Raw genomic sequence first — 57,671 nt, 5'->3', positions numbered from 1 at the left:
ACGATTAACCTTTTTAAATAAGTTTCCGGAGCAATCCGTAAGTTTAATTCAGTATCTAACGAATTATGATATGTCCTAAAGGGTTTCGCAATGGCACCGGATGAAGTATGTTGTAACACTGGCGTTTCTACTTCCAGGAATTCTTGATCTTCAAAAAACCTGCGAATCGCCCGTACCATTTTGCTCCTTGAAAGTAATCGATTTTGTGTCTCTTTTGTCATCATTAAATCTAAGTAACGCTGTCTATATCGAAGTTCAATATTGCTTATGCCGTGCCATTTTTCCGGAAGACTTCTCAATGCTTTCCCAAGAAAAATATAGCTTTCGATTCGTAATGTTTTTTCTTTCGTCTTTGTCGTGTACATACGACCTGCCGCGCCAATAAAATCTCCTATATCTAATAAATCATTAAATTGTTCAAATGATATCTCTCCAACCTCATCCTTTTTTAAAAGAAGTTGTAGGCTTCCTTGAATGTTTGAAACGGTAATGAAAACTAATTTGTTGAAGTTTCTAATACTCATTATTCTACCTGCCACTCGCACACCAGCAGTACCGTCTTCAAGCTGGGAGGCTTCATAGAGCTCATAATTAGTGGAAAACCTTTCTGGGTGTACTGAAATTCCCTGGGACCTTAATGTCTCTAACTTCTCAATTCTACCCTCTGTTTGTTCATTACTCATACATTTCACTCCATTCATTTTTGTTTTTTAAAATCTTTGGATTGTTTCTTTTAAACAACAAAAAACTCCCACCCCCAAGATTATTCATCTTGAGGACGGGAGTTATATCTCCGTGGTACCACCTCAGTTTATTGATATGTCACCATATCAACCTCTTCGGGTACGGCAATTTTATAATTGATTATACCCTATCTCTATAACGGGAGATCCCGTTGCAACATCATTAAGAAGAACCTTAAATCCGCGCAAAGCTCCAAGTCTTTTTTCATTAAGATTTTTATTACTCCTTTTCACCTGCCGGAGCTCTCTGAAAATAATTAATCAAAACTACTCTTCTCTTCATAGCCAGTTGTCTCGTATTGAAAATTAAGAATATTTTACAATAAATAAACTGGCAGGTCAAATTCAATTAAGAATTTATTCTGACTTATTCAATTAACCTGCCCATTAATTGAAGAAGGGCAGTAGCCGCGATCAATTAGCTGATCTTCAGTTATTTGCCCCCGTTTGTTGAACAAGATATTGCGTTTACCCTTCAACGATGGCAAGGTATTTTTTGATTTCGCCTTCAATTTCAACAATTAAAATATCTTCTCTTTCTCTAGTAGAAAAAATCTTTGTACCAACAGGGAGTTTATTCGACATCTCATCTTTAAAATCTGTGTTAGTATCATTTTTTGTTTGTATTTCACCGATTTGAACATCTTTTGTTAAAGATAACTCTTCTACCCAATCAATATTAGTTTTATAGATAACTCCATCATATTGAAAAATATCAGCATCAGAATCCAATTTTAAAACTTCTTCTGCATCAACATTATCCCTTGATACAGTTGTAGTTCCCCCTTGAAAATTATTGCATCCTGTAATCAACAATAAAGGTAATACAACCAAACCATTGAATAACTTTATAAATTTCAATCCACTCACCCCTTTTATATAGACCTAAATGACCTAACAAAGGTTACATATTATTCAACAAACCTGCCAGATAATTGAAGAGGGCCAATAGCCTGATCAATTTACTGATCTTCAGTTATTGCCCCCTATAATGGAAGATAGTTCTTATAGTCCTCCGTTCATCATAAACCCCAAAACAAGCATAATAAATCCTCCAACAAGAATTCCTAATATTGATATTGAGATTGTCTTTGGTTTCCCTTTTTTGCTTAACAAGGCAGTCGCCAAAGCTAGTACTATCCCAGTAATTAACACGGTGGTTCCTATATAGCCACTAACTTTTCCCCTCATAAGGAAAAGGAGTATAAAAGTAACCCCTATAATTCCGATAGGTGCCCAACCTAGATGCTTTCTCATTTTATCCTCCTCCCAAGACCATTATTAATCTGTTTTCTAACTTTATATTTATTAGACGAAAACCCGACTATTTAAGTTTCGGATATTCAATTAACCTGCTCCTTTACTGGAACAAAGGGCGGCTGCTTGTTCAGCAAACGCCCCTGCTAGTTGAATACTTATTTATTTCGCTTCAACAATAAAGCTTGTATACGGTTCATCATCAACAAATATATCAATCTTCCAAAGACCTTCTTTATCAAGTGAGAATTTTGCTCCGCTTTGCTTATTATCAACCTCCCATTCATAAAGTTCCACAATATCGTCTGAATTTTGATGAGTCGCAGTCATCTTATATCTTTTACCATTAAAATCTTCTGTACTCTCCAAGAAATAGACGTTGTACTGTCTTCCTTTATTTACTGGAAATTCTGGTTCATCGCTTTCACCGTTCACTTTGTAAATCCCGAACTTTCCTTCTGTTCCGTGTAAGGTCATATTATCATAAGTAAATGTAGGGCTTAACCTCCAGTTTGTACTATCATTGTCTGCACATCCTGTAAATAATATTCCAGTCAAAATCAGTAACCAGATTATATTCCTCAATGACATCTCCCCCCATCACTTTAATATTTTAAAAAGTGTATTAGCTTTTGAGTTTACTCAACAATCCTGCCCAATTGAAGAAGGGCAATAGACGGATCGAGACTTGCTGACCTTCAGTTATTGCCCCTGTTAGCTTAAGTACAATCCTTCACAAAATAATAACTTTTATTTGCTGAAGAACCCAAAAAGAAGTGTTCACCCTACTAAAATAAACACTCCTTATATAAACTATATTTAATCGAAAGTTTGACACTGTTTTTTGCTTTCTTCTTGCGTAATGTGTTTCTTTATTTTTACATTTGTCACTTGTAACCCTGTTAGGTTAGAATCCCTTACAAAAAAAGTGAGTTTATCATAATCGCTACCGTGGTGTCCTGAATAGTTTAAAGCACCGGCATAAATAAGATGTCTCCTGGGATCCCCATCAATGGGTTCAATTCTGATTTTTGGACACATAAAAAAATCATCATAGGATGGACCCAAATAATATAAATAACGTGTAAACAATGCTTCCTCAAGCAGCTCTTCTTTAGTTGGACCGTTCAATTCTTTTCTCCACCCTACTAAGATCCAATCATAAAAAGATTGTGACTTTAACCGCGTTTTTTGGCTATTTTGCGAAACTATAAGTTCTCCATCTTTAGCCGTACAGGTTTTGCGTTTATTGACAGTTACACACGTATAAGCGGGTTCAATGGTAATCACTTCACCATTTGTCATTTTTAATGTCAATTTGTTGGATGGGTTATCTAAAGATACTTCGCTTGTTCCATTTACACGGCTAGAGTTATTAAGCCAGTGTACCACTTTTCTGAGTACCCGTTCTTGAAAACCATCCTTAATACTGAATACACGCTGCTGCCCAGAATTATTTTCAACCTTAATGTTTTGAATCTCATAATGCTTTAATGAGTGCGTCGTTAATTGTTCCGCAAAAGGAACCAGTTGATTGATATAATTCTTAGCTCCAGCTATTTGGCTGGTAATTATAAATCCAATGAAGAATAAAAAAAAATTATATTTCCTCATAATAGTGATTTACCTACAACTAAAAATTCTAAAAAGATACCTCTTACATTACAAGTTGTATCATCGTAAAAATTGTTTGTTCCCAAAACAACCAAAAGAGTAACCTCCTTGCTTTTAATAACCTCTAATTTTTAGTTTTGGGAATATCATTTACAATTATTCTTCTTCAATTAACCTGCCCTATAATTGAATAAGGCACTTGCCGGTGATCAATTAGCTGAACTTAAATTATTGCCCCTATACCGGAACAAGGCAGTAAGATTTTATATAGAAAGATTAACCCAGATAACTGCCCCCATAGGATGCTTATAAGGTATCGGCTCTTTATAAATCCGAGGTTTTTCAAGGACCCAAGCATACGTTTTTTTATAAGGTAATGCTTGTGAACTCTCACTTTGAACACGATGAAATTCGTTGCTTACTTGGTAATCTTTTAAGGTCAACTCTTTACTATCACTTACATTTACTTCACCGTAAACCATACCTGAACCACTCTTTATAAGAGCGATTGGTCCTCGTATTTTTGTATTGGAACCCCTGATTTCCCATGTCTTTTTCCCTTCCAATATGAGTTCAATCCAGGGAGATTTTATGATTAGTCCTTTCATTTATTTTTTCCTGGGAATTGAAGTTGAAATATACTCATTATTAAGTCTCATTTTTCCTATGTACAAGATTTGGCCCAGATGTTCCGAAAAATGAGAGGCACATTGTAAAAGGACATCCAATACGGTTACTTCATTATTCCGTACCTTTTGTGGTCTTAAATATTCGTTAAAATCAAGATCTTTAATCGTTTTATCTAAAATTTCAAAATGACTCTCTATCATATCAATTACTTCTTCTTTACTTACTATTTTGTTGATATTAAACTCCTCATCCCTATCTCTATTATCTTGAAGACCACAGATACCCACCTCAATTCTTTGATGTATATTCCCTGCAATATGTATGACCAAATTAGAAATACTATTACTTTCTTCATTGGGTCTCCAATTAATATCATCATTAGAAAGTTGATTTATGACAGACAACATTCTACTTTTTATTTGTACAAATTTTGTTACTAAGTTATTTATGATGATTTGATTAATGTCCACCTTGTTACCCCCATTTTACGCAACGCCAAAATTCTACCCATTCTTAAATTTCTTTGTAAACTTAACTATGACTGTAAAAACAATGAAGCTATTTATCAATAGAGCCAATCACTTGGCTTTTAATAAATCAAAATCCTAGCGATACTATCAATATCACTAGGATCAAGGACAAAGGAATTATAAGTTTTCAATTCTTTTCATATCTTCTGCAGACAATTCGAAATCAAAAAGATCTAGATTAGATGCTTGATTTTCAGGGTTGTGAGATTTAGGAATAACAATCACACCACGTTGGATTTGGTATTTTAGTAAAACTTGTGCGCCTGATTTTTTATAGGATTCACCAATTTCATCCAAAGCCTCTTGTTGATGGGCTTCGGCTTTCATAGGTCCCCATGCAACGGGTGTAATGCCCTCTTCTTTTAAAACTTCAAGGAGATCTTTGTTAGGTTCTTTTAGGTTAATTTGAATTTGATTAACGGCTGGCTTCACTTTAGCGAATTCATTCAATTCTTCCAGATGCTCTTTTTTAAAGTTTGAAACGCCGATTGCTCTTAGTTTGCCCGCTTCGTAGTATTCTTCAAAGACTTCCCACGTGTTTTGAAGTTGTCCTTTGTCTTCGATAGGAAAGTGAATAAGAAGCAGATCCAGATAGTCTGTTTGAAAGTTTTTTAAACTGTTTTCGATGGCTGCTCGGGTAGCTTCCTTCGAAGAAATATATTCTTCATTGGCTGGAACCTTTGTCGTAATAAATAACTCTTCCCGAGGCACTGTGCTCTCTGCTAACACTCTTCCGACAAGTTCTTCGTTTCGATACATGATGGCTGCATCGATTGAACGGTACCCCAACTCAAGTGCTGATAGGAGTTCTGGAATTTCATTTGTTAACGCTGCGTTATAGTCATTGTTTTCTTTCCCATACGTATTTGTACCTGTCCCTACAATTGGCATCTTCAGCCCATTATTAAGCGTAATGTATTCCATATGTTTAAGCACTCCCTCTGTATACTTAATTTTCCTGATTACAAAGTCCATCATATCAAATTATAGAATTTTCAAAAAGTAATATGAAAGGAGGGAGATAACCCATTGATAAACCTATCAAAAGTTATACTTTACTATTATCCTTATCTGCTAAAAGCTTATCTAATTTTTCTTCGACCCGTTTTAGCCTGCTATTTCTTCTCCTCAGAATAACGACAAATAGAATGATGCCCACTGGAATGGCCAAAAGAAATACTAAAGACACCAACTGAAAAATAATATCACCGGTATTTACGGTTGTTGTTGATTGCGCTGATGTGAATAGGAACAAAGAAACATCTCCTTTTAAAATATTATGTAAATTTATATTAGCCCTTAAAAAGTTGCTCATTCATGACGCTAATGGAATAGATATTTTCTTCTACTAAGTTATGAATGATTTGTTTTAATACATGCGGTTCTCGCAAATCCTCTTTTTCTAATGCTAAAAGGTCATTCGTTTTTATCCACCTGCTGTCAGTAATTTCATCTTCTTCAAGATGTAATGTACCTCCAGTAATCTCACCAATAAAATGAAATAGAATGACTTGATCGTTCGTATTACTGGTGAAATTGTATACTCCGGTCGTGCCAATCAGCTTTACATCTAAACCCGTTTCCTCTTTCACTTCCCTTTTAGCTGAATAAAGAATATCCTCACCATACTCTATATGCCCACTCGGAAAGTTCCACTTATGGACGGCATTGGGTTTGTTTTCTTTTATCATCAAGACTTTACCATGACGTAAGATTGATACACTTGCTACTAAGACAATTCCATCTTGAGACATTTATTTCACCTCAATTCTATTCTTTCTTTAATCTGCCTGATAATTCAAGATAGCTGGATCAGTTATTGTCCCCACCTATTGTTGAAGTCTATTAAACCGAATAATAATAGAACTTTTTATCGACCTCTAATACTGGGAAATTCTCAGGCAATTCTTCAATAGCTATACTTGTAAATCCATTTTTCTCGTAAAATCGGTGGGCGGCTAGAAATTGCGGTGTGGTTCCAAGATACACGGCTTTTATTGAATGCTCTTTTGCCCAGTTAATTGCATTATTTAATAACAGACTGGCCGTTTTATATTGTTTTCCTCGAAATTCTTTATGTACAAACATCTTCCTTAATGCCACTTGATTATTTCCTATATCTAATAGACTGATTGTACCAACGATATGATCGTTATAAACTGCTACCCAAAAGTTGCCCTTACCCATCTGATAAACATCTTCTATGTTAAACAAATCGGGTTGATCCTTCTTGGTTATCGGAATGTTATATTCTTGTTGCTGGATATGTAGAATTAAATCTACGACTTGAGTTTGATATATAATAGAATATGGTTTCACAACAGGATGATTACTCATAAATGTACACCGCCTACTTTTTTAAAATCCATTTTAGGGACTCTTGTTATTTAACTAGTCTGCTTCCTGATCCTCAGCTACTGTACTCCTGCTGCTTCAATACTTGGTAACTAATATTAAAAACAAGATAATTCCAATTATTTCAAATATTATAGATTTGAGCAATACTCCTCTTCCATTAAATAAATGAAAATAAAACAGTAGAGCGGGATCTGCCCCGCTCTACTGTTTTATTTTTACTGTACCTTGATCCGACCTGTCTCAGGTGGTGCTACGCTTCCGCCTGATTCAATGATATAGGTAATGAATGAGTCCAATGTCGGCGGGCCTTCCACAGAATCATTGCCTTTTTTAAAGGCAGTGAATCCGTCTCCACCGGTTGCAAGATAATTTGTGAGGGCTACGGTATATGTCTGGTCCGGCTGAATGGCGTTTCCATCTCTATCAGTCATCGCTACTACTTTATGGCCAGGTGGTGCGTCTTTGTCGTACGTGTAGTCGAGCCCCGATGTCTGCATGATGGTTTGAAAATTGCCTGTCCACTGCTGTTCCAGTGCCTCTTTAATCTCGGCGCCGGTCAATGATAGTTTGACCAGGTTGGTGCCGAAGGGGAGCATGGTGTACAGGTCTCCCCAAGTAAGTTCCCCCTCATCCAGGTTCGCCCGGATTCCACCCGGATTCATGAATGCGATGTCGGTGTGCATGTTCTCCCGATGTGAATCTGCGATAAGATTTCCAATCGGCCGCTCCCCGCTGGCGGTTTTTTCTTTCGTGATGGGGGCTTCGGCCTGACCCATTTTCTGGTCCAGCATCATCTGCTTGTCTGCGGAGTAAGAATCGACCATCTGTTTGATTTTTTTGTCAGGCAGTATTCCATCGTGATAGGTGGATAGGATGGCTGCCTGCTTATTGACGATGTCCTTCGTCTCCCGGTCGATCAGGAGATCTACATCTGAAAAGGCAGTTCCATATGAGTATGATTGAACAATCAATTTCCCATCAACTGATGTATTGGCAAAGCCGTGACTATGGCCGCCGAAGATGATATCTACTTCATCATCGATGCGGGGGGCAAATTCAGCGGCGTCTTGAGCAGGATTTGTTCCGTCCTCATTTGAAGAAGCGGAAACATGCCCGAGAACGACGATGGACCGAACTCCTTTTGCCTTCAATTCTTTTACGCTTTGATTAATGGCAGTGACTTCATCCGTGAATTCAACTTCCTCAATCCCGCTTGGCAGGACGATATCTTTCGTTTCTGTCGTGACTACCCCGATAAACCCGATGGGCACCCCATCGACTTCTTTGATTAAATATGGTGGTAAAATGGTTTTCCCTGTCTTTTTATCGATAACATTGGCAGCTGTGTATGGAAAAGCCGCCCCTTCAAAGGTACCCGTTTTCTCATGTTTGCCGCCATCAAGGAGTCTGAACATCTCCTCCGTTCCTTCATCGAACTCATGATTCCCTAACGTCCCGATATCAAATCCGACCTCGTTCATCCATTCGACGGCAGGTTCATCCTGCATAAGAGATGACACAGGTGAGCTTGCACCAACCATGTCACCAGAATGGACCAACAGGGTATTTTCGTTTTCCTGCCGGTGCTTTTTTAAATAGGCCGCCAAGTATTCAGCACCGCCTACCTGCTTTCCATTCCTGGTTCGAACCGTTTCCAGCTGGCCATGAAAATCATTGACTCCCAGAAGCTGCACGGAAATATACTCTCCAGGGTCGGTGGAAGATGACGCAAATGATGATCCGATGAAAAACACCCCCGTTGCGATTGCTGCCAACATCCATTTACTCAAAGACATGGAAAACCTCCCTGTGCTTTTGTCATCTTCAAGGTAGCACAGTAGTTTTGACCCGTTTTTAATAGAAAGTTATGGTTTTGTAAAGACGTGATCATACAAACTTCAAACTGATTATGGCAAAGGGATAAGCCGTTTCTCAAAAAAAAATAAGCGGAGATTTTCCGCTTACATTCAAAATGAACGTTGTATTTGGGGAAATTAAGCGGAATTTTTTCTTCTATTTCAGGTCTTTTCTATTAGCAAAGACGACATAAGCGGAATTTTTCCGTGTATTTGTCAGACCTGGTAAGTAAGCGCCAAGGCACCTGTCCCCGCGGCTGCCGGAATCCTCTCAATTGCCTATTTCCCCATACACCCTCCCAACTCTTTCCCAAGCTCCAGCAATCCTTCCTCCACCCACTCTTCATTTCCCCTGATAATCCCATCAATCATATACTGAATCTGATCGAATGTAACAAAGTAAGAGATTTTTTCAATCCTCTCTTCTACGTTTGAATATCCCAGCGAACGTAATAAATCTCTTGTAAATTCCTTTCCACAATCCTCAAGGATATATAGTAATTCATAGTCGGGGTCACATAGGCACATATCTCCGAAGTCGATGATCCCTGTCAGTTCACCTGTTTCGGTATCAATAAGGAAATGATTGGGGGAAAGATCCCCATGAATCAATGTGGGTGTATATGTATGATAATCAGGATGTTGTAAAAACGAGTTAAACCGGCCAGAGATGTAGTCTCTTGTTTTGACGTCAGTAAAGGGGAACACTTTCTCTTTTGCTTCTTTAAACAGCTGTAAGTACTTGGTTTCAAGGTTTACGGCAGGTAAAGCCCGGTATGCCACCGATTCAACCGAAATCGCTTGCAGACTTTTCATAAATTTAGAAAGTGATCCGATCAGATTCCTGACTTGAATCCGACTGAGTCTCGAAATGGAATCTTCTTCAAGGAGCACACCAGGCAGCTTCCTATACCCTACAAAATAAAGCCCATTTTCCTGCCTGCCTACAAACTCAAAAAATGGGATGGACAATGATAGCTTAGGCTGAATGGCAGGCAAGATGCTGATTTCCTTCTCAAGATCCATTGATCCCCCTTCGTTCTTTGCAAAACGGAATGCCCACCGATCATTGACTTCAAGGACGATACTCATCCTCCCTTCGCCAAGTACTTGAACCGATTCCATATGGATGTCAGGGAAACGACGGATTATCTCTTTCATATACTTCTTGGTAGCTTCCACTTGTAAGGCCCCCCTTCCCTATTGCTTCTTGAATCGATAGCCTACGCCCCAAATGGTTTCAATGAATACAGGATCTGAGGGGTCCTCTTCAATTTTCTCCCTGATTTTTCTAATATGGACGGTGACCGTCGTGATGTCCCCGAAAGAATCATATCCCCAGAGTCTTTCGAATAGATGTTCCTTTGTGAAGACCCTGTCAGGATGGGTGGCCAGGAACACCAATAAATCGAATTCTTTTGCGGTTAATGGTTTTTCTTCATTGTCCACGTATACTCTCCGGGAATCGAGGTCCACCCTGAGGTTCTTGATTTCGATTTCATCTTTCGGGGCTTCCCGACTGATTAATCGGTCGTATCTTGACATATGCGCCTTTACCCGGGCAATAAGTTCACTCGGTGTGAAGGGCTTCACGATATAATCATCTGCTCCGCGGTCGAATCCCCTGATTTTATCAATGTCTTCTTTTCGGGCGGTCACCATAAGAATCGGAATATCTAAGAATTCCCGGAGCTTTTTGCATAATGCAAACCCGTCGATTCCCGGCAGCATTAAGTCCAACAGGATGAGGTTGTATGAATGTGTCCTTGCAAGTCTCAGCCCTTCCTCCCCTGTCGAAGCGATATCACTGCCAAATCCGTTCACCTCTAAATAATCCCTTTCCAGTTCAGCAATATCCATCTCATCTTCAATAATCAATATTTTCTTCACGCTCATTCACCTTTTTCAATGTAAAATAAATGCTCGTTCCCACTCCCGGCTCACTCTCTGCCCAGATTTTCCCGCCGTGATTTCCGATGATTTTTTTGGCAATCGACAGTCCGAGCCCGGTGCCTCCCGTGGCTGAATTCCTCGATTCATCTGTCCGGTAGAAGCTGTCAAAGATATTGGATAGATCCTTTTTGGGGATTCCGCTCCCATTGTCTTTGATTTCCACCTGGACTTCATTGTTGTTCTCACTGAGGATGACCTGTATTACTTTCACTGATTTGTCCATATACTTCAGACTGTTTTGTGTGATATTCATGACGACCCTGTTTAATTTTTCCCTGTCCGCCCTCACGGCATAAGACTTTAGAGGATCATGGATCAGTACCGCTTTCCCATGGTCATGTTCAAGGGTTAACGAGAGTTCTTCAATAAAGTCTTGAAAATAATCGTCCAGTTTGATCTTCTCAAATGTAAATGGAATTTGTTCAAGGTCCAGTTTGGAATAGAGAAACAGTTCATCGATGAGGGCATCCATATCGTGAGCGTTTTTTTCAATCTTGGAAATATAACGATTCACCTTCTCAGGCGTGTCCGCCACTCCATCCTGAATGCCGCTCACATATCCTTTGATCGAGGTCAGTGGCGTCTTGATATCATGCGAAATACTGGCAATGAGCTCCTGGCGATTCAGTTCGTACTGCTGCTGAACCACCGACGCTTCCTTCAGTTTCAACCGCATCTCTTCAAAAGTATTGGACAATTGCCCCAATTCATCCTCTTGCTCTGAAGCACAGCTGTAATCGAGATTCCCTTCACTGATCTTTTTTGCCGCCATGGATAAACTCTTGATTGGTCCAAGGATACTCCTTGAAATAAAATACGTCAGGATCCCGTTGGTGACGAAGAGTATCACGATCATCGCCCCAAAACGAAAGGTTTGAAAGACCTGCATATCCTCCCCTTCAGGTTTCTTTCCAAGCACATAAAAAAACACATATCCGACACCAAGTTCGACAATGATTAAACTGATTATCGGGATAAAAATCATCCCGATATTCGATAAGATCAGTCTTTTCTTTATGGACATCGCACTGTCACCTCCTCTTTCGACTTACAATGATCGAACAACCCGGACGTTTCTCAAAACGGACTGTCCGGCACGTGTTTATATTATTTACGATTCTCCCCTTGATGTTCCGAGGTCATAAAACGATCAAACTTTATAAATCCTATAAAAATGAACAATGAACCAAAGACATTACACATCACCCTGAACCAATGGACCATTTTGAATTCCTTCACCGTTTGTTTTAGAAATTCTACAGAATGGATGTCAGCACCTTCCATAAACATGATTTCATTCCGCGGCCACTCAAACAGGATGGAGGCTGCCCCTTCTAATATGATGGCCATCAGGCTGAAGAGTACCCATTTTCTTGCCGGTTTCACTTTCCACACAAAGATTCCTGCCAGGACACCCGTCAGGATACTGACAAACCCCAATGGCGGAAAGTAGGTGTGTGGACTTGCGACTTGCATCCAGTCCATCGATGATTCCAACGTCTCCGGTACGTTGTGAAAAATATTTGGATAAACCATAAATGTATTAAGCAAGATTCCCCCCAATATGATCCACTGGATCCAAAGATGGGATAAAACGGAGTAATAACCTACTTTTTTGAACATATAAAAAACTCCTTCTCAAATTCGTTTTTGTCACCTCATCGGCTGACATGTACTCATTGTAAGGAGCAATTCTAAATGATTTCTTATGTAGTTCTTAATTAATTCTTAAATGCTGTAAACAAAAAGACGCACTCCCATAAGGATCACGTCAAAACAATAAATATTAGTTTTTCGAAAAATGATGTGATTGAGTTATGTTGAAGGAGAATCTGAAAAGTATGCTGTCTTTGTGATGCCTTTGCTTAAACTCATTTGGGGCAGCAAGTTCATTTAATCGTCTGGTAAACGAGCCCTATGGCGCCAGAGTCAAATGACTTGTTTTCAATTAGCTTAAGATTGATCTTATTTTTGATACCTTGGAATAACGGCAGCCCGCTCCCGATCAGAACGGGAGAAACTGTAATTTTATACTCATCTATTAAATCTAGCTGCATAAGGTAATGTGCGAACCTTGGACTTCCGAGTATGACCATATCCTGACCAGGCTGCTGTTTGAGGTTGTTGATCTCTTTCATGACATCTTACTTAACCAGTCTGGAATTGTTCCATTCGACTTTTTCCAGTGTCCTCGAAAAAACGATTTTTTCTGTCTTTTCGATCCATTCGGCATGATCTCTTTCATGTTGTGAAGCTGATGGGTTTGAAGAGACAGATGGCCAGTAACTGTGCATCATCTGGTATGTCCCACGACCCCAGATGACAGTGTCGGCAGTACTCAGAATTTCTTTCGCGTGCTTCTCAAGATCAGCATCGTAGGAAACCCATCCAATGTCCATATCCCCCTTCGGCCCTTCTACAAAACCGTCAAGCGATGCGTGCATAAATAGAACAAGTTTTCTCATTTTCGATTCTCCTTTATTTATTAGGAATAATTACACTATACGATAACTGAAAATTCAAAACAATTCCCGACTGGTTTTTTTTATATGGATGCTAATCTAAACTGCCATTCATAAATTAAATATTTAAAATAAAAGTAAAGGAGGAAATTTGAATAATGCGAACGAGTGTTTTATAATGTGTTTTCATAAATGAGTAATTATTGAAACGGGATTATGGAGGCGTGGTATATGTATGTAACGATTGCAGACTTTATTAGAGAATGGAATTGGGAGGCAACGTTAACTCAAGAGGTTTTGGAAGGTTTAACGGATGATTCATTGAATCAAAAAGTTTACCCGGAAGGTCGTTCATTGGGTAGGATTGTTTGGCATTTCACGACAAATATTCCAGAGTATTTAACTCATTTCGGGCTGAATGTAGACGGAGTAGAAAATGAGGAAAATGTCCCTGCCTCAGCTAAAGAAATGGCTGAAACGTTTAAAAATATAAGTTCTAGTGCAGTCAAAGCCATTGAACAACAATGGACAGACGAATCCTTGAAAGAAGTACAAATTGCATTTGGCAGGGAAGAAACAAATGCTCAAGTTTTAATGGGACTAATTAAACACATTATTCATCATCGTGGCCAAATTACTATTCTTATGCGTCAAGCCGGAATCAAACCGTTTGGCGTTTATGGACCGCCAAAAGAAGATTGGATCCACTTAGGTGTGGAAAATCCTCCACTCTAACACTATCTAGCGAGTTCGATAGTATTAGGAATGAGGAAACCCTGTATTTTTTGGGTTTCCTCATTATTTTGACTATATTTCAACATTAGAGTTTAACAGAACCACTTTATTACGATTGGATTAACATCAACAATGGACTCACTACCAATTTTTTCGAAAAGGGAATCTAACTCTAGATAAACTTTATTTTATAAGAGAAAGACGACAATCTCCTAAGTCATCGCCTCACAGTGACTCATTCTGCTCTTTATCCAGCTCCACCTTCTTATTCATCCCCCACCGGAAACGGTTTTAATTCCTTAGAAGAAGCAAGCGATTTAACCCTAGCATTTTTTCTTCTCCATTTAGATTAAAAGCGAATTGGTCTATGCAGTGGCTTGATCGATCACTTTTATCTTATTTAAAATCATACGATTTTCACGAGGAAATGGATTGTCCGGATTCTTTGACGTTTCGGAAAATCACTTAAATTCTTTCAGTACGACCTTGGCTGCCTTTGCTATAAGTTCATTATCATAGGCAGCATCCTCAGTATCACGGCTGGATAGAATCGCGATAATAATGGGGGCTCGATTCGGCGGCCATACGATAGCGATATCATTTCGCGTTCCGTAGCCTCCAGCCCCCGTTTTATCGCCTACCTCCCAACCTTTAGGTACACCCGCACGGATCAGTTCGTCTCCAGTAGTATTCCCCCGCATCCAATCTGTCAGGATGGTACGCTTATCATGCGGGAGCACGTCGTCGACCGTCAAAGCCTTCAAGTTGGTGGCAAGTGCTCTTGCTGTACTTGTATCACGGATGTCTCCTGGGATGGCACTGTTCAAATCAGTCTCAAAGCGATCAGCCTCGGTGACATGATCGCCGATTTGCCTCAGTGCATTTTCGAAGCCGTCAGGTCCTCCGAGTTCCTCCAATAAAAGGTTCCCTGCCGTATTATCGCTGTACCTGATAGCCGCATCGCAAATTTCCCTAAGGGTCATACCGGTATCCACGTGTTGCTCTGTAATGGGAGAATACGTGACGAGGTCATCTCTGGTGTAGGTGATGACTTCGTCAAGTTCGTCCATCGAGTTTTGCTGTAGCACCAACCCTGCAGCCAAAGCCTTAAAGGTGGATGAATAGGCGAACCGTTCATCAGGTCGATAAGCCACCGTCTGATTTGTACCGGTGTCAATCGCATAGACGCCGAGGCGGGCATCAAACTTTTTCTCGAGTTGCATGAACTTATGGCCAGTCCCATGACCTGTTGCTTTTTCTTTTGCCTCGGTCTGCTTTAATCCGTTTCCAAAGAGGCTTAAACTTAATAGTCCAACACACATCAAGATTTTTAACATTCTGACACTTTTCAACATCATCAGTCCTCTCCTATTTCATTGACAATAGTCTAATTAGACTTTATACTAGCTTAGTCTAATTAGACTATTGTGTAAAGGAATGAAAAGTAAATGATCAAATCTTTTTTAATGTTAGGACAATCGAATATGGCAGGTCGTGGATTCCTGCATGATGTAGAGCCTATCTATAATGAGAAAATAAAAATGCTTCGCAACGGTCAGTGGCAAATGATGACAGAGCCCATTAATTATGACCGTCCTGTTGCTGGTGTAAGTCTGGCAGCCTCTTTTGCAGACCTGTGTTCAAAAGCTAATCCGGATGATGAAATCGGGTTGATTCCTTGTGCGGAAGGCGGCAGTTCCTTGAACGATTGGCACCCGCAAGGCACTCTTTTCAAACATGCTTTGTCTGAAGCGCGATTTGCTCTTGAAACGAGTGAAATTTGTGGCATCCTCTGGCATCAAGGTGAAAGTGACAGCCATCAGTCTCTCCATGAAACATTTTACGACAAGTTATCTCTTATCGTTGAAACGTTACGAAGTGAATTAAACCTTCAAAACGTTCCATTAATCATTGGTGAGCTTGGGCATTTCTTAGGGAAAGAAGGTTTCGGAAAGTACTCATCAGAGTATCAGGAAATCAACCAAGAATTACGTCGATTTGCTCATGAGCAGCCAAATTGTTATGTAGTATCGGCAGAAGGTCTAACTGCCAATCCAGATGGTATTCATTTGAACGCTGTTTCCCAACGAAAATTCGGTTTTCGCTACTTCGAGGCATTTTCTAATAAGTGTCATATCTCAGGGCCCCTTGCGGATGAAAATCAATCACTAAAGATAAATCATACTTATTCAAAAAATGAACAGATCTATATTCACAGTATGAATTTAGCTCAGGGCAAAATCACATACGCTGAATTTGAAGCACAGATGGCGAAGGTGATGCACCCTTGATTCCCTTACTCATCCTTGGATTACTTATTCAAAACCCTGGCGCCCATGGCTACGAACTATTAAGTTTAATGGAAAAACGCCATTACAAATATATCGTTAACTATACGAAAGGTTCATTTTATTACAATTTGCAACAGCTTGAAGAGAAAGGGTTCATTGAAGGAACACATGAAGTACGTTCAAACAACGGTCGGGACATTCACACCTTTAAAATTACGTCTTTAGGAATAGAAGAATTTGAAAAATTAATGGCCAAATACGGAACGAAATCCGAGTATGTGAACTTACCAGTATATGGGGCATTACTCTTTGCAGATGTATTCGATAAACATAAATTAGTAGAATTAATCCAATCCCAAATTGATCAAACAGAAGACAGAATTGCTCTTCTCGATGAGTACTTAGCTACCATTGAGGAATCACCAGGTAAAATTGATTATTTTGGTCGCATGAACGAAAATTCCCGTTCTCATCACTTAGTGAATTTAAAGTGGTTTAAGGAATTGAAGGCAGATATAGAAAGTGCGAATGATTAATAAGTTTCCATCGAAAAAAACGTCCTCTTGTTTTGCCCAAGGGACGTTTTTTTATGTTTTTTGTATAGTTTCGCGATTTTCTTAGATTAAGTCCATATAATTGTGTAAAAAGAAAGAGTCATTTTATTCCTTCTTGTCAACACTGTTTTCAACGACGATAAACAATGAGAAGAGGAATAAAGATGACTCAATTACAGTTTAACCTAGATTTGGATTCTTTAAAAGAAGCAGTAATAAATTCTAACATCGAAACGGTGGTTCGCTCAGCCATCGTCCTTGTATTAAATGAATACATGGAAAGGGAGAGAGACCAGTACCTACAAGCAGCTTCCTACGAACGATCTACTGATCGTTTAGATTATCGTAACGGATACTATGAGCGTGATTTCACGATGAGTGTTGGGAAGATCAAATTGAAGGTACCACGCACCCGTAATGGAGATTTTTCTCCTTCCATATTTGAAAAGTACTCACGTTGTGATCAAGCTTTTGTTCTTTCGATGCTTGAAATGGTGATCAATGGTGTTTCTACCCGTAAGGTTACTCATATTGTGGAACAGCTTTGTGGTGAAACAGTTTCAAAATCATTCGTTTCTTCCCTGACTCAAAAATTAGATCCTATCATTAATGATTGGGCTAAGAGACCTCTGAACGGAACTTATTTTCCATTTATATTTGTAGATGCCATGTATATAAAAGTTCGCGAACACCATCGTGTCGTTTCAAAAGCCGTCTACATTGCGACAGCTCTTACTGAGAAAAATAATCGTGAGATTTTAGGATTAATGGTCGATCATGTCGAGAGCTACGAAAGTTGGAGTAGGTTCTTTCAACAGCTGAAATCGCGCGGTTTACAGTCACCTAAGCTTGTGATTTCAGATGCCCATAAGGGCCTACAAAAAGCCGTTCTCCGTGAATTTATTGGAACCAGTTGGCAGAGGTGTAATGTACATTTCAAACGAAATATTATTAACCAACTCCCTAAGAAAGATTCCAAAGAAATTAGAACGATGATTAAGCGGGTATTTGAAGCCGTCAAAATCGAAGATATGAGGAACTTTAAAGAAGAACTGATGAGTCAGTTTAGCGAGAATAAAAAATATGAAAAAGCGTTGGCCATCTTAGATGAAGGCTTTGAAGATACCATACAGTACATGGAGCACCCAGAGGAAATTCGACCACACATTCGTAGTACAAACAGTTTGGAACGCTTAAACCAAGAGGTTCGAAGAAGAGAAAAGGTCATACGGATTTTCCCTAATACGCAGTCAGCTTTTCGGTTGGTTGGGGCAGTATTATTTCATTACCAAGAGACCAATTATTCAAAAAGAAAATTCTTTTAAAAGCCCTAAGCATTTTTGAATGAAACTTCCCATTCGAATGGTGTCATAGCCAGGGCAGGCTGTCAAAGTGAGGAGCCTTTGACAGCCTGCCCTGGCTATGAATAAATTAATTATGGAAGTTTCGCAAAAAAATGTTGAATGGAATACCTATATTCAATTTACAGTTAAGAAAGACAAGTATGGAATTTACACAATATAAAGGACTTGACTTTTTCTTATCTACACTCACTGCCTGGATAAAGAGCGTCAAGCAGAATCATGCGAGATTTACAATAATCGTGCGGGATTTCGGATAATCATGCGGCTATCGTCATAATCGTGCGAGTTTAATAGAAATCATGCGAGAAACTCGATATTCATGCCGGGGTGTCGAATTTCCATTATTCATGCGGAATAAAAGCACCACGGCGACAGGTACAAGCCGTTTCGCAAAAGTAAAATAAGCGGAGTTTTTCCGCTTAAGCAGTCAAGTCCTTTATATTGTGTAAATTCCATACTTGTCTTTCTTAACTGTAAATTGAATATAGGTATTCCATTCAACATTTTTTTGCGAAACTTCCATAATTAATTTATTCATAGCCAGGGCAGGCTGTCAAAGGCTCCTCACTTTGACAGCCTGCCCTGGCTATGACACCATTCGAATGGGAAGTTTCATTCAAAAATGCTTAGGGCTTTTAAAAGAATTTTCTTTTTGAATAATTGGTCTCTTGGTAATGAAATAATACTGCCCCAACCAACCGAAAAGCTGACTGCGTATTAGGGAAAATCCGTATGACCTTTTCTCTTCTTCGAACCTCTTGGTTTAAGCGTTCCAAACTGTTTGTACTACGAATGTGTGGTCGAATTTCCTCTGGGTGCTCCATGTACTGTATGGTATCTTCAAAGCCTTCATCTAAGATGGCCAACGCTTTTTCATATTTTTTATTCTCGCTAAACTGACTCATCAGTTCTTCTTTAAAGTTCCTCATATCTTCGATTTTGACGGCTTCAAATACCCGCTTAATCATCGTTCTAATTTCTTTGGAATCTTTCTTAGGGAGTTGGTTAATAATATTTCGTTTGAAATGTACATTACACCTCTGCCAACTGGTTCCAATAAATTCACGGAGAACGGCTTTTTGTAGGCCCTTATGGGCATCTGAAATCACAAGCTTAGGTGACTGTAAACCGCGCGATTTCAGCTGTTGAAAGAACCTACTCCAACTTTCGTAGCTCTCGACATGATCGACCATTAATCCTAAAATCTCACGATTATTTTTCTCAGTAAGAGCTGTCGCAATGTAGACGGCTTTTGAAACGACACGATGGTGTTCGCGAACTTTTATATACATGGCATCTACAAATATAAATGGAAAATAAGTTCCGTTCAGAGGTCTCTTAGCCCAATCATTAATGATAGGATCTAATTTTTGAGTCAGGGAAGAAACGAATGATTTTGAAACTGTTTCACCACAAAGCTGTTCCACAATATGAGTAACCTTACGGGTAGAAACACCATTGATCACCATTTCAAGCATCGAAAGAACAAAAGCTTGATCACAACGTGAGTACTTTTCAAATATGGAAGGAGAAAAATCTCCATTACGGGTGCGTGGTACCTTCAATTTGATCTTCCCAACACTCATCGTGAAATCACGCTCATAGTATCCGTTACGATAATCTAAACGATCAGTAGATCGTTCGTAGGAAGCTGCTTGTAGGTACTGGTCTCTCTCCCTTTCCATGTATTCATTTAATACAAGGACGATGGCTGAGCGAACCACCGTTTCGATGTTAGAATTTATTACTGCTTCTTTTAAAGAATCCAAATCTAGGTTAAACTGTAATTGAGTCATCTTTATTCCTCTTCTCATTGTTTATCGTCGTTGAAAACAGTGTTGACAAGAAGGAATAAAATGACTCTTTCTTTTTACACAATTATATGGACTTAATCGCTTAAGCAAAAAATAATCGTCCGTTATTGTATTTTTTGAGCCAATAGGCGGAATTTCTCCTTCTATTTGAGCCTATTTAACCAATCAATGACGAATTAAGCGGAATTTTTCCGTCTATCTGGCACCTCTGGTTAGTACGCGACATGGGAAAAGCCACGGGACAGACTCCGCGGCTCACTCCTCTTCAACTCCTCAAACTCCCCCTCATCCAAGCCTTCTCCCGAAAAGGTCCGATCGGAATCTGAATCAAAGTCGTTAAGTTCTCAGAACCCAACCTATAAATTCTATCCGTCACCGCCGTATCAAACCCAAGCAGCGGATGTCCGCCAAACCCGGCGGCGGCCGAAGACAAGAGCAGTCGCTGGACAAGCATTCCCGCTTCCATTTGCATGATCCTATACCCTCTGTATCCAAGGGAATCCTTGAAATAATCTTTATTCCCGATGATATGAAGGCACATCGGAACCTGGAGCAAATTGACGTTATCCAGCGACAGCCCCGATTGCAGCTGAAGACGATAATCCCCGGTAACGATTTTCCTTAGTGAATGGCGGCCGCTGTCATAAGCGTATGCACCATTTGGGATGCCTTCTACATTATACAAACAGCCATAAATCGAAACACGGGGTGCTTCCCCATCAAAAACGTTGTCTAGGTCACTTCGAAACGTGTATGAATGTGCGGCCCTTTTCAATAATGCCGCAAGCAGCTCCTGACTGACCTTCCCCATGACAAAATCCATTTCCGGTGAATGGCGCTTTTGGCAGGCTTCCACAAAATCATACGAATCGGACTCGATCTCCGGAAGATGAATTTCTTTTTCTCCCGTTCTCCTAGCCGGTTGTTTCGCTACCTTTTGAAAATCACCGGTACATTCGAGTTTAGAAGCTTCATTCACCTCCAGTAACCTAGGAAACTCCCGAACCTTTTCAGACTTTTCATAGTGTCCAAGAGAAATAGCTGGCAGCTCCCTGCATAATTCTTCAGCGGTGACTGCCCTCTCCATCCCCCTCCCACCCCAATTCGTTGCAACAACGGAAAGCGGGATAACGGAATAGACGCTTTCCTCTTCCTCGTTCAGTCCAAGCAAATGGTTGATCGGGGAATCGAGAAATTGAGCATAGACCCCTGTCTCGAATCCGAACCGTTTGGATGTTTCCAAGAGCTGCCCCATCAGGACGCCGGCATCGAGCCCCTGCAGGCGGTAGGAGAAGTTATTGTATTTAAAGAAGTTATTCCAGTATCTCACCGACACAAAGGCCGTGGCAAAACACGTGGAGATGTCGGAGCGATTGCCGAGTGCCCGTTCTACGTATGAATCGACATTCCCGTCCCGGAGCAGGACAAGCCGGTGGTGGGCTGCATCATAATGATAGATTCCTTGGGGCAAATCATCGAGTTTCAAATAGAGATAGAGTTCGTTCGGATACAGCGCCCCACCTGATGGAGCAAACCGGCGATAGGAGTGGATGGGATACGATTCCTCCACGAAATCATCGGGCTGCTCCGACTGGCTTACCCCGGAGATGCCGTACACATACCAGAGAAAGTGACCGATTCTTTCTACATTGGGTTTCAACGGCGCCTGCTCCCCGGTGAGTGACAATGGAACCTCCAAAGACAATGGGACAACCGGCAAGCCCCGGTACAGCTTATAGGGAAGGGGCGCATCCTCCCAGTCCACTTCCCAATTTGGCTGATTGGCCCGGTTGATATCACATTGCAGATTGTGCAGAAATTCTTCCAGACTCATCCTCCTTACCTCCTCACACCTTAAGGAAACGGATGCGGTTTTTGATTGAGCTCATGTACTGTCAATGGCCGGTCGGTATACCCAAGTTCTGCCGGGACGTTCAGGACCCTATCCAATCCTGTCAGACGTGTAAGGTGGTGACCGAACGTCATGGGAAGCATGCCGGGTATCAGGACCTTCACGCAGTGTAGTCCGTTCTTTTCAAGTTCCGGTGCCGTTTGGTCCACGACGATGACATTAAGGTTCCGGCTTCGAAATTTTCCAAGGATATCCTTCAGATCATCCGTCAGATCCGCGTGACGGGAATTCCATTTGAATTCCTCCTGGAAACTTCTCAGAGGCCGATCCTGTAAAAAGCTGAAACGTTCCTCGGCCTGGGGCAATCCATACAGCATACCGTGATCATCCATCTGTCTCACGAGGGAATCATCGTACAGCATCTTTTCATAGTTCGCCTTGTTCTTCTCCAACTTTTCATCCAGATTCAGCATCATCCCGGCAAGCTCCTGAATCGCGCTCTTGGCCGCTCTAACCGGATCCAGATGTGCACCTGCCGCAAGGATTATATTCAATCCCGTTTCTTTCTGGTTTTTAGCCATGGCAAAAACGCTTGGGATTCCGTGCTCCATGGTAGAGTTGTATAAAAAGAGATCATACCCTGCGACCGCCCGCATCCGTTCAATCATTAACTGGAGCTCATCATCTTCTGCAGTAAACGGATCGAGACGAGGCAGACCCAGCTCTGCATACCAGGTCATCAAAAAGGAATCCCGTTCGACGACCTCCATGATTCCGTAGAAAATCGCTTCCTCCCTGCTTCCCCCAAGGGCACAGCCGTTGGATGTTTCATAGACAAAACCGGACGAACCGCAGCCCAGACTGTAGTAGGCAAGGAGCTCTGGGACGAGAATCGGCCGCTCTTCGATGAGGGAGTATCCCCACACCCAGTCGATCCTCCTGTCAGGATCGAACTTTTCAAATGGGAATCCCGGCATGGCGTACTGTTCGTCGGTGTGCACGCCGACCTCCAGAGGATTCAATGCATGTTCCTCCACGTTCCGGTAGCTGTCATGGACAACCGTCCGTTTACCCCGCGCCTCCAATCCACAGTGACGCTCCAACCCTTCAAGGATGGCGGTCAGCTCACTGTCTGAGTAAGCTTGAGTCCGTCCAGCCGTCCCTTCATCACCACCAGAGATCATCGGCATATTGACGCTCGCATCAGCAAATGGCGTCACCAGGTCATACATCTTGCTGTTAAAAAGCCCGGTTCGGTTATCCAGATAATCGTTTACAAGAACTGATTTCAATTCATCCAAAGGAGTACATCGGAAACTGTCGGCTCGGATCTTCGGACTCGGCTTGAGGGAAACACAAGCTAATTCCGGTGAATCTTCCGGGACCTGACTGCAGTTCGGGCATAACGAATCAGGTACGAATGAATGCCAGGAGCTCTTCAATGTTTTCAAATCGGTCAAACATACCTTCCCTTGGGAACGTGGCTTTGCACCTTCCAGGACCCGATAAGCTTCTGCAGCGATGATGTGAGCCATATGCGATAATCCGGTATTCGAAGCCCACGGATCTTTCGTCATTCCCCCTACTTCAGCAAGTTTCCCCTGCACCTCCCGCATCTCATGCCGTTCCTTTCCACCAAGGAGACGTCTCAGATCGGCACATTGTGAGCATCCCGGTGTGTCGGGCGAAACCAGTGGGCCGATGATCCCCTCTCCAAACGAAACGAAGCCTCTCAGCCATGGAACCCCAGCGCCCCTCATGACTTCTTCTGCCATTTGATGGACAGCTGGATTCCATGTGTCATCCAATACCAGTACTAAATCTGTATTTGCCGGGAATCTCGTTTCAACGGTCTTTTGCCTGAAAACGGGATACTGTGCTGACATTTGCGCACATACACGGTCCGAAAGCATTCCCTCCCCTACAATCACTACGAAAGAACTCATTTCACTTCCTCCTCTCGCAGCAGCACACCAAATACGCCTTCCAGCTCCTGCCTGAATGCAGGTTCCATATCCAGTTCATACACCGTTACCTGTTTCTGATTCACTTTCAAAGTGTGGAGAGCTTCTTTCAGATGACCAGGCTCCACCCTATCTTCACCCGCCGGAATGATGATTCTCTTTACATTCTCTTTCTCCAAAATAACGGCAACAGGATGTGCATCGATTGCATCCGTACCGTTCTGGGCTTGGAAGAGTGCTTGCTGCAGGGAGTTCCTCAGCGCCTTGGTGATCGTGAAACCGGTATTTCCGTACCAGCCATTTCTTCCACGAACATAGACAACCGGAAATCCATGCAAGTCTTCCCCTAACCCGATGTCAGGTTCCTTTTGCATCGTCGTCAGTGCCTTTAGATAAAAACGGCATGTTTCATCCTCAACTACTTCTAATTCAAGACGGGAAATGGTTTTCTTTTGAACAGATTCTCTTTTCCTCAATGCATCCGTCAAACATTCCTGCAGGCCTCGATCCACGCATTCTGAGAACGTTGCCCCTGTACAGAACGCCATGAATTCTCCGGTATCATGTGGGACCACCATACTCCCCAATCTTGAAGCATACCTCTCTATTCCCCTTAACCCTGCTTCTCGACGGGCCTCTGCATGGGTAAAAGCACTGCAGACCACCTCATCCAAGAGTTCTGCCGGACCTTCAGACCGTCCATCGACTGGCTGCACACGGCATTGAGCCATCGGAAGCTGCTTTGTATCCCCTTCCTCCCATACATGAAAAATCCCCGTCTCTTTAGACGTCAGCAGACTGAAGAAATACAGCAGTTTTTCAGGATCCGACCTTTCTGCCCCCTGTTCCAGCCTGGTATCAAGGTTCTGAACCGGTTCAGCTCCAATGTTGGTTTCCAGGGGATGAGGCAAAAAGGAATGCCAGCTTCCTTCAAGTGTTTCGGTATCCAGCAGAAAGAGCCGGTTTCGCTGATCCGGTTTTGTCACTCCTGTCATTTCTTTGAATAGTTCAAATGTAATTATGTTCGCCATCATTGCACCAGGCACTGCCGACTCAGCATGGTACTCCTCTTTTTTTTGCAAGGCAGTCCCGTGGAGCCGCCTCCAGGCAGATTCCCACCCCGCCTCGGAGTCAGGATGGATGATGGGTCCTGCGATACAGGTCTGCTTGTGACAAATCGCCGGAATCAACAGTTTTTGATCTGCCCGGCAAATGGCATGAAGAAGGTCGAGTTCCTCGAGGCTTTCGTTTTGAGTCACATATAAGATCGAATCGTAAGGCCTTATCGTCTCACGCCACCCGGATCCACTGAATTCCACTTCATAAAGCTCTACCTCGGGATCGGTTTTCCGGGCATGATACACTAATTCCTTGAGCCTGCGTCTGTTCGTAGGTACCTCTTCAGTCACGAGCACCTGCAGCTTCGTCAACCCGGATTCAATGAGTGAGGAAACCAATGAAGTCAGAATGGTGCCAGATCCCGCTGCCAGGACATTGGCATGACGATAGGTTTCAAACCGTGAAGCAGCTGAGTCTGTCAAACTATCGACGAACTCAATCTGTGATGCGAACTTTTCCACCGCATGTTGAGGCAGGTCGTGTGGCAGGTCCCTGCTTACGTCCCGAACAAATCCATTCTTAAATAACACCTCTGCTATTTCCATGACCCTGTTTCGATAAGGATCAGGCAGTCCGTTCGTCAATTCCTCAAGGGAGTACTCCCCATTGAACATCGGTAACAGCTTCTCCACCCATTGATCAATGCCGCTTCCCTCCATACGGAAAGAGCATGTGTTATTCCGGAAATACACACCGCTGTCCCGCTCCGGGAGGTAAAACGTATCCCTCTTCACTTTTAAACGCATCGAAGGGTTCAATTTTTCCATAGCAATCCTCCTAACCCCCGCTTATCTCATTTATATTTTGGCTGTCATTATTAGCGTATGAATTTCAATTTGTCCCTTATGTATAAAATAAAGATCCCTGCACACTCGCAGGGATCCGTTTGAAACCAATATTCTCTTTAACGACCGCAGCGTCCACATCTGCCGCAACCGCCACATCGTCCACATCCTCCACAGCGGAAGCATCCTCCGCAACCACCGCAACGGAAGCATCCACCACACCCGAAGCAGCTAAAGAAGCATGCGAATCCAAAGCCGAAACAGCCTCCCAATCCAAGGAAAAGTCGTTCGTCGTTCGGATCATACATATTCTGATCCCAGGAAACGGGCTGTGTTGCCTGGAAATCACCTACATTCAAATTCTGAAGTTCATTATGAAAATTATTCATATCCTCATTACCTCCCAAAAAAGTACCATATGGCTCTCGAAACGAATTGACATGGAGCTTTCTATTGGTAATACACGATAAATGTGAATCATCCTCAATAATTTATGTTCGGTTGCTGGGTGTTGTGACTGGTGAAGAAGCCTAGATTGGGAATGAGTAATTTAAAAAGCTATGTTCAATAACTCTGTTGAGTTCTCCGGTAAATATAATGTAAAAATGGATAGCCGCACACTAGAACGTCAATTTTCAGACTAAAGCAGACACCGCAATGAAAACACAACGGTTAATCAAATAATTGTTGAAAGCTGTCTGTACTCAATGGATGTGCCCTATGATAAACTCGTATTATCAGAATCTTTCAAGTGTGATTTAAACTTATAAACCTTTATTTCTATAAGCAAGCATTGGGGAGCGATGTTCTTTGGGGAATGGAACCATATATAAAAGTGATGGGAAAAGACGTATTAGTCAACATTACGATCATTATCTAAAGTCGTTTGATTTTGATGTCGAGCAGATATATGTTGATACAAGTTATGGTAAAACACATATTCTTGTAGCAGGACCACCAGAAGGAAAACCTATTTTTATATTTCAGGGTGGTAATTGTATAAATCCAATGACATTATCTTGGTTTTTACCACTCGCAGATAAATACAGAGTGTATGCACCAGATACGATTGGTCACCCAGGATACAGTGATGAAAGTAGAATTTCTGCGAAGGACAATAGTTTTGCCCAGTGGATCAAGGAACTAATGGATTACTTTAATATAGCCAGTAGTGCATTTGTTGGTCCGTCCTACGGTGCAGGTATTATTTTGAGATTAGCCACATTTATGCCAGACAAAATTGACTGTTCTGTATTGGTATCACCAGCCGGAATAGGATTAGGGTCTAAGATTAGAATGATGAAAGATATCTTACTTCCCCTAGTTTTATTTAATAGTACTTCATCACAAAAGTATCTCAATAAAATCACTGATACTATGTCAGATCATAGTATGAGAGAAATGGATAAAAAAATTATTGGAGATGTATTTAAATATATTAGACTTGAACAAGAAATGCCCAAATTAACGACGAAGGAAGAATTATCACATTATAACTCGCCCACTTTAATCATAGGGGGGAGAAAAGATATCTTTTTTCCTGAAAGTAGAATAAATAAAGCAGCTAGAGAAATCATTCCAAATTTAATTACATTTAAGACTTACGATATGGGACATTTCCCATCTGAAGAACATCTGATAAAAATTAACAATGATATTGTAGAGTTTTTAAAGGATCATTACTAAACCTGTATCTTTATTAACTATGGAGTTTTAATGCAACGAGGGAACTTCTCTTTCATGTTTTAAAAATCAACACTATTCATTAACATCACTGCACAAAAAAAATAGCCGGCATCCGCCGGCTATTACTCAACTCTTATTAGTGATTCCTGCACACTTCCCGTAAATCCTTCATCACTTCTTCTTTCTCTTCCCATGAATAAATCGATGCGCCAGCCGCCAGCGGATGACCTCCACCGTTGTACTTTTTGGCAATCGTGTTGATGACAGGACCCTTCGAGCGAAGACGAACCCTGATTTGATCATGTTCTTCAATAAAGAAGACCCATGCTTTCATGCCTTTCACATTCCCTAATGTACTGACAAGCAGGGATGCTTCAGATGGTACAACCGCGTGCTCTTCAAGGATATCCTTCGTCATAACCATCATACCGCAGCCATCCTGATCCATTTCAAAATTCTGCAGCACATACCCATTAAGCTTCGTGACATTGGAATCAACTTCATACATTTTATTGAATAATTCATTACGGTCAAAATCATATCGGATCAATTCACCGGCAATATCAAACGTCTTCTGGGTGGTGCTTGGATACAGGAATCTTCCCGTATCGCCGACAATCCCTGCGAACAGGAGGCGTGCCCCTGAATCAGGCAGGGTCAATCCTTTGTCTTTTCCAAACTGGTAAAATTCATAGATCATTTCACTGACGGAGCTTGCCGTGGTATCGATCCACAGGTGATCTCCGTATGCATCTTCGTTTGGATGGTGATCGATTTTCACAAGCAGATCGCCGAGTTTGTAGCGACGGTCACAGATCCGCTCTTCGTTTGCTGTATCACAGACGATGATCAGGGCCCCTTCGAAAACGGAATCTTCAATGTCGTCGAGTCGCTTTAAGTAATGGAGGGTTTCCTCTTCTTTTCCGACGGCATAAATGTTTTTCTCAGGAAAAGAGGCTTTCAGCATTTCTACGAGTCCTCCCTGGGATCCGTATGCATCCGGATCAGGGCGGACATGTCTATGTACAATGATCGTTTCATATTGTTTGATGAGGTTCAGGATTTGTTCTTTCATGGGAATCTCCTTTGTAGTCGAATTTATATTTGGCATTCTGCTCCGTTATCTGTAAAATAGTAGCGAGAGATGTCAACGATGGAGGACAAAACTATGTATTTTCTCGCATTACTGATCGTCGTCGCGTTCACCTTCTATATTTTCTATAAAATAAGACAAGTGCGGACACGGCGACCGATGGAAAAGAAATGGTTATCGGCGAAAGCAAGCATTGCCCTTGGGCTGTTCGTTGCCCTGTTCGGGATCAATCAGCTGTTTTTATTCCCTGGTACGCTGACGTATTTCATCGGCACGCTGTTCATCCTTTTGGGACTTGGTAGCTGCTGGGCTGGATATAAAATGTACAAGCATGTGCTTCCTTTTGCACAGAGGGAAGCGAAGGAACTGGATAACCAATAAGGTATGAAAGACTAGATGTTTGATCTAGTCTTTTTTATGTTTGAAAATACTTTTTCATGAGCGAGTAGTGGTTGATTTCCGCTGCAGATGCTCGCTTTCCGCGGGGTGTGGGTTGAGCCTCCTCAGCTCCGCTTCCGGGGTCTCAACTTCCACACATTTCCCGCAGGAGTCGAGCATCTTCCGCTCCAATCAACATGAGTTTTTCACTTTATCCTACTCTCAATCACTCTTGATTATATAAAGACCTAATGTCGATCAATCAGCTGACAAATCATTAGGGATTTCCCCATGAGCACGCCTTCGTTATATACTTCTACATCCACTTTACCAAATTTTCTCCCGACGTCGAGTACCTTTGGATGGATTTCGAGTATGCTTTCCATTTGGACAGGCTTGATAAAGTAAATAGTCATGTTTTCGATGACGAGGTCGCCTTTTTTGTATGGCTTCAGTGCACGGTTGGCCGCTTCTGTCATTAAGGTGGTGAAAACACCATAGGAAAGCGTCCCGATCCCCGTGGTCATCTGCGGTGTAACGGCAAATTGGTAGATTTCTTTGTTGTCTTTCTTCTCCCCTACTACTTCGACTGCATTTGAGATGAGGTCATCGATCGTTTCCCCGACCTGTGGCTGACGCTGGATCATTTGCAGAGCTTTCAGGACATCCTGACGGCTGATGATCCCCTGCAGTTTATTCTGTTCATTAACGACAGGAAGTAATTCGATCCCTTCCCAAATCATGATGTGTGCGGCGGATGCGACGCTCGTGTTCGGGCTGACGGTGATCGGCTGCTTCGTCATGATTTTATCGATCCCTGCATACTTTTCCTGTCCCATAACGTCTTTTGATGTCACCATACCATGGACCTTCAAGTTTCGGTCCACGACCGGAAAACGGCTGTGGAATGTGTACTGATTCTTTTCGTACCATTCTTCCAGCGTGTCATCCAGATGCAGATAAATCGTATCATCCACTTTGGTTAAAATGTCTTCCACTAACACGATCTCTTTTTTGATGAGCTGATCGTAAATCGCACGGTTGATCATGGTGGCAACGGTAAACGTGTCATAGGAAGTGGAGATGATCGGGAGTTCGAGTTCATCCGCGAGCTTCTTGACGTCTTCGTCTGCATCGAATCCACCGGTGATCAGGACGGCTGCTCCTGCACGCAATGCGTGTTCCTGAGCCTGGTTCCGGTTCCCGATGATGAGGAGGTTCCCCGCTTCCGTGTATCTCATCATGGCTTCAAGTTTCATGGCTCCAATGACAAACTTGTTGAGCATCTTATGCAGGCCGGATCGTCCACCGAGTACTTGTCCATCGATGATGTTGACCACTTCTGCGTAGGTAAGCTTCTCGATATTTTCTTTCTTTTTCTGTTCAATCCGAATCGTCCCGACGCGTTCGATGGTGCTGACGTAGCCTTTCGTTTCGGCATCTTTGATCGCCCGGTATGCCGTTCCTTCGCTGACGGTCAGTGCTTTTGCGATCTGGCGGACGGAGATCTTTTCTCCGACAGGCAGGGTATCTATGTACTCCAGTATTTGTTCGTGTTTTGTAGCCAAGCTTTTCACCCTTCTTTATAACGTCCTACTTTATATATTTATTATAATGTGAAAAGCGCGGTGTTTCAATTTAATCGGGGCTTTGAGTGATACAAGCCCCGTTTTTCTTTAGCCAAATGATCGTGATTTCACCTTACGAACAGGTTTCGATTTCAACTTCTTACCCTTGCCTGTTCCTTTCGGTGTGTAAAGCAGGGCTGCGAGGTTACCGGCCAGGACACAGGTGGCAAGTATGAGCCAGCCGATGGCGAAGTACCCTTGTAGGCCTTCTGCAAAAATAGACATACGTGGGGCTCCGTAGTAGATGAGTGCCCCGGTGATGAGTAAACAGAGTATATAACGTTGTTTCAAACATTTCCCTCCTTTCTAGGCTTGTATCATGTATATGCGAGTGGTTGGTGGATGTTGTGTAAAGGTGAGAAAAAAGGGGATGTGTTTGTCTATCTATGTAATTAAGTTTTGTGAAGGATGATATTAATTGGTAGGTGCATGAGCTTCCTTTTTAGCACTTTAAATTAAATGGTTGTTTTAGTTGATGTAACAAGGATTTTTAACATTATGTGGTAATATAAATGTAAAGATTACGAATCTTCAGTTCTTCAATTACCAGGCAGTTTAGAGGAATAGTTCTTAGGGGGAATTATGTGAGTAGAAAAAGTATATTCTTATCTGCAGGGATTGCACTACTAATTGCTATGAGTTGGTTTGGCTATCATAAAGCCACTGATGATACTTATGAAGGTATGTCGATTATTCCGGAGCAACACAAGGATATTCCTTTATTTAAGGGATTGAAACCAACCAGAAGCCAATATGTAATAAAGGGAAATCATTGGGAGGATATATATGACTTTTATATAAGTAAACTTCCATCCCTCGGTTGGAAAGTTGAACATGTCGAGTCTGCGTTGGACAATAACGACATTGAAAATGACTGGTCTGGTTTTTATTCTCGATGGAGAAAAGAAGGGTTTGACGGGGAGTTATGGGTTTCATCAAATTATAATCAATTTGATGACAAAACAGAGGTCATCTTTGATAAGACTCCTATTCACAAATCAACTTCTTGGATCGAAGAAATACCAAACAACATTTGTATCTATGAAACCTTAAACCAAGAGGATTGTTTAGTTATAGCTGACAAAACAAAGATAAAGGGAATAAAAACACTCATAAATAAGGCGATTGATTGGGATGACGAGAAATTATCTAAACGTGAGAAAACAAGTGTCATTGATTTTGGAAACATGAAAATTAAGGTTTATTATGAGAATGATAAAGAAATATATATTCAATCCAAAAAAGGAACTAAAATTATGAAACCTGAACCTGAATTCTTTGAACTGACAAATCTTTCACAATAATTCTTTATACATTAATAGAGGATTAAATGAATAAGAACAATAACAAAAGCTTGGGATATCCCAAGCTTTTTGTTGTGGCATTTGTATTGTTAACTTACTTCTTATTCCCTATTAATATTCAATAACATCCCCAGCCTTCATAACCTGCCCCTCAGAATCTTCAAGCATCTCAACAAATTTATGCGGATCCTGCTTAATAGGCGGGAATGTATCATAGTGAATCGGCACAACTTTCTTCGCTTTCAAGAAGCTAGCTGCCGTCGCCGCATCCTCTGGTCCCATCGTGAAGTTATCCCCGATCGGTAGGAAGGCAAGGTCAATCGGATGACGCTCCCCGATCAGTTTCATATCAGAGAATAATCCTGTATCCCCTGCATGGAAGATCGTCTTCCCTTCAATCATTAAGAGAACGCCTGCTGGCATACCCATATAGATGATTTCATTGCCGTCTGTGATGAGACCTGATCCGTGGAAGGCCTGTGTCAGTTTCACTTTACCAAAGTCGAACTCATAAGCTCCTCCGACGTGCATCGGATGGGTTCTCACCAGTTGCCAGCTTAGGTAGGTGGCCAGTTCGTGGTTAGCGATGACAAGTGAATCGTTTTTCTTCGCAAGTTCCACCGTGTCCCCTACGTGATCGTTGTGACCGTGTGTAAGGATGATCACATCGGGCTTTTCGTCATCCACTTTCAGATCCGTCAGTTCATTCCCATTGATGAATGGATCGATCAGGATCGTTTTACCGTTTGTTTCGATTTTCACTACTGAATGTCCATGATATGAAATCTTCATAATCTCTCTCCTCCAAATAAACTTATCTATTTTTCTTACTCTCTTATGCTACTTTATGTTATACCCGAATTTCATAAAAATAAAAGTGAGTTTGATCATTGGTGAGGAATTCAGCATATAAAAAAAGCCGACTGAACATTCTCATGCAGTCGGCTTCCTGGTGTTATTGTTGCTCTAATTGAGTTCTAGTATCTGAGTAGTCTACAGCATGCGCCTCAGCAACAGCCTGGTAAGTAACATATCCGTTCAATGTGTTAATACCTTTAAGTAGAGCTTCGTTATCTAAGCACGCTTTTTTGTAGCCTTTGTTTGCGATTTGAACCGCGTAAGGTACGGTCACGTTTGTTAATGCGATGGTTGACGTACGTGGTACGGCACCAGGCATGTTGGCAACGGCATAGTGTACAACACCGTGCTTCACGTATGTTGGATCGTCATGCGTTGTGATGCGGTCCGTTGTTTCGAAGATTCCGCCTTGGTCGATGGCGATATCGACAACAACTGAACCAGGTGTCATCGCTTTGATCATGTCTTCTGTTACTAATTTAGGTGCTTTCGCTCCTGGAATCAGTACAGCTCCGATGACTAGGTCTGCTTCTTTGACAGCTTGTTCGATATTTAACGGGTTGGACATAAGCGTTGTTACGTCGCTACCGAAGATATCATCCAGCTGACGAAGGCGATCCGGGTTAAGGTCAAGGATCGTTACGTTGGCACCAAGACCGACAGCCATTTTCGCTGCGTTCGTACCGGCCACTCCTCCACCAATGATCGTTACTTTACTGCGGCGAACCCCTGGGACACCTGAAAGTAATACACCTTTACCACCGTGGATCTTCTCTAAGAACTGGGCACCGATCTGAGTCGCCATACGTCCAGCCACTTCACTCATCGGAGTCAGTAATGGAAGGGCACGATTCAGTTCAACCGTTTCGTACGCGATTCCGACTACTTTATTATCAATTAACGCTTTCGTTAATTCCGGCTCTGGAGCAAGATGTAAATATGTAAATAAGATAAGCCCCTCGCGGAAATAAGAGTACTCACTTGGAAGTGGCTCTTTTACCTTCATGACCATATCCATGGACCATGCTTCCGCTGCAGAATCAACGATGTGTCCACCTGCTGCTTTGTAATCTTCATCTGTAAATCCTGAACCCATTCCCGCTCCAGCTTCAATGTAAACGTCATGTCCGAATTGAACAAGGTTTACAACACCAGCCGGCGTCATGGCCACACGATTTTCGTTGTTTTTAATTTCCGTTGGTACACCAATACGCATACTAAGCCAACCTCCTAAATGCACTATTGCTCCTTGGAGCATTCACTTCCTAAATATAACACTATTCATATATAATAGCGAAGGGCAATTACTCACCCTGTAAGCACTTACATTCTAACAAATAAATAAGGAAATATCTCTACTTTTCTTTAAAAAAATAAATGATTATTTCTTCGCTTTTTTTCAAAAATTCTTTAAAATAGAAACCATGCATCCTAGTATACCCAAAGGAGACCAAATTATGAAACAACCCATGATCGAACGGCTCGGACTCGAAAAGGTCCCACCGGAATTAAAATCAACCACATGGATCGAATACTTCATCATACAGCTCGCCTTCTCCGTGAACGCAGGAAACTTCCTCATCCCGGCACTCGCCGTCCTGGAAGGCGGATTATCCTTTCAGGCAGCGTTCATCGCCACCGTACTCGGAGCAAGCGTCGCCTTCCTATTCGTATCATTTCTGTCATTACCGGGCTCCCGCTACGGCCTGCCCGCTCAATACGTCCTGAGATCCATCATCGGAACCCGGCTGTCGATGCTCATCGCATCCCCCATCCGGTCCCTGACGTCCCTCTACTGGTTCAGCGTCCAAACCATCGGAGGAACCTTCGTCGTCATCTCCATGGTGGAAAAAGTAACACCGTACACGATTCCGTTCATACCGGTCGCCATCGGACTCGCCATCATCATGACCCTTCTAGCCCTCATCGGCTTCGAAGCCGTCAAAAAAGCGACCAAACTATTCATCCCGATCCTCGTGATCGGCCAGGGAATCATCCTCTACCTATTCCTAACAAAAGGAGCCGATTCCCTCGCCACACTCACACATGGCCAGGAACCCTTCTCCATCGGAACGTTCCTATTCTACTCTAGCCTCGTCTTCGTCCAATACATCTCAGGTGTCAGCGCATCCTCCGACATCACCCGCTACAGCAAAAGCGACCGCCACGGATTCTGGGGACTGTACGGAGGAAACGTCGTCGGATTCATGATGACCGCGCTCCTTGGAGGATTGAGTGCCAGCTTGTTCAAAGATCTGAATCCATTCGTCGCAGCGGGGCAACTGACCGACTCCAGTCTGCTTCTATTGGTGATCACGGCTTGTGCGATGGTATCGATGATTTCGATTAATCTTAGTAATGCGTATACAGGGGGATACAGTTTGCTTAATGCACTGCCGACCTTATCACGGATTCAAAGTGCACTGTTGTTCAGTGTTGCAGGGATTATCTTAAGCTCGTTTCCGCAGCTGGTTTATAATGCGCAGGAGTATATTTCTTATCTGGGGATCTTGATCATTCCGATATCGGCGATTGTGGTGGCTGATTATTTGGTAATTAGGAGAGGGAGGATTTCTGAGAGTGCGCTTGTTAGGCTTGCGAGTGGGGAGTCGAATTTTAATCGTGAGGCGTTGTACGTTTTAGGGATTGGGATGGTGGTTTATTTGGGGATTCCGGATGGTTGGTCACCGGGGTTTAGTTGTTTTTTCGTTACTTCTATTATTTATGTGTTTAGTAAGATGTGAGATAGAATAGAAGGACAGGATTCTATTCAGAAACTTGGTTAAGTAAAAAAAGTCAGCCTGTACATAAGGTTCACTCTGTAAGAAAACTTAATACAGGTATCTTCAAAAAGGTGATATAGGTGCAGTTAGAATTTAACTACAAAAAAATAAAACATCTTTTGAGTTTTAAATTTAGTGTTTAACTTTTGAAATAAATTCTTCTTATTCAAGCTTTTTCATAGTCTATGGCAGGATTCATAAACTCAATAATGGTAATTACTATTTAAAGATAAGGAGTTTTAAATCATGAAAAAATCAAACGATAGCGTAATTTACAATCATTTCCCAGCACTTTTTGATAGGATGATTGATCAAGAAGTGGACCATCATGAAAAAAGTAAAGTAAATAACATCATTCAAAATCATGGAAACAGAATCGGTTCACAATCCTTAATATCTATATGTCTCTTATCTGAACACGATAGAAGTGATTGTAATTTTATCATAGATGCTCATTCAATTCAGAATAACGGTATATTAAATAAACTATCTGAAAAAGGGAAAGTTATTTACCTTAATAGAGAAAGGTTTGATTATACAAATGTAAATAAATATTTGGTTGGTAGAAACGAAGCAACGGTGTTTAGGGGATTCTGTAAGAACCATGATGAAATATTCAATCCTATTGAACATAAGCAATACGAGTTTGATAACCTTCAGCAAAATTATCTGTTTGCTTATCGAGCATTCGCAAAAGAGTATACGAATCATCAGCAGGATGCTGAGTTTTTCAAAAGATATATTGAGGAGTTAATAAACAATTCTACCTTAGAAAGTATTTTAGAGAAGCATGGAGGAGATAAAATCCCAGGTAAAGATTCAAGGGAGATGAGGAAAAAAGTTGTATTGAAGAGACATGAGATTAGAAAAAAACAAATTGAGACTTTAAATAAGGATCTTGAAGACTTAAAACAGGTAATGACTATTAATCTTTTAAAAGAAAAGTATGGAAAGTTAGAGAGCTTTACATTATCTATCCCGGTCCAAAATACTATAGCTTCCTCAAGCCTGCTATATATTTATGCGGATTTAAACGGCAGACCCTTTAACCAAAAACTTAAATATCCTTCTTTTTTGAGTATTTTCCCTCAAAATGATTCGACAATAGTTTTATTCAGTTATTTAAAAAAACACAGAAGTTATTTTTCTGAACTGATATCACAAATTCATAATGCTTCCGATTATCAAAAAGAATTAATATTTTCTAATATTTTAATGAAATATGGTGATAATATCGTATTTTCCCCAAATAAATTCCAGAGATTCGATAATAAAGCACTAGAAATATTGAGTACTGCTCTGGATAGCCGAACCCAAATGCCTGGAGAGAAATTAGTTTATTACCCATTAAATTTATTTAGACCTAATTCATATAAACCAATAATATAAAACTTAATCTCTAAACTATAAATTTCTTCTCGATAAAATGTGCTTTCTTATAGGACAGGAAAGCACTTTAGAATACGGGGTCAGACCGCTACATGCTTGATTATGGAGAAGGGATTCAGTATGCTTTTGGAGTAAAATATGGCTATTAATGTTAACATAGTTAACTTGAAAATTGGTCCTTTCCCCATAGCGTAAATACGCTAATGCACCGGAGTTCAGGCACCATTTCCCTTTATAAATTGTTTAAACTCATTGAGAGACATTATTTTCACTATATTTTCATTAGGTTTGCCTTTATAAAACGATATGTACTCTGGGATAACAATAATCCCCCCTCTAGCTCCTTCTGTAATAACTGCTTCACTAAGCCTTGTAACAGTTCTTTCGATAAAAGCAGCAGATGGTGGTTTCTTCCAACTCTTAACTTCAATTAATACTTTGTCATTTGTATTAATATTGAAAGAGAAATCATAATTTTCCTTTCTATTTGACGAAGGAAAAACTATGTAATTTTGTTTAGATATTACTTTCGCAACTTCTCTTTCAAAATTTATTACATTTTCAATTACTTGTGATTTATTACTTAATGGAATATCTTGTTGAGATTCTTTAAAATTCTTTAATATAACAATAAAAGATATTGCTAATAAACTTATTATTGATGTCATTATAAAAATATTCAAATCAATTTTTACCGAATCATTCCTTAAAAAAGGGATTGTAGTAAATAACCCACCAGATATAGAAGCTACTAAAGCAATAATAAGTGAAATATAAGAATGAATTTTAGTTCTACTTCTACTGTAATTAGATATATTAATAAATATACTTTCTTCGTTTTTAATATTTTTCTCCATATCTTCAATTATTGGAAGAAGTTTAGATAATATATTATTTCTTTGTTCTTGTGTAATTAAATCCGTTTCAAGGATTCTTGTATATATTGAATTTAAAATTTGTTCCTCAAAGAACAAATCTTCAGCCTTCAGTTTAAAATCTCTTGCTTTCCCCTCAAGTAGTCTCTTAATATCCATGATTGATAATTGGAAATTTTCATTCACAATTCTTCTAATTAATATTTTTTCAACTTCCTTATTTGCTGTGCGAATTCGTTCTTTCTTTGCTCCAACAGTTTGTCGATATCCTAGTAAAAATAATATTATAGAAACAAAAATACCAACACCAGTTTGCAAATAACCTTCCATTATATCCCCCCTATGTAGGATATTTTATCTATATTATTAAAAATTTTTTCGCAAAAAGATGGGTGTCCCATATATTTTGATAAAAGACGACTCAACTAAGATAATATCCCTTTTTCTTCAATCTATCTTAAAGAAAATTTAATTACTGTTATGAGATTCTTTATTAATATTTTTTACTATATTTGAGAATGCTATATCTTTCCAATCACTTCTCCACTCTGTATAAAATTTAATGTCGTCAGATTGTGGGGTAGGACAAGCTTCATTAATATTTACAATACAAGGGGTAGCTACAGCATCCCCAACTAAAAGGGCTTCTCTTTTTTCAAGAGAAGACAAAGCATCTCCATAACTAATAACAGCTTCAGGTAATAGTCTTTTTACATAAGATTGATCTTCTGGGTTATTTAGTCTCATAACAATAAAATTATTACATTGAGAAAATACAGTAGAGGACAACTCTGATGGCCTTTGACTAACAATCATAGAGGACAACCCATATTTTCTTCCTTCTTTTGCAACTCTTTCAACTGCTATACGAGTATTCCTATATCTTGCTTCATTTATTTTCGGTATATATTTATGTGCCTCTTCATACACCAACATAAAGGGGTTATCATTTTTTTCAAAAAATTTAGTATAATGGTAACAAAATTCAAAAATAAGTCTAGAAATTATTGAAACAACTATGGAAATTACTTCAAAAGGTAAAGAACTTAGATCGATAATTGTTACATTATTTTTCTCTTTGTAACCTAAGATTTTTTCAATAATTTCCTGTAAGTCTTGTGTAGAATATTTCTTTCCTTTTTCTTTTTCTTCGGTTATTAAAAAATGCAGGCGTTCATCATTCATTTTGTTTTCTAATCTTGATATAAATCGAGGGAATTCACCATGGTAACCGTTATTTTTTGAAGATACCTTGCTTCCTAAAATATCATTCTTACTATTGCCTGAGGATGCTTCAAAACTCAATTTTTCCCATAAAAAATCTGTACAACTTACTTCTACCTCGGTATTCTTAATGGCAAAAAGTTCTTTACCATCCTTGATATAATGAGTTTCTTCATTTTTATTACAAATATAGTTAAACACCTCTTCTAAACTAAAGTAAACAGGGCTATCATATGTAACTTTAATATTTGGATTGTACCTTATTTTGTTTTTTATTACAGCTTCCTTAAATACAGATATTTGGTTATGTGAGTTACTTTCATTACTTTCAATGAATAAATTTTCTAACTCTTCCGAATTCATAAGCCAATATGGTAAGTGAAAATTTTTCTTTTCTATTGATAAGTACCCTTGATCAGGGAACGCTCTACTATACTCTCCATGAATATCGAAAATGATAATGTGTGTATTATTTACCTTATCTATATCACTATTAATAGCTTCTTGTATTACTTTTGCTACTGTACATGACTTACCAGAACCTGTTGAGCCTACAACAGCAATATGTTTTGAGAAAAATTTATCACCGTTTACTGCTATCTCTATATTGTTATTAATTAAATGATTTGAAAAGACAAATTTATTATCAGTATTTGAAAATATACATTTTAAATCTTCTTCATTTGCAATGTTTACCCCGTTTGGAGGAATACTAATGTTCTTAATTCCTTTTATAAATTCAGGTTTGCCTGAAGTATACTCTAATTGACCAATTGGCTGTGTATTAATAATGAAATTGCCATTATATTGATTTTGAATCGTAATTTCATCCTCACTATCCTCAACCATTTTGAAACTTTTTACAAGAGTTACAATACTACGGTCGTTCCCATCTTCGACTTTTAAAAATGAACCAATCTTTATTTCACTGTCAGTATTCTTTTCTTTCCATTTTTGGAAATCGACTATTTCTATTTGTACTGAATGTGATTCAAAGCTCCTAACTCTTAACTGATCACTTTTATCCACTTCAGTTCCCCCCCAATAGCTCGATAATTTCATCATTCTTTAAACCTCTCAAAGAAAAATAATCATAGTGTTCTTCAAAGTCTCCAAAACCACCATCAATCGAAATTACTACTGGTGCAATTAAATTAATTTTCCTTTTATGTTCTGAGAAAGTATTTAACCTAATCATTTTAAAATTGTAATTTGGTATATTAACCTTTCCTCTTAAGGGCAGTGCCACTGTAAAAGGGGCACAATTGAACATTTGGCTATTAAACCTATAGTCCTCATATCCGTCATTCATAATTATTAGTTCGTTTGTATTTGACAAATGACTATAAATATTTTTTTTGAGTGCCATAATCTCTTCTTTGTTTCCATTTACAACAAAAGTTACAGGTTTTGTATCGTTTCTATTCCCACTATAATAAAACTTTTTGGCTAAGTTAATAATGAAGCTAGATAAATCTCCCCTTAAAGGGTTACCTATATATACTACAAACTCCCTAGTATTTTTCTTTATGTTTCTTGTCATTAATTCGTTTTTAATATACTTTTTTGTTGCATGAAATGATTTAAATCTTGTAATAAATTCAAAATCTAAATCCTTTCTATACTTTGATAAAGTATTTTTGAACCATAACTTTGTTATGGTTCTCTCAACTGGGTCACTCTTAATCGCTAAATCATTTATAATTTTGAACGCATTAGGTAGATAAAAATATTCAGCACTGGATTCACTAATTGAATAAGTTTCAATCAATAACTCAATAATTTCCCTTTCCATAATTTCATATTTTAATGACACTTCCCAATGAAAAAACTCTAAAAATTCCATGAGTAATTTACTATCCTTAATAAACGGCTTGTTATCTTCACTGATATACTTACTTCCACTATCAAGTGATAAAATTTCATACAAAAGCGTAATATTTATATTGGGTAGTTTATCAGTAATATAAATGAACAATCTATATTTATATTTTTTTTGTCTATTATTTAAGAAGTGGTTAAACATAATGGCTAAAGGTTTAGCTACTCTACTATTTTGAAAATTTTTTAATTCATGGTACTTGTATTGCACTAAGATTGACTCTTCTTCCTTATTTATATCTAAATCTTCAATACCTTCAATGACAAATTCCGATGCATCACTAATTTCATGAATTATCTCATGTATTGAACTAAGAAATTGGTAATTGTATCCCTTTATTGAGGAGTTTGCTTGTCTATTCGTCAATAAAACTCGCCTCTTCTACTATTTGAAATTATTTACTCATATTATAGCAACTATTCAAACCTATCTCCACAATTATCCATATTCAGTCTCATTCAACCAGTAATTAATTTAATGAAATAGTTTAACCCTTAACTAAAAATTAACCTCTTTTTGTTCGAGATATTTACCAGGTAAAGATACGTAATTTAGATATTATTTTGTGCTTTGCTTTTCTATACTATTGGTCTGCTGGATGAGTAGTAATTATGATTTTGGGGTTAAACGGGGACGGTTACAGTTTGACTTTTTCTAATCTGGGAAAACGCACTTTCAAACTAAAGATAAGTGATGCTTAACAGTTTTCATTTTTCTGTCCACTTATGCAATTAAATTGACCACCTACACCAAAGAAAACTCCGCTTGAGTTGTGTATCTTTTAAGAGCCACAAAGAATGGGGTCAGTCCTCTAGTTCACAATTCATGGGAAGATGGGGGTCAGACCCCCATCTTATTAACGCTTCACCGTACCGAGAGTCAGACCCCAATAATAAAAAATCCACTAAAAGGGACAAGGCGACCGCCTTGTCCCTTTTTAACACTATTCGCAGTGAACCCTACACTCTTTCTCACCTTATATTTGCAAGTTCCCCCGCACTTCTTATCTAAGCACGCAATAATGCCCCATTCGGCTCTTTTAACTCCTGCTCTACTATTTGATTCATCTTAGAGAAGTGGTCCAGAAATTGTTGTGCCAGCTCTTGTTCCTCTGTGTCACTTTTCAATGTAACGATGTCTCGCAGAATCTGAGCCATCCACGAATTATCGAAATATCGGTACTTGCCTGTATTCCATGTCGTTTGTTGAGGGGATTTTTCATTGACATAGTACTTCCAGAAAGGCATCTGTTTCGATTCCTCGTCTGTCAGTTGGAGTCTGTAATGGGAATGGGCAGGAATATTTCCATCTTCACAAAGTTTACCGATGAAATGATCCTTCACCATATAGACACCTAAGATGCGTCTGTCTTTTTCAGGCATGCCGGGATCGACCGCTGTCAGCAGGACCGCACTGTTTTGGTGTAAGCGACTGGGCTTGTTTGGCTTACCCTTATTCGTACCACTTTTTATTTCACCAGAGGAAACCGTCCAATCTGAAAAGGAGCTACTCTGTTCTTCTGTATCGCACCTGTAAACCATCTGCGATTCGGGATGAAGTTTATGATTTTTCATACTTTTTTCATGACCCACTCGAAGCTCCTGGTTTCTTCTTTGCCGTGCCTTTTCCTCTTCTTTCTGCATTTCTTCCTCTTTGAGTTCCATTTCCTGCTCGTGTAAAATTTTTTCAAGTGAATGGGCAGCACTTTTATCATGTAGTTTCAAGTGCTGTCCAAATGCATCCGGGTAAACAAATTTTTTATTTTCCGAGGCGAAATGGATTTCAACTACCGTATCATTATGATTCACGATGCTTCCCATACCAAACCGCTCATGTGTAACTTTCTTATTGATTAGATTCAATATATTAGTCCTCCTTGTATAAACACTCGGGTACTATTGCCTAAAAAGCTCACAAAAACTGTTTGAATTCCCTTCGGAATAAATAAGATAGATAACAAAACGTTCAATGTAAAAAATCACCAGATAATAACCTTACCATTTTTTTAATATAAATACAACTTTCGTGTTGACAAACCATTTTATTGAAAGGTAAAATGTAATTTTGTTCAAATCTTGATGATTGGTACAAGAGTGCTTTTTTGATTTTTTCTCAGGTTAAATGGGGACGGATCCAACTTGATTTTTTGCATTAATCTGGAAAAGCGTACTTTCAAACTAATGCTAAATATATACCTGAACTCTCCTCTTCACCTAGTAGAAAATACTCTCTTCCAAGTGTTCGAACCAGAGCTCCTCCGTATCAACTACTCAAACATCATGATTACATCCATCCTGATAACCAAATGTCCAATCAGCGCATTTACCCTATCTACATCCTTAGCGTCTCTATGTTGGTGGTGTTGATGTTGTTGTTCTCTAAAATCTATTCTTTCTCTAAGATCTTAAGTCTGTTTGCAGGTTCTCTCCGCACCCGATTCACATGCTTTTCGCCACACGAAGACAATCCGGAATCAGCTTTATTATCAAGCTGGTCAATCCCAGAATCATTACACCCCTTTTGACAGACAACCTCATTCAATAGAAATAATCCACACAAGCTAAATCATTCATCGGCTTAAACTTAAACACATCTTCATACTCATACTTCTTCGACTCCAGCCTCTTACAAAAAGGCCTCATTCTCACTTTAAAAAACAGGTCCTCTCGAATCTTCCCAATTGACCGAATATACGGCCTTTCACCGAGCACCACACACCCTAACTGAACTCCGCCCTCATACATGGCATTCAACAGAATCCACAGATTCAAGTGATAAAATGTATCCAAATCGAACATCCATTGATTTAAATTTCTCCATCTACTCATTTGATTCACTCCTGATTCAATCTGTATTCAACTCTTATATAGGGAGATAGGCTGGGAAAGGATACCTTTAGGTGAATGTTCTTAATTAAATATGTTGTTATCAAAGATGATTATTTCTTTTGGCTTAATCATCTTAAAAACATGGCGACCCCCAACTCATTTGGAGCAAACACAAAAAAGAAAAGCTAAATTCTTTTCTCTACTACTTTTATCAACAAAGAAAAAAACCTCATTCGCATAAATGCACGAATGAGGTTTACCACTACAATTTATTCTGAAGACTCTTCTATATTCTCCTCCGTCACCAACTTCAACGGAACCGGAATCTTCTTGTCTACCTTCTTCCCTGACAATACATCAGCCCCAGCCTGAACGGCCAACGAACCAATCTTCTCAGGCTGCTGAGCAACAGTCGCAGACAGGTTGCCATTCCGAATGCTAGTCATCGCATCTTCATTTCCATCAAATCCAACGACTAATACGTCACGTCCGGAACTTTGGATCGCCTGCAGTGCTCCCAATGCCATTTCATCATTATGAGCGAACACGGCTTTGATGTCTGGATTCCCTTGAATCAAGTTCTCCATCGTATTCAGTCCCTCGGTACGATCGAAGTTTGCCGTCTGTTTGGCCACGACATCTAGCTTTTCATCCGCGATGTTGTGAAATCCGGCTCCACGCTCACGTGTGGCAGACGCTCCAGGGACACCTTCCAGTTCTGCAACCTCGGCCCCTTCACCGAGCTGTTCGACGAGATATTCCCCGGCCATTTCGCCACCCTTTTCGTTATCAGAGCTGACGAGTGTGGCTACGTCTCCTTTTTCCGCTGAGCGGTCAAGGGTGACGACAGGGATGCCCAGGCTGTTGGCAGATTGGACGGCAGTGGAGATGGCCGCTGAATCCGTCGGGTTGATGAGTAGGACGTTGACGCCCTGCTGGATGAGATCTTCTACGTCATTGATCTGTTTGGCGGCGTCGTTCTGGGCATCGACGACGACGACTTCCATGCCTTGTTTCTTCGCTTCCTCTTCTACTCCGTTTTTCATGGAGACGAAGAATGGGTTATTGAGTGTTGAAACGGATAGTCCGATTTTGATGTCTTCAGGGTTCGAGCTTTTAGTTGGTTTCGCCCATTCGGGCGGCTGCAGGGAGCAGGCGCCCAGGAATAGGAGTGACAAACTGATTAGTAGTAACCATGCTTTTTTCATAGTATCCCTCCTACGCTGCTTTCTTTCGGTCGATAAGAACCGCAATGATGATGACGACACCCTTTACGACCATTTGGAAGAAGGATGAGACGCCGAGCAGGTTCAGACCGTTGTTTAACGTTCCGATGATGAGTGCACCGATCAGTGTTCCGACGATCAGTCCGCGTCCGCCTGACAGGCTTGTCCCTCCTAGGACGACGGCGGCGATGGCATCTAGTTCATACGATGTACCAGCTGTCGGCTGGGCTGAATTCAGACGTGACGTGAGGATCGCTCCTGCAAGTGCTGCCAGTAAACCAGCTAAGGAGTAGATCATTACTTTGATGCGTGGTACTTTGATTCCTGAGATCAGGGCTGCTTTTTCATTTCCACCGATGGCATACGTTTTTCGGCCGAACGGGGTTTTGTGCAGGATCACCCATAGAATCGCGAACGTCAGGATCATTGTGACGGCCGGTACCGGGATTCCAAGGAAGTAACCTCTTCCAAACAGTTGGAATGCATAACTGTCGCCAAGTCCTGTAATTGGGTTTCCATCTGTGTACACGAGCGTCAACCCGCGGAACATGGTCATCGTTGCAAGTGTTGCGATGAATGGGGCCATTTTTCCTTTTGTGATCAATAATCCGTTGACCATTCCCATCACAGCTCCAAGGATACAGCCGATCAGGATCGCAAGGATCGGGTCGATTCCCGATACCATCATCCCGGCCATGAGGGCACTGGATAAGGCGAGGATCGAGCCGACGGATAAATCAATTCCTCCGGTCAAAATGACGAAGGTCATCCCGTAGGCAATCAGGGCGTTGATCGCGACCTGTCGTAATAGATTCAATAAGTTCAAGGGTTCTAGAAAACTAGGGTTGATGATGGATACGGTCGCAATCAGCACAAACAGTCCGAGAAGTGGACCGAGTTTTTGCATCAGATTGCCGACGTGATTCGTTTTGAGTGCGTTATTCATGTGCGTGACCTCCTGTCGCCAATGTCATGATTTTTTCCTGTGTTGCGTCTTCCTTTGATAGCTCTCCTGCGATGGTCCCTTCATGGACGACGAGGATACGGTCGCTCATTCCGAGTACTTCTGGCAGCTCGGATGATACCATCACGATTGCGACGCCGCGGTCGGTGAGCTCGTTCATCAATTGATAGATTTCCCGCTTCGCCCCGACATCGACTCCCCGGGTCGGTTCATCGAGTATCAGCACTTTTGGACCGATGCCGATCCATTTTGCGATGACTACCTTCTGCTGGTTCCCGCCGGATAGGTTCTTTGCGTGGGTCCTGGCTGATTCGGTTTTGATCGTCAGCCGTTTGATGAGCATTTCCACAAAGTCCTGTTCGCTTTTATCATTGATCAAGCCTTTCTTCGTGAAGCTGTAGAGGCTTGGAAGAGCGATATTATCCTTCAGGGAAAAGTCGAGGACGAGTCCTTCATCCTTCCGATCCTCGGTGATGAATCCAAGACCGAGTTTCACGGCCTGATCAGGTGTTTTAATGGTGACCGGTTTCCCGTTTACGAGGATTTCGCCTTCATATCGTCCGTCGAGTCCGAAGATGGTCCTCATGATTTCTGTTCTACCTGCCCCCATCAACCCTGACACGCCGACGATTTCGCCTGAACGTACCTCGAAGCTGACCTTTTCAAACAGTCCCTTCTTCGTCAGGTTCCTGACTTCAAGCATCGTTTCACCTGGTTTTGGCTGGCGTTTTGGAAAGCGGTCCGTCAGTTCACGTCCGACCATTTTCTTCACGACCTCATCGAAGTTCGTCTCGGGGATCGGCGTCGTATCCACCGTGCGTCCGTCCCGCATGACCGTGATCGTGTCACAAATCGTGAAGATCTCTTCCATCCGGTGGGAGATGTATACAATCGACACGCCGGCTTTCTTTAGCGAGCGGATGACGGTGAAGAGCGTCTCGATTTCCCGGTCCGTCAATGCCGCTGTCGGCTCGTCCATGATGATGACTTTCGCATCCGTCATGAGTGCTTTGGCAATCTCGATCATTTGCTGCTGTCCGACTGAGCACTGTCCTGCTTCTTTTGTGAGAGGGATGGAAATGTTCAGTTTCTTAAACTGCTCATTCGCAATCGCTTTCATTTTTCTCGTGTTGATGAGACCGAATTGTGTAACCGGTTCCTTATTGATGAAGAGATTCTCAAGAACGGTCATCTCCGGCCATACATTCAGCTCTTGATGGATGAAGGCAACGCCAAATTCCTCGGCCTGTTTCGGATTGTCGAACGTCATGTCCTTCCCGTCGATGGTGATCGTTCCCTGATCCTTCTTGTGAAGGCCAGTCAGGATATTCATCAGGGTCGACTTTCCGGCACCGTTTTCTCCCATCAGGGCATGGACTTCACCTTCCCCAATCTCGATGTCTACGCCTTCAAGGACCTTGTTCGTCCCAAATGCTTTATGGATATTCTTCATGCTGATCTGCATGCTACTACCCCCTTTGTTTTAAAAAATGACTCCTGCGTGAAGTATGCAATTTGCGTACGGTGTGACTTCCCCCGTTCGGATGACAGCCTTCGCTTTGTGGGTTTCTTTCTTGAAGTCTTCATGGGATACATACTGGATTCCATCGAACCATGAGGTCATCTGTTCGTGAACCCCTTTATTTGTTTCGACTTCTTCAGCTAGTGTGACGGTTTCGACGACCATTTCTTCCTTTAACAGTTGGACCACGTCAAGGAAGGATGGCTCTCCCGGTTTCAATGCCAGGTCGATTTTCACGACGTCTGACGGAATCGGAAGACCGGCATCGGCCACGACGATCGTATCCGTATGGCCGAGATCGGCTAGTATTTTTGCTATGTGACTGTTCAAGATGCCATGTCGTTTCATTCTGCCAACTTCCTTTCCACTTCGTCTCTTGTCGGCATTCCGCCCTGTGCCCCGAATCCGGTCACGGAAAGAGATGCGGCACGGTTTGCGAACCGAAGGCTTTCTTCCATTGACTGTCCTTCCGCCACGGCCGTTCCGAATGCGGCATTGAAGGTATCGCCTGCCCCTGTCGTATCTACCACTTCGACTTTGAAGGAAGGAACCATGATTTCCTTTGTTCCATCATGGTAGCGGACTCCGGCTGCTCCTTCGGTGATGATGACTTTGTCAGGATATTGTTTCAGCGCTTCTGACGGCTTCATTCCGTTAAAAAGGACATCCGCTTCATGTTCATTCGGTGTCAGATAGCTGGCACCAACGATGACTTTCTCTGAGATCTTCCGTGCAGGTGCCGGGTTCAGTAGCAGTGGGACTTCAATCTTGTTGCACAGGTCTGCCACGTACTCAACCGTTTCCTCCGGGATTTCCTGCTGAATCATGATGAGATCGCATGTTTTGAGAAAATCGGCTGTTTTCTCAACGTATTCTGGAGTCACAAGATCATTGGCACCTTTTACGACGACAATGCTGTTGTCCCCTTCAGCGAGGATGATATGGGCGGTTCCGGATTTCTGACCTGTAACCGGTTCCACATACTCTGTATGAACACCGTTGCTCTTAAAGTTATCCAAAATCTCTTGCCCGTAAGGATCATCGCCGACGCATCCGATCATGTAAACGTCTGCTCCAAGTCTTGCTGCTGCAACGGCCTGGTTGGCGCCTTTTCCTCCGGGTACGGTGTCAAAGCTGGCGCCCAGTACCGTTTCCCCTGCACCAGGGCGTTTCGCTGATGTGACCACCAGATCCATAGATGAACTGCCGATCACGGCAATCTTCGCCTTTTCCATCTTCCTTCATCCCTTTCGTGTTGTGTTTCGCTGTATGAGTTCAACCGGAAGCTGAACCGTTGTCTCGATGTCTTTTTCTTTTTTTATTAGTTTAATCAGAAGTGCCGCGGCCTGCCTGCCCATTTCGTAAGCTGGCTGCCTGATCGTTGAGAGCGCCGGATAGGAAAGGCTACTCTGGGGGATGTCATCGTAGCCAATGATCTGTACGTCTTCGGGGATCTTCTTCCCAAGCCTCAACGCCTCATGGAGAATAGCGATACCGACGATATCATTGCTCGCGATGACCCCGTCCGTATCAGGATAGGTGGCGAATAGTTCCTCTGCCCAGCCCTTTGCGTCTTCAAAGGAGAACGAGGTCGTGGACATCACCGGGAAATCGACGTCTGTCCCGCTTAGGTACTCGACGGCTCCCCGGAATCGGTCCTGTGCCGGCTTGACGTGTGCCGGCCCCTTCATAACGGTGATCCGCTTCGCCCCTTTTTCCACCAGGGTCTTTGCTGCCAGGCGTCCCCCTTTGCGTCCGTCGGCATACACTGCCGGATAGTTGTCCGTGGTCCGGTCAAGGAGGACGAGTGGGAGATTCAATTCACTATACAGCTGATCATGCTCCACATGATTAGTCGCAGAGATCATACCGACGACATTGTTCTGAACGAAGGTCTGGATATAATCCAGCTCCTTCTGGATATTCTCGTCGCTGTTCCCGAGGAGTAGCCTGAACCCTGCCTCACTCACTTCATCCTCGACCCCTCTCGCCAGCTGCGGGAAGTATGGGTTCGTGATATCTGGAAGCAGCAGACCGATCAGTCTCGATTCCCGTTTATATAGAGAGCGCGCCACCTCATTCGGGCTGTAATTCAGCTTCTCGATCGCCGTCATTACCTTCTTCCTCGTCTCGGCTCCTACATAGCCGTTGTCATTCAGCACCCGGGAGACCGTCGCCACCGACACCCCCGCTTCACTCGCCACATCCTTGATTGTTGCCACTTGCGTCACTTCCTGTTCGTTTGGTTGGTTATTGTGTAACCGGTTACACATAAGGTAACATATTTTTGTAACCGGTTGCAATAGTTTCGTTTCTTTTTTAAGGGAAAGATGTTTTGATTAAGAAGTGAGTGTCCATTACTAGTCCGTTTTTCAATTAAAAAAACATATCATAAACGGACAGATCAGCTACATATCCTGTGGTAAAATAAGGATATAAAATATATCCATTATACAAGGTCAGGTAGTCGAAGAAAGCTATAGATTATTGGGGAGCTAGAACATGAAAAATAGAAAACAAAACAGAAAAGAATTTTTTAAAGATACCCTACTAGAGTTTATATCTGAAGTGGTTTTCAACATCTTATTGTTTATACCAAAAATGATTTTTCGCTTGATACGGAACATTTGGTGAAAAAGGAAAGTGGCTAACAAGTGAAAACCAGCTAAATGCCAGCAGTACCCTCTTCAATGTTCATTCAGGTTAACGGTGTAAGAAACTAAATGTAAGGGGCGAGAAATATTGGAGAAGGATAGTGTAGAACTGATTAAGGTTGGAAGTTTAGTAGTTATTGCCATTAGTATGGCTGTTATCGCTTGGCGAATGGGCGATGTAGTGAACTACCTATATGATATTGCTCTGAAGTAAAGCTCCTTTCTTTAAGGGGCTTTGTTAAGCCACCATCCTCCCTTTGTTGAAGTAAAGGGCAGGTTAATTGAAGAAATGATTGTTATTAAATCCGATGTGCACCCAGTACAAAGTATATTATCTGTCGATTGATAGAGAGAATGCCAGAGGAGATATGTTTAATGATAGGCTTGTATATTTTATGCTTACTTTTTGTGTGCCTTATGGTGGGGATTATATTTATTCGTAAGCATTTTAACAAAGCGGGTTATAATCATGGGCAAAAAAGAGATGCTATGATTGTACTTGGTTATCCCGCAAAAAAGGATGGAACAATGACTCCCATTTTACGAGAACGAATCAATAAAGCAACAGACCTCTATCACACTGGAATTGCTGAAGTAGTTATTTGTTCGGGTGCATCTGTTGCAAATGACCATGTTGAGGCAGAAAGCATGGCAAGAGCCTTAGTGGAATCAGGCGTGGATGGTAGCCAAATCATACGAGAAACTAAAGCGAGGGGCACTTATGAAAATTTGTTGAAATCGCGAGAAATCATGCGAGAGAGAGGGCTGAAAAAAGCAGTTATAGTTACCTCACCCTGGCATTTGCGAAAAGCTAGTTCATATGCGTTTCGGCTAGGAATTGACCATACCTTGGAAAAGTCTAAAGTGCCAAAAGAATTCGTCCTAGGTTTAGGAATCATTTACGTTTACATATACATACAGATGTTCATAATTTATTTGCGTTTTTATAAGGGAAGAAAATGAAACTTACTCCATTTAGAAGTGTGAAAATCTCTCTATTTAGTAAGAAAAGATATAGTCAGAATTGGTGATTATTCAACTAACGGCGGCGTTTGCTGAACAAGTAGCCGCCCCGCCTTGATAGGTCAGAGCATCTTCGGCTAACGGGCAGGATAGCGAAAAAAGCAATAAAAGAAAAATTTATAAAATGACTTTTAACCAGGGGGAAATAAAATGAGACCAGATATGGTTTTGGAGAAGGTTATAAAGAAGATCAATATTCAGAGTGAGTACAAGACTTTTGTAGAGGAGTATACAGCTAGCTTGCTTTCAGAGTTCAGTGGGAAGATTCACAGTATTTATATGTGTGGCTCCATTCCCAAAGGTACTGCTAAGCCATTTGAGTCTGATGCAGATTTTACAATAGTATGTGAAAGACCAGAAGATATAGATTATGATAGAGTATCGTGTCTGAAGGACCAGGTTTTACAAAAATATCGATTCGTAACGAAGGTTGATACGGTTATTTGTTCACTGGATGATGTAAGAAGTAAGCCCAATGAATGGGGATTTTGGATCAAGATCATCTGTGTTTGTATACATGGTACTGATATTGGTGAAGAAGTACCGCCTATTCTTATTTCACCTGAGTTCATATTAGACTTAAATTCAGACACTCAAGAGGCAGTGGATCGCGTTCGCGGTTTTCTATCTAATGCCAATAATGACACACTGAAATCCAGATATACCAAAGGGTACTCAAAGAAATTAATTCGTGCATTATACTCTTTGGTTTTAGAAGATACAGGGGTATGGCAAGATGACATTTCTAAGATGAAGAATGGCATATTAGATTATTGCACGATTGATTCAGCATTAGTTGACTATCTGTTTGCGTGTTACTTGGATAGTCATGTAGATGTTGAAGAATTTCTGGGGAATGCAGAAGAAGTATATCGTTATATTGAGAAGGCTTTAACTGCATTGGCTGCTTCCAGAAATACTCCTTCAGAAATATAATTTTTTTCGTGCATACTCGCTTATATGTTGCAAATAATTTATATTCCAACACAAAGAGACTCGTCAATCGACGAATCTCTTTATTTTTTATGCCCTCTATTTTGGGTGTCACTGTTTGGTGTCCGAGCACCTCAAAACGGTCCCCTTTAGGTCTCTATAGATGATCCAAAAACAACCCCGGATAATCAGTCATGACAACCTCAACACCTGCTTTTTTCACCAACTGAAATTCTTCCATTGTATTGATGGTATAAACACGCAACGGAATTCCCATCTCCATGACGATTCTCCCCGTTGGCGATTGAGCGAACACCGCCTCACAGTGGATAGCGTTGACCTGTAAGGGCTTGATCCGGTCCAGAATATTTGCTGGTATCCCTTCAAAAAGGAAACCTGTCTCAATATCAGGATCAAGCTCTCTGACCCTTTTCAGACTCTCGGCATTGAAAGAAGAAATAATCGTCTGTTCTTTCATTCCTTTTTCTTTGAGCAGCTCCAGGACCTTATCTTCCAACTGTGGGTAGTCGATTTGATCGTTCTTCAGCTCGATATTGATGATGATCGAGTCACGATGCGTGGTCACCACATCCAGGACCTCCTCTAATGAAGGAATGGACTCTCCTTTGAAAGAGGGGTGAAACCAATTTCCGGCGTCATAAGTTCTGAGCTGCTCCCACGTCAAATCCTTCACATAGCCGGTTCCATTCGTGGTGCGATCGATGGTTTCATCATGGATGACGACGATCTGGCCGTCTTTTGACAGCTGTACGTCCAGTTCAATCCCGTGGGCACCTGACTCAGCTGCTGCTTTAAACGCAGTCAATGTGTTCTCCGGAGCCTCTCCACTCACTCCGCGATGAGCAAATAATTTCATTCTCGTTTCCTCCTTTCTTCGCGAACTTTGACCAGAAAAATCCTTTTAGCAGTTTCTAAAAGTATGCTTTTTATAATTAGTATATGTATTCTGAACAGGTTATAAAGAAAATAAACGGAGGTTTTCCGCTTACGCCCAGAAACATCACCTCTTATTGCGTTTCTTGAGGTTAATAGGCAGAATTTTCCCCTCTATTGCTCAGTGACGAATAGGACGTTGCATCCGATTAATGGGGTTGGGTTGCTTCATTCATTTAATTCCCAATCTTACGCAAATGAAACTTCCCAATAGGAGTATCTTCAGGAAAGTCTAAATAAAAAGCCCAACTTCTCTACAAAACAAAATAGAGAAATTGAGCTTTTCAGCACCTTCATTTACTTATTGAATTCATTAACTCGAAGAAGTATTGGGGTTTATGAGTCTTATTCAGGTGATACCATGAATCTAATGTATCTGGTGTAAACACATCCATTTTCTTCAGTACCTCCATGGCAAATTCCAGAGGAGCTATTCCTGATGCCGTAACTAAATTCCCATCAGCCACCGCTGGTCCCGACTCATAGAACGCTTCTCCTTTATAGTTAGGACATACCATTTTCGTATATTCCAAGTTATTACTTGTATGCTTTCGAGTATCTAAGTAACCCATATCCGCAATACCCTCAACTGCACCACAAATGGTAGCAATAATTATGCCATGCTCTAAAGCTTGGCCAACCCTTTCCAAGATTGGTTGATGAATATCTTCACTCCAAGTAGTCCCTCCTGGTAAAATTAAAAGATCTTTACTCTCAAGAGTACATTCATCAAAGGACATATCTGGCTTTATGCTCAGTCCTCCCATCGTCGTAATCATTTCTTTAGTAGCTCCTACTGTCATGACGTTTACACGAGCTGCGTCTTTTTTGAAATATCTTCCTGAGTTTAGTTCAGCCATCAAATATCCGTATTCCCAGTCCGACATTGTATCAAATACATATAGAAAAGCTTTGTTTGTTTGCATCCAATTACACTCCAATCACTATTGATAGAGCCATTATAATAAAACTTCCCTGACAGGTAGCGTCAGGGAAGTCATTAAACTTGATGAAATTCTATTAAAGTTAAAATGTCAATTATTCAACTATTAAAATCCAAAACAAATATCCCAGCCCCATTACATAATTACTCAGATAGAAAATCTTTGATAGCTTTCTTATTTTCACTAACATCTAAGTCAAGTACTAATCCGACCCCATCATAATACTCGTCGGTATATGTATGATCTAATGGTATTCTCATCGATTCAATGTTTTTGTTTTTTTCTCCTAATACTGAAGTAGCTATGGAAAGCACTTGAGATGTCTTAATATTCGTTTTAATAAAAGGCTTGATTATCCCTAATGTTTTCGGGATTTTCATCACTCCTTTTACATCAGTCATCTCATCTGTTAGTAACTTAAGAACTTCTTGCTGTCTACGTACTCTACCGAAATCACTTTCACTATCTTTACGGAATCTCACATAACTTAGCAACTGATCTCCATCAAGTTTTTGCATTCCTGGATGAAGTGGTGGATTAATCCCTTTAACCATTTCTTTTTCAATGTCCATTTCGACACCATCTGGAAATACCTCATCGATAATACTGGAAAAACCTTTAAAGTCTACTAAGGAGTAATATTGAATATCCATATCAAAATTTTCTTTTAAAGTTTTTCTCAATAGTTCTGGTCCTCCAAATGCATATGCAGCATTGATTTTCTGTGAGCCATGACCAGGTATATCAACATAGGAGTCTCTCATTATTGATAAAATTTTCACTTCATTGTTATCCGAATTATATTGAGCGACCATTATGGTGTCCGTTCTTGATATTTCCTTTCCCCTTGCATCCGTTCCAAGTAATAAAACATTCGTTATTCCCTTTTTAAGCTCTGCTCCATTAAATTCAACCTTCTGATCAAGAATAACTGAATTGTTGGCTGACTTTTCAAGTCCAGCTTGATACTGAAAATATACATAAGAAGCACCAAGTAGAAAAACAAGAATAATAATAGAAAAGCATAATAATATGATTTTTCTCTTTTTTCGTTTTCTTTTTCTTCTATACATTTTTCTGTCAATTCTTTCATTCATATATATTCAACCTCTCTGAGTTCTCCTCAAATCCCTGCTCATAAAGGCATCACCATGTGCCCACTTATCCCAAGAACGTTCAAAATTCTGTACAATTAACCATCAACCTGCACTTTACTTAAACTCGAACAATTGCTTTGATAACTGCGTTTTAAAGGTTTCATCCAATTCAACATAGAATACTCCATCTGTTCTAATAGGATGTAAAAATCCTTCCAGAGGAATCGTGTTAATATCCAAAGAATCCATTTCAGTGAATACTCTCTTCATTTCTTCAGGTGAAACATTGCTTTCTCCTTGTTGCCTGAAAGATTTGAAATCACTTGTACTAACATAAGTAAGCATGTGTGAAAAAAGTTTATTCATAAAATAAGGTGGTAGCTGGTGTTCCCCGTCGATTGATAAGATTCTAGCCATTTCTTCACCACTGACATTTTCCATTCCCTTATAGTAATTATATGTGTTTCCTCTAGCTGCCTTCATGTCTATATTCTCTTTTACGTTTATCTGAATGTCTTCCATCGAATTGAAAAAGTCTTCAACTTCTTCCCTTTCCCACATAAAGTAATAATCAATTGGCATATTCAATGCCTTTTCCACGGTATTGTTTACTGCAACTGCACTGCCCTTAAAAGCAAAAGCATGAGTCAGTTTATCCTCCGTTATGGTTTCTTTTTCTGCATTCATAATGGGAACCTTTAGGCTTGGAGGAAGCAGAATGACATTTACCTTTTTGGCTCTCTTGTTAACAGTAAAGAGAAGGTTGATGTCCGTCCGCATGTCTTCATTGGCAACCATCACCAATATTGAAGTCACCTGATCCTCCTCTTTTTCATCGGCATTAGAAAGACTTAACATCTGATTATCCCTGTAATCACCTGTCAATGAAGGAATAAACACAAGAAGGAATAGCGATACCAGTATAAGAGTAGCCATCCCTGGAAATAAGTGTTTCTTATTCATTACCCCTACAGTTCCAGTAGCCTTTAGTTGATTTCTTTCATGTATCTTCTTAAACACTTCTTCCCGATCCTGTTTTGTAAATTGAAGCGACCCTTGGGTTAGCTTAATCGCCTTCTTAAAGTTAATGGGATCCATAGATTTCTGCCTCCTCCATTATAGGTTTTAAAACCTTTTTACCTCTCCTCAACCTGGTTTTTACCGTATTTGCATTCACACCAGTAACCTCCGATATTTCATCAATGGTCAAAGAGAGATAATAATAGAGATAGATGATTTCCTTGTATTTTGTTGGCAAGGAATAGACAATCCTTTTAATCTCTTGATTGACAGAATCTTGAACGACTTTTTGATCCAATGATTTCTGATATTTTTGTGTATTTTCTTGTATATAGTGCACTAGTTGAACCTTCTTACATTTCCAGCTCTTTAAGTAATCTTTACATTCATTTATAGTAATTCTGTATAGCCATGTCCGAAGTTCAGATTCTTCTCGAAAGTGTCCTAGTTGGTTGTAGCATTTGACAAAGGCATTTTGCGCAAGGTCTTTTGCCATATGCTCTTCCTTTACATAAGTATAGGCAAGCCTAACCAATTCATCACCATAGTCACCCATGGCTTGGTCAAGGATGTCATCTCTTTCTTTTTTGTCCATGTTTATTCCCTTCTTGTATAAGTTATCTGTTTGACGATTAAGTCAGACAGATAGTTTCATTTTTTCATAATTAAGGATGTTTTTTCATTTTACAAAAGAATTTTAGAATATAAGACTTGTCATTCTTTACCTTTTTCGATTAAAGATGAAAATTCGAACTAGCTTCAATCCTAAAAGGAAAATAATAAAACTTCCCTGACAGGTAGCGTCAGGGAAGTCATTAAACTTGATGAAATTCTATTAATTCCGTCAAAACTTCAATCATTCGTTTCTTAAGACTGATGGGCTCCATCACTTTAATCGATGTATTGTACGGTAAAAGTAAATAAGGTACATAGGTATGTATGATCTCTTTTTCCAGAAGAAATACGGCTTGATTGGAGGTACGTTCTTGTAGATAATGTCCCAAGAACCAATGGTGGCAAATATCATCCAATGCACTTTTATCTCCATGAAGAACCAAAGAAATAATCCCATCCATATCTTTTATTGTTGGAAGAAGATTTTTCACGAAAAAGTCACGTGCTGAAAAATTCTCCGGTCGGTTAAAGGTATTTTCGGTTAACATTAGACGTTCCATTCGATCCACTCTAAAACTACGGATATCATTTCGAAGATGACAATATCCAATCACATACCACTTGTTATTCCAATAGATCATTCTGTAGGGATCGACTAATCTTTCACTTAATGGCTTTTCGCCACTTTTATAATAAAGAATGTTGACTGAGTACCCATCAGCTACGGCCTGCTCCAATTCTTTCAAAAATGGTTCAATAGAAGATGAACGTATTCCACTTATGACTTCAAGACTCGTAACATGTTGGTTTACCTTTGTTTCCTGCTCTTGATTGGAGTGGTGACTGAGTTTAGAAAGGGCCCTATCGAGTGCTTCCCCTCCATAATATCCGGCTTCTTCTGCAAAAACAG

At 40.8% G+C, this 57,671-nt stretch carries 55 protein-coding genes, 1 pseudogene and 1 other annotated feature (2 of these 57 cut by a window edge); of the genes and pseudogenes, 11 read left to right on the top strand and 45 right to left on the bottom strand.

The genetic code is table 11. The features are described 5' to 3' along the window. The 17 genes and pseudogenes from lysS to N5C46_RS20555 all read right to left on the bottom strand — a co-directional run. Window positions 1–683, bottom strand: the start of a protein-coding gene (gene lysS / locus N5C46_RS20635) for a lysine--tRNA ligase (protein ID WP_261750049.1). Its footprint begins 778 nt before the window's first position; the window shows 683 of its 1,461 coding nt (coding positions 1–683); it begins with the start codon at window positions 681–683; its stop codon lies off the left edge, out of view. Window positions 684–771: 88 nt separating this feature from the next. Beyond that, window positions 772–1,035, bottom strand: a binding site (T-box leader). Window positions 1,036–1,211: 176 nt separating this feature from the next. Then, complete coding sequence (locus N5C46_RS20630) at window positions 1,212–1,613, bottom strand: hypothetical protein (RefSeq protein ID WP_261750048.1); 402 nt, start codon at window positions 1,611–1,613, stop codon at window positions 1,212–1,214. Between the two features lie 135 nt (window positions 1,614–1,748). Continuing rightward, on the bottom strand, window positions 1,749–2,000 hold the full coding sequence (locus tag N5C46_RS20625) for a hypothetical protein (RefSeq protein WP_044338162.1): 252 nt from the start codon (window positions 1,998–2,000) through the stop codon (window positions 1,749–1,751). Window positions 2,001–2,162: 162 nt separating this feature from the next. Next, window positions 2,163–2,585: a DUF4871 domain-containing protein gene (locus N5C46_RS20620; protein ID WP_261750047.1), complete on the bottom strand. Its 423-nt coding sequence runs from the start codon at window positions 2,583–2,585 to the stop codon at window positions 2,163–2,165. A gap of 234 nt (window positions 2,586–2,819) precedes the next feature. Further along, window positions 2,820–3,614, bottom strand: a complete 795-nt coding sequence (locus N5C46_RS20615) for a hypothetical protein (protein WP_261750046.1) — start codon at window positions 3,612–3,614, stop codon at window positions 2,820–2,822. Window positions 3,615–3,877: 263 nt separating this feature from the next. Next, on the bottom strand, window positions 3,878–4,222 hold the full coding sequence (locus N5C46_RS20610; RefSeq protein ID WP_261750045.1) for an ASCH domain-containing protein: 345 nt from the start codon (window positions 4,220–4,222) through the stop codon (window positions 3,878–3,880). Continuing rightward, window positions 4,223–4,714 carry a DUF1572 domain-containing protein gene (locus N5C46_RS20605; RefSeq protein WP_261750044.1) on the bottom strand — a complete coding sequence of 164 codons (492 nt, stop codon included), beginning with the start codon at window positions 4,712–4,714 and terminating at the stop codon, window positions 4,223–4,225. It lies immediately after the preceding gene. Window positions 4,715–4,891: 177 nt separating this feature from the next. Beyond that, window positions 4,892–5,698 carry an aldo/keto reductase gene (locus tag N5C46_RS20600; protein WP_261750043.1) on the bottom strand — a complete coding sequence of 269 codons (807 nt, stop codon included), beginning with the start codon at window positions 5,696–5,698 and terminating at the stop codon, window positions 4,892–4,894. A gap of 124 nt (window positions 5,699–5,822) precedes the next feature. After that, window positions 5,823–6,029, bottom strand: coding sequence for a hypothetical protein (locus N5C46_RS20595; RefSeq protein WP_261750042.1), 207 nt, complete (start codon window positions 6,027–6,029; stop codon window positions 5,823–5,825). Window positions 6,030–6,066: 37 nt separating this feature from the next. Then, entirely contained in the window at window positions 6,067–6,528 is a 462-nt protein-coding gene (locus tag N5C46_RS20590; RefSeq protein ID WP_261750041.1) for an NUDIX hydrolase, read from the bottom strand. 91 nt (window positions 6,529–6,619) lie between these two features. Beyond that, on the bottom strand, window positions 6,620–7,111 hold the full coding sequence (locus N5C46_RS20585) for a GNAT family N-acetyltransferase (protein ID WP_261750040.1): 492 nt from the start codon (window positions 7,109–7,111) through the stop codon (window positions 6,620–6,622). A 236-nt stretch (window positions 7,112–7,347) separates the two neighbouring features. Next, window positions 7,348–8,928 carry a bifunctional metallophosphatase/5'-nucleotidase gene (locus N5C46_RS20580; RefSeq protein WP_261750039.1) on the bottom strand — a complete coding sequence of 527 codons (1,581 nt, stop codon included), beginning with the start codon at window positions 8,926–8,928 and terminating at the stop codon, window positions 7,348–7,350. 339 nt (window positions 8,929–9,267) lie between these two features. Further along, a complete protein-coding gene (locus N5C46_RS20575; protein WP_261750038.1) occupies window positions 9,268–10,170 on the bottom strand; it encodes a phosphotransferase family protein in 903 nt (300 codons plus the stop codon). 18 nt (window positions 10,171–10,188) lie between these two features. Beyond that, window positions 10,189–10,878: a response regulator transcription factor gene (locus tag N5C46_RS20570; RefSeq protein ID WP_261750037.1), complete on the bottom strand. Its 690-nt coding sequence runs from the start codon at window positions 10,876–10,878 to the stop codon at window positions 10,189–10,191. Next, window positions 10,856–11,965, bottom strand: coding sequence for a HAMP domain-containing sensor histidine kinase (locus N5C46_RS20565; RefSeq protein ID WP_261750036.1), 1,110 nt, complete (start codon window positions 11,963–11,965; stop codon window positions 10,856–10,858). The genes N5C46_RS20570 and N5C46_RS20565 overlap by 23 nt, the downstream gene beginning before the upstream one ends. Before the next feature lie 83 nt (window positions 11,966–12,048). Continuing rightward, the gene (locus tag N5C46_RS20560) at window positions 12,049–12,564 is read right to left on the bottom strand and encodes a hypothetical protein (RefSeq protein WP_261750035.1); all 516 of its coding nucleotides are present in this window, start codon (window positions 12,562–12,564) and stop codon (window positions 12,049–12,051) included. A gap of 266 nt (window positions 12,565–12,830) precedes the next feature. Continuing rightward, window positions 12,831–13,406, bottom strand: a pseudogene (locus N5C46_RS20555) (dihydrofolate reductase family protein). A gap of 228 nt (window positions 13,407–13,634) precedes the next feature. Here N5C46_RS20555 and N5C46_RS20550 point away from each other — a divergent pair. After that, window positions 13,635–14,138, top strand: a complete 504-nt coding sequence (locus tag N5C46_RS20550) for a DinB family protein (RefSeq protein WP_261750034.1) — start codon at window positions 13,635–13,637, stop codon at window positions 14,136–14,138. Window positions 14,139–14,599: 461 nt separating this feature from the next. On the opposite strand, the gene bla is transcribed toward N5C46_RS20550, so the two are convergent. After that, a complete protein-coding gene (bla, locus tag N5C46_RS20545; RefSeq protein WP_420720427.1) occupies window positions 14,600–15,496 on the bottom strand; it encodes a class A beta-lactamase in 897 nt (298 codons plus the stop codon). 90 nt (window positions 15,497–15,586) lie between these two features. Between bla and N5C46_RS20540 the strand changes: the two genes are divergently transcribed. The 3 genes from N5C46_RS20540 to N5C46_RS20530 all read left to right on the top strand — a co-directional run bounded on the left by N5C46_RS20540 (window position 15,587) and on the right by N5C46_RS20530 (window position 18,308). Next, window positions 15,587–16,429 carry a sialate O-acetylesterase gene (locus tag N5C46_RS20540; RefSeq protein WP_261750033.1) on the top strand — a complete coding sequence of 281 codons (843 nt, stop codon included), beginning with the start codon at window positions 15,587–15,589 and terminating at the stop codon, window positions 16,427–16,429. After that, window positions 16,426–16,965 carry a PadR family transcriptional regulator gene (locus tag N5C46_RS20535; protein WP_261750032.1) on the top strand — a complete coding sequence of 180 codons (540 nt, stop codon included), beginning with the start codon at window positions 16,426–16,428 and terminating at the stop codon, window positions 16,963–16,965. The genes N5C46_RS20540 and N5C46_RS20535 overlap by 4 nt, the downstream gene beginning before the upstream one ends. A gap of 182 nt (window positions 16,966–17,147) precedes the next feature. Beyond that, window positions 17,148–18,308 (top strand): IS256 family transposase, encoded by a 1,161-nt coding sequence (locus tag N5C46_RS20530; protein ID WP_261749904.1) that lies wholly within the window; start codon window positions 17,148–17,150, stop codon window positions 18,306–18,308. A gap of 674 nt (window positions 18,309–18,982) precedes the next feature. Here N5C46_RS20530 and N5C46_RS20525 read toward each other — a convergent pair. From N5C46_RS20525 to N5C46_RS20505, 5 genes are all read right to left on the bottom strand, one after another. Further along, on the bottom strand, window positions 18,983–20,143 hold the full coding sequence (locus tag N5C46_RS20525) for an IS256 family transposase (RefSeq protein WP_261749904.1): 1,161 nt from the start codon (window positions 20,141–20,143) through the stop codon (window positions 18,983–18,985). A gap of 283 nt (window positions 20,144–20,426) precedes the next feature. Next, entirely contained in the window at window positions 20,427–21,995 is a 1,569-nt protein-coding gene (locus N5C46_RS20520; RefSeq protein WP_261750031.1) for a SagB family peptide dehydrogenase, read from the bottom strand. A gap of 20 nt (window positions 21,996–22,015) precedes the next feature. Continuing rightward, entirely contained in the window at window positions 22,016–23,959 is a 1,944-nt protein-coding gene (locus N5C46_RS20515) for a TOMM precursor leader peptide-binding protein (protein WP_261750030.1), read from the bottom strand. Beyond that, window positions 23,956–25,863 (bottom strand): putative thiazole-containing bacteriocin maturation protein, encoded by a 1,908-nt coding sequence (locus N5C46_RS20510; RefSeq protein ID WP_261750029.1) that lies wholly within the window; start codon window positions 25,861–25,863, stop codon window positions 23,956–23,958. The genes N5C46_RS20515 and N5C46_RS20510 overlap by 4 nt, the downstream gene beginning before the upstream one ends. Window positions 25,864–26,000: 137 nt before the next feature. Then, window positions 26,001–26,270, bottom strand: coding sequence for a heterocycloanthracin/sonorensin family bacteriocin (locus N5C46_RS20505; RefSeq protein WP_159362481.1), 270 nt, complete (start codon window positions 26,268–26,270; stop codon window positions 26,001–26,003). 421 nt (window positions 26,271–26,691) lie between these two features. On the opposite strand from N5C46_RS20505, the gene N5C46_RS20500 reads away from it, so the two are divergent. Beyond that, window positions 26,692–27,567, top strand: coding sequence for an alpha/beta fold hydrolase (locus N5C46_RS20500; RefSeq protein WP_261750028.1), 876 nt, complete (start codon window positions 26,692–26,694; stop codon window positions 27,565–27,567). 136 nt (window positions 27,568–27,703) lie between these two features. On the opposite strand, the gene N5C46_RS20495 is transcribed toward N5C46_RS20500, so the two are convergent. Further along, window positions 27,704–28,642, bottom strand: a complete 939-nt coding sequence (locus N5C46_RS20495) for a DHH family phosphoesterase (RefSeq protein ID WP_261750027.1) — start codon at window positions 28,640–28,642, stop codon at window positions 27,704–27,706. A gap of 93 nt (window positions 28,643–28,735) precedes the next feature. On the opposite strand from N5C46_RS20495, the gene N5C46_RS20490 reads away from it, so the two are divergent. Beyond that, window positions 28,736–29,041, top strand: coding sequence for a YtpI family protein (locus N5C46_RS20490; protein WP_261750026.1), 306 nt, complete (start codon window positions 28,736–28,738; stop codon window positions 29,039–29,041). A 245-nt stretch (window positions 29,042–29,286) separates the two neighbouring features. Here N5C46_RS20490 and N5C46_RS20485 read toward each other — a convergent pair whose 3' ends face one another. Next, window positions 29,287–30,606, bottom strand: coding sequence for a DRTGG domain-containing protein (locus N5C46_RS20485; protein ID WP_079533633.1), 1,320 nt, complete (start codon window positions 30,604–30,606; stop codon window positions 29,287–29,289). A gap of 108 nt (window positions 30,607–30,714) precedes the next feature. Beyond that, on the bottom strand, window positions 30,715–30,957 hold the full coding sequence (locus N5C46_RS20480) for a hypothetical protein (RefSeq protein WP_261750025.1): 243 nt from the start codon (window positions 30,955–30,957) through the stop codon (window positions 30,715–30,717). 293 nt (window positions 30,958–31,250) lie between these two features. On the opposite strand from N5C46_RS20480, the gene N5C46_RS20475 reads away from it, so the two are divergent. Continuing rightward, a complete protein-coding gene (locus N5C46_RS20475; protein ID WP_261750024.1) occupies window positions 31,251–31,970 on the top strand; it encodes a hypothetical protein in 720 nt (239 codons plus the stop codon). 111 nt (window positions 31,971–32,081) lie between these two features. On the opposite strand, the gene N5C46_RS20470 is transcribed toward N5C46_RS20475, so the two are convergent. After that, window positions 32,082–32,762 carry a metal-dependent hydrolase gene (locus N5C46_RS20470; RefSeq protein ID WP_261750023.1) on the bottom strand — a complete coding sequence of 227 codons (681 nt, stop codon included), beginning with the start codon at window positions 32,760–32,762 and terminating at the stop codon, window positions 32,082–32,084. Between the two features lie 163 nt (window positions 32,763–32,925). Beyond that, a complete protein-coding gene (gene ald / locus N5C46_RS20465) occupies window positions 32,926–34,044 on the bottom strand; it encodes an alanine dehydrogenase (protein ID WP_261750022.1) in 1,119 nt (372 codons plus the stop codon). Window positions 34,045–34,285: 241 nt separating this feature from the next. On the opposite strand from ald, the gene N5C46_RS20460 reads away from it, so the two are divergent. After that, complete coding sequence (locus N5C46_RS20460; protein ID WP_261750021.1) at window positions 34,286–35,572, top strand: purine-cytosine permease family protein; 1,287 nt, start codon at window positions 34,286–34,288, stop codon at window positions 35,570–35,572. 285 nt (window positions 35,573–35,857) lie between these two features. Further along, on the top strand, window positions 35,858–37,000 hold the full coding sequence (locus N5C46_RS20455) for a hypothetical protein (protein ID WP_261750020.1): 1,143 nt from the start codon (window positions 35,858–35,860) through the stop codon (window positions 36,998–37,000). A 215-nt stretch (window positions 37,001–37,215) separates the two neighbouring features. Here N5C46_RS20455 and N5C46_RS20450 read toward each other — a convergent pair whose 3' ends face one another. The 11 genes from N5C46_RS20450 to N5C46_RS20400 form a co-directional block, all read right to left on the bottom strand. Beyond that, window positions 37,216–38,205, bottom strand: a complete 990-nt coding sequence (locus N5C46_RS20450; RefSeq protein ID WP_261750019.1) for a hypothetical protein — start codon at window positions 38,203–38,205, stop codon at window positions 37,216–37,218. Window positions 38,206–38,343: 138 nt separating this feature from the next. After that, window positions 38,344–40,164 carry an ATP-binding protein gene (locus N5C46_RS20445; RefSeq protein WP_261750018.1) on the bottom strand — a complete coding sequence of 607 codons (1,821 nt, stop codon included), beginning with the start codon at window positions 40,162–40,164 and terminating at the stop codon, window positions 38,344–38,346. Beyond that, window positions 40,130–41,347, bottom strand: a complete 1,218-nt coding sequence (locus N5C46_RS20440; RefSeq protein WP_261750017.1) for a hypothetical protein — start codon at window positions 41,345–41,347, stop codon at window positions 40,130–40,132. Before N5C46_RS20440 ends, N5C46_RS20445 begins: the two co-directional genes overlap by 35 nt. A 641-nt stretch (window positions 41,348–41,988) precedes the next feature. After that, window positions 41,989–42,843: a malate synthase gene (locus N5C46_RS20435; RefSeq protein ID WP_261750016.1), complete on the bottom strand. Its 855-nt coding sequence runs from the start codon at window positions 42,841–42,843 to the stop codon at window positions 41,989–41,991. Window positions 42,844–43,518: 675 nt separating this feature from the next. Further along, on the bottom strand, window positions 43,519–43,809 hold the full coding sequence (locus N5C46_RS20430) for a hypothetical protein (protein ID WP_261750015.1): 291 nt from the start codon (window positions 43,807–43,809) through the stop codon (window positions 43,519–43,521). Window positions 43,810–44,078: 269 nt separating this feature from the next. Continuing rightward, on the bottom strand, window positions 44,079–45,017 hold the full coding sequence (rbsB, locus tag N5C46_RS20425) for a ribose ABC transporter substrate-binding protein RbsB (RefSeq protein WP_261750014.1): 939 nt from the start codon (window positions 45,015–45,017) through the stop codon (window positions 44,079–44,081). A 10-nt stretch (window positions 45,018–45,027) separates the two neighbouring features. Continuing rightward, window positions 45,028–45,981, bottom strand: a complete 954-nt coding sequence (gene rbsC / locus N5C46_RS20420) for a ribose ABC transporter permease RbsC (RefSeq protein ID WP_034756545.1) — start codon at window positions 45,979–45,981, stop codon at window positions 45,028–45,030. Continuing rightward, on the bottom strand, window positions 45,974–47,464 hold the full coding sequence (locus tag N5C46_RS20415; RefSeq protein ID WP_261750013.1) for a sugar ABC transporter ATP-binding protein: 1,491 nt from the start codon (window positions 47,462–47,464) through the stop codon (window positions 45,974–45,976). The genes rbsC and N5C46_RS20415 overlap by 8 nt, the downstream gene beginning before the upstream one ends. An 18-nt stretch (window positions 47,465–47,482) precedes the next feature. Further along, window positions 47,483–47,869 (bottom strand): D-ribose pyranase, encoded by a 387-nt coding sequence (gene rbsD / locus N5C46_RS20410; protein ID WP_159362501.1) that lies wholly within the window; start codon window positions 47,867–47,869, stop codon window positions 47,483–47,485. After that, window positions 47,866–48,756: a ribokinase gene (gene rbsK, locus N5C46_RS20405; protein ID WP_261750012.1), complete on the bottom strand. Its 891-nt coding sequence runs from the start codon at window positions 48,754–48,756 to the stop codon at window positions 47,866–47,868. The genes rbsD and rbsK overlap by 4 nt, the downstream gene beginning before the upstream one ends. 6 nt (window positions 48,757–48,762) lie before the next feature. Continuing rightward, window positions 48,763–49,743 (bottom strand): LacI family DNA-binding transcriptional regulator, encoded by a 981-nt coding sequence (locus tag N5C46_RS20400; protein WP_261750011.1) that lies wholly within the window; start codon window positions 49,741–49,743, stop codon window positions 48,763–48,765. 807 nt (window positions 49,744–50,550) lie between these two features. Here N5C46_RS20400 and N5C46_RS20395 point away from each other — a divergent pair. Next, the gene (locus N5C46_RS20395) at window positions 50,551–51,138 is read left to right on the top strand and encodes a YdcF family protein (protein ID WP_261750010.1); all 588 of its coding nucleotides are present in this window, start codon (window positions 50,551–50,553) and stop codon (window positions 51,136–51,138) included. Window positions 51,139–51,360: 222 nt separating this feature from the next. Next, window positions 51,361–52,134 carry a nucleotidyltransferase domain-containing protein gene (locus N5C46_RS20390; RefSeq protein WP_261752389.1) on the top strand — a complete coding sequence of 258 codons (774 nt, stop codon included), beginning with the start codon at window positions 51,361–51,363 and terminating at the stop codon, window positions 52,132–52,134. Between the two features lie 154 nt (window positions 52,135–52,288). Here N5C46_RS20390 and N5C46_RS20385 read toward each other — a convergent pair whose 3' ends face one another. The 6 genes from N5C46_RS20385 to N5C46_RS20360 all read right to left on the bottom strand — a co-directional run. Continuing rightward, entirely contained in the window at window positions 52,289–53,008 is a 720-nt protein-coding gene (locus N5C46_RS20385) for a glycerophosphodiester phosphodiesterase (RefSeq protein WP_261750009.1), read from the bottom strand. 370 nt (window positions 53,009–53,378) lie between these two features. Beyond that, window positions 53,379–54,011, bottom strand: coding sequence for a type 1 glutamine amidotransferase family protein (locus N5C46_RS20380; RefSeq protein WP_261750008.1), 633 nt, complete (start codon window positions 54,009–54,011; stop codon window positions 53,379–53,381). A gap of 161 nt (window positions 54,012–54,172) precedes the next feature. Further along, a complete protein-coding gene (locus tag N5C46_RS20375) occupies window positions 54,173–55,126 on the bottom strand; it encodes an LCP family protein (protein WP_261750007.1) in 954 nt (317 codons plus the stop codon). A gap of 114 nt (window positions 55,127–55,240) precedes the next feature. After that, window positions 55,241–56,224 (bottom strand): LCP family protein, encoded by a 984-nt coding sequence (locus N5C46_RS20370; RefSeq protein ID WP_261750006.1) that lies wholly within the window; start codon window positions 56,222–56,224, stop codon window positions 55,241–55,243. Further along, window positions 56,211–56,741 carry a sigma-70 family RNA polymerase sigma factor gene (locus tag N5C46_RS20365; protein ID WP_261750005.1) on the bottom strand — a complete coding sequence of 177 codons (531 nt, stop codon included), beginning with the start codon at window positions 56,739–56,741 and terminating at the stop codon, window positions 56,211–56,213. Before N5C46_RS20365 ends, N5C46_RS20370 begins: the two co-directional genes overlap by 14 nt. 220 nt (window positions 56,742–56,961) lie before the next feature. Next, window positions 56,962–57,671: the 3' portion of a helix-turn-helix transcriptional regulator gene (locus tag N5C46_RS20360; protein WP_261750004.1), read on the bottom strand. 253 nt of this gene lie beyond the right edge of the window; the window shows 710 of its 963 coding nt (coding positions 254–963); its start codon lies beyond the right edge, outside the window — the gene reads right to left on this strand; its stop codon occupies window positions 56,962–56,964.

The organism is Rossellomorea vietnamensis, assembly GCF_025398035.1.
In the GTDB taxonomy this organism is placed as follows: Bacteria; Bacillota; Bacilli; order Bacillales; family Bacillaceae_B; genus Rossellomorea; species Rossellomorea vietnamensis_B.
The sequence above is the reverse complement of the archived record's forward strand: the minus strand, read 5'-3'. Positions and strand labels throughout refer to the sequence as shown.

Coding starts and splice junctions, on each gene's coding strand:
- rbsK (WP_261750012.1), bottom strand. CDS start 48,756: ATGGAAAAGGCGAAGATTGCCGTGATCGGCAGTTCATCTATGGATCTG.
- N5C46_RS20600 (WP_261750043.1), bottom strand. CDS start 5,698: ATGGAATACATTACGCTTAATAATGGGCTGAAGATGCCAATTGTAGGG.
- N5C46_RS20615 (WP_261750046.1), bottom strand. CDS start 3,614: ATGAGGAAATATAATTTTTTTTTATTCTTCATTGGATTTATAATTACC.
- N5C46_RS20375 (WP_261750007.1), bottom strand. CDS start 55,126: ATGAATGAAAGAATTGACAGAAAAATGTATAGAAGAAAAAGAAAACGA.
- N5C46_RS20580 (WP_261750039.1), bottom strand. CDS start 8,928: ATGTCTTTGAGTAAATGGATGTTGGCAGCAATCGCAACGGGGGTGTTT.
- N5C46_RS20565 (WP_261750036.1), bottom strand. CDS start 11,965: ATGTCCATAAAGAAAAGACTGATCTTATCGAATATCGGGATGATTTTT.
- ald (WP_261750022.1), bottom strand. CDS start 34,044: ATGCGTATTGGTGTACCAACGGAAATTAAAAACAACGAAAATCGTGTG.
- N5C46_RS20520 (WP_261750031.1), bottom strand. CDS start 21,995: ATGAGTCTGGAAGAATTTCTGCACAATCTGCAATGTGATATCAACCGG.
- N5C46_RS20490 (WP_261750026.1), top strand. CDS start 28,736: ATGTATTTTCTCGCATTACTGATCGTCGTCGCGTTCACCTTCTATATT.
- rbsC (WP_034756545.1), bottom strand. CDS start 45,981: ATGAATAACGCACTCAAAACGAATCACGTCGGCAATCTGATGCAAAAA.
- N5C46_RS20415 (WP_261750013.1), bottom strand. CDS start 47,464: ATGCAGATCAGCATGAAGAATATCCATAAAGCATTTGGGACGAACAAG.
- N5C46_RS20540 (WP_261750033.1), top strand. CDS start 15,587: ATGATCAAATCTTTTTTAATGTTAGGACAATCGAATATGGCAGGTCGT.
- N5C46_RS20370 (WP_261750006.1), bottom strand. CDS start 56,224: ATGGATCCCATTAACTTTAAGAAGGCGATTAAGCTAACCCAAGGGTCG.
- N5C46_RS20530 (WP_261749904.1), top strand. CDS start 17,148: ATGACTCAATTACAGTTTAACCTAGATTTGGATTCTTTAAAAGAAGCA.
- N5C46_RS20455 (WP_261750020.1), top strand. CDS start 35,858: ATGAAAAAATCAAACGATAGCGTAATTTACAATCATTTCCCAGCACTT.
- N5C46_RS20495 (WP_261750027.1), bottom strand. CDS start 28,642: ATGAAAGAACAAATCCTGAACCTCATCAAACAATATGAAACGATCATT.
- N5C46_RS20505 (WP_159362481.1), bottom strand. CDS start 26,270: ATGAATAATTTTCATAATGAACTTCAGAATTTGAATGTAGGTGATTTC.
- N5C46_RS20550 (WP_261750034.1), top strand. CDS start 13,635: ATGTATGTAACGATTGCAGACTTTATTAGAGAATGGAATTGGGAGGCA.
- N5C46_RS20590 (WP_261750041.1), bottom strand. CDS start 6,528: ATGTCTCAAGATGGAATTGTCTTAGTAGCAAGTGTATCAATCTTACGT.
- N5C46_RS20515 (WP_261750030.1), bottom strand. CDS start 23,959: ATGAGTTCTTTCGTAGTGATTGTAGGGGAGGGAATGCTTTCGGACCGT.
- N5C46_RS20470 (WP_261750023.1), bottom strand. CDS start 32,762: ATGAAGATTTCATATCATGGACATTCAGTAGTGAAAATCGAAACAAAC.
- N5C46_RS20510 (WP_261750029.1), bottom strand. CDS start 25,863: ATGGAAAAATTGAACCCTTCGATGCGTTTAAAAGTGAAGAGGGATACG.
- rbsB (WP_261750014.1), bottom strand. CDS start 45,017: ATGAAAAAAGCATGGTTACTACTAATCAGTTTGTCACTCCTATTCCTG.
- N5C46_RS20395 (WP_261750010.1), top strand. CDS start 50,551: ATGATAGGCTTGTATATTTTATGCTTACTTTTTGTGTGCCTTATGGTG.
- N5C46_RS20525 (WP_261749904.1), bottom strand. CDS start 20,143: ATGACTCAATTACAGTTTAACCTAGATTTGGATTCTTTAAAAGAAGCA.
- N5C46_RS20380 (WP_261750008.1), bottom strand. CDS start 54,011: ATGCAAACAAACAAAGCTTTTCTATATGTATTTGATACAATGTCGGAC.
- N5C46_RS20430 (WP_261750015.1), bottom strand. CDS start 43,809: ATGAGTAGATGGAGAAATTTAAATCAATGGATGTTCGATTTGGATACA.
- N5C46_RS20460 (WP_261750021.1), top strand. CDS start 34,286: ATGAAACAACCCATGATCGAACGGCTCGGACTCGAAAAGGTCCCACCG.
- N5C46_RS20445 (WP_261750018.1), bottom strand. CDS start 40,164: ATGATGAAATTATCGAGCTATTGGGGGGGAACTGAAGTGGATAAAAGT.
- N5C46_RS20610 (WP_261750045.1), bottom strand. CDS start 4,222: ATGAAAGGACTAATCATAAAATCTCCCTGGATTGAACTCATATTGGAA.
- N5C46_RS20365 (WP_261750005.1), bottom strand. CDS start 56,741: ATGGACAAAAAAGAAAGAGATGACATCCTTGACCAAGCCATGGGTGAC.
- N5C46_RS20390 (WP_261752389.1), top strand. CDS start 51,361: ATGGTTTTGGAGAAGGTTATAAAGAAGATCAATATTCAGAGTGAGTAC.
- rbsD (WP_159362501.1), bottom strand. CDS start 47,869: ATGAAACGACATGGCATCTTGAACAGTCACATAGCAAAAATACTAGCC.
- N5C46_RS20385 (WP_261750009.1), bottom strand. CDS start 53,008: ATGAAATTATTTGCTCATCGCGGAGTGAGTGGAGAGGCTCCGGAGAAC.
- N5C46_RS20560 (WP_261750035.1), bottom strand. CDS start 12,564: ATGTTCAAAAAAGTAGGTTATTACTCCGTTTTATCCCATCTTTGGATC.
- N5C46_RS20625 (WP_044338162.1), bottom strand. CDS start 2,000: ATGAGAAAGCATCTAGGTTGGGCACCTATCGGAATTATAGGGGTTACT.
- bla (WP_420720427.1), bottom strand. CDS start 15,496: ATGATGTTGAAAAGTGTCAGAATGTTAAAAATCTTGATGTGTGTTGGA.
- N5C46_RS20450 (WP_261750019.1), bottom strand. CDS start 38,205: ATGGAAGGTTATTTGCAAACTGGTGTTGGTATTTTTGTTTCTATAATA.
- N5C46_RS20585 (WP_261750040.1), bottom strand. CDS start 7,111: ATGAGTAATCATCCTGTTGTGAAACCATATTCTATTATATATCAAACT.